The organism is Enterobacter sp. 22452 (assembly GCF_052045065.1).
Taxonomy (GTDB): domain Bacteria; phylum Pseudomonadota; class Gammaproteobacteria; order Enterobacterales; family Enterobacteriaceae; genus Enterobacter; species Enterobacter mori.
Genome location: NZ_JBQEOB010000002.1, coordinates 1 through 55,530 on the forward strand (window position 1 = coordinate 1; position 55,530 = coordinate 55,530).

The 55,530-nt window shown below is 55.4% G+C and carries 55 protein-coding genes (1 of these 55 only partly in view); 23 read left to right on the forward strand and 32 right to left on the reverse strand.

Features of this window, described 5'->3' with window-relative positions:
- Nucleotides 1–89 precede the first annotated feature (89 nt).
- The 6 genes from ACTJJA_RS05265 to ACTJJA_RS05290 all read left to right on the forward strand — a co-directional run bounded on the left by ACTJJA_RS05265 (nt 90) and on the right by ACTJJA_RS05290 (nt 4,712).
- Nucleotides 90–647 carry a recombinase family protein gene (locus ACTJJA_RS05265; protein WP_440667696.1) on the forward strand — a complete coding sequence of 186 codons (558 nt, stop codon included), beginning with the start codon at nt 90–92 and terminating at the stop codon, nt 645–647.
- Nucleotides 648–819: 172 nt separating this feature from the next.
- Nucleotides 820–1,239 carry a translesion error-prone DNA polymerase V autoproteolytic subunit gene (locus ACTJJA_RS05270; RefSeq protein ID WP_440666583.1) on the forward strand — a complete coding sequence of 140 codons (420 nt, stop codon included), beginning with the start codon at nt 820–822 and terminating at the stop codon, nt 1,237–1,239.
- A 2-nt stretch (nt 1,240–1,241) separates the two neighbouring features.
- Nucleotides 1,242–2,513 (forward strand): Y-family DNA polymerase, encoded by a 1,272-nt coding sequence (locus ACTJJA_RS05275; protein WP_440666585.1) that lies wholly within the window; start codon nt 1,242–1,244, stop codon nt 2,511–2,513.
- Nucleotides 2,514–2,799: 286 nt separating this feature from the next.
- Complete coding sequence (locus ACTJJA_RS05280) at nt 2,800–3,165, forward strand: MarR family winged helix-turn-helix transcriptional regulator (RefSeq protein ID WP_440666587.1); 366 nt, start codon at nt 2,800–2,802, stop codon at nt 3,163–3,165.
- Between the two features lie 30 nt (nt 3,166–3,195).
- The gene (locus ACTJJA_RS05285; protein WP_440666589.1) at nt 3,196–3,930 is read left to right on the forward strand and encodes an NADPH-dependent F420 reductase; all 735 of its coding nucleotides are present in this window, start codon (nt 3,196–3,198) and stop codon (nt 3,928–3,930) included.
- A 17-nt stretch (nt 3,931–3,947) separates the two neighbouring features.
- A complete protein-coding gene (locus ACTJJA_RS05290) occupies nt 3,948–4,712 on the forward strand; it encodes an NADPH-dependent F420 reductase (protein WP_440666591.1) in 765 nt (254 codons plus the stop codon).
- Nucleotides 4,713–4,804: 92 nt separating this feature from the next.
- Here ACTJJA_RS05290 and ACTJJA_RS05295 read toward each other — a convergent pair whose 3' ends face one another.
- The 4 genes from ACTJJA_RS05295 to rstA all read right to left on the reverse strand — a co-directional run bounded on the left by ACTJJA_RS05295 (nt 4,805) and on the right by rstA (nt 7,734).
- Nucleotides 4,805–5,476, reverse strand: a complete 672-nt coding sequence (locus tag ACTJJA_RS05295; protein WP_440666593.1) for an SOS response-associated peptidase — start codon at nt 5,474–5,476, stop codon at nt 4,805–4,807.
- Between the two features lie 89 nt (nt 5,477–5,565).
- Nucleotides 5,566–6,021: a hypothetical protein gene (locus ACTJJA_RS05300; protein ID WP_440666595.1), complete on the reverse strand. Its 456-nt coding sequence runs from the start codon at nt 6,019–6,021 to the stop codon at nt 5,566–5,568.
- A gap of 483 nt (nt 6,022–6,504) precedes the next feature.
- Nucleotides 6,505–6,765: a hypothetical protein gene (locus tag ACTJJA_RS05305; RefSeq protein ID WP_420986444.1), complete on the reverse strand. Its 261-nt coding sequence runs from the start codon at nt 6,763–6,765 to the stop codon at nt 6,505–6,507.
- 252 nt (nt 6,766–7,017) lie between these two features.
- Entirely contained in the window at nt 7,018–7,734 is a 717-nt protein-coding gene (rstA, locus tag ACTJJA_RS05310; RefSeq protein ID WP_010430424.1) for a two-component system response regulator RstA, read from the reverse strand.
- Nucleotides 7,735–7,862: 128 nt separating this feature from the next.
- Between rstA and ACTJJA_RS05315 the strand changes: the two genes are divergently transcribed.
- Nucleotides 7,863–8,198, forward strand: a complete 336-nt coding sequence (locus ACTJJA_RS05315) for a GlpM family protein (RefSeq protein ID WP_100166886.1) — start codon at nt 7,863–7,865, stop codon at nt 8,196–8,198.
- On the opposite strand, the gene folM is transcribed toward ACTJJA_RS05315, so the two are convergent.
- The 3 genes from folM to ydgH form a co-directional block, all read right to left on the reverse strand.
- Nucleotides 8,195–8,917 (reverse strand): dihydromonapterin reductase, encoded by a 723-nt coding sequence (gene folM, locus ACTJJA_RS05320; protein ID WP_440666597.1) that lies wholly within the window; start codon nt 8,915–8,917, stop codon nt 8,195–8,197. The two genes, ACTJJA_RS05315 and folM, sit on opposite strands and share 4 nt — an antisense overlap.
- A 39-nt stretch (nt 8,918–8,956) precedes the next feature.
- Complete coding sequence (locus ACTJJA_RS05325) at nt 8,957–10,339, reverse strand: amino acid permease (protein WP_089599555.1); 1,383 nt, start codon at nt 10,337–10,339, stop codon at nt 8,957–8,959.
- A 185-nt stretch (nt 10,340–10,524) separates the two neighbouring features.
- Nucleotides 10,525–11,469: a DUF1471 family protein YdgH gene (gene ydgH / locus ACTJJA_RS05330; protein ID WP_010430434.1), complete on the reverse strand. Its 945-nt coding sequence runs from the start codon at nt 11,467–11,469 to the stop codon at nt 10,525–10,527.
- A 535-nt stretch (nt 11,470–12,004) separates the two neighbouring features.
- On the opposite strand from ydgH, the gene pntA reads away from it, so the two are divergent.
- Entirely contained in the window at nt 12,005–13,534 is a 1,530-nt protein-coding gene (gene pntA, locus ACTJJA_RS05335) for a Re/Si-specific NAD(P)(+) transhydrogenase subunit alpha (protein ID WP_010430436.1), read from the forward strand.
- A 10-nt stretch (nt 13,535–13,544) separates the two neighbouring features.
- Nucleotides 13,545–14,933 (forward strand): Re/Si-specific NAD(P)(+) transhydrogenase subunit beta, encoded by a 1,389-nt coding sequence (gene pntB, locus ACTJJA_RS05340; RefSeq protein ID WP_010430438.1) that lies wholly within the window; start codon nt 13,545–13,547, stop codon nt 14,931–14,933.
- Nucleotides 14,934–15,053: 120 nt separating this feature from the next.
- Here pntB and uspE read toward each other — a convergent pair whose 3' ends face one another.
- The 6 genes from uspE to ACTJJA_RS05370 form a co-directional block, all read right to left on the reverse strand.
- Nucleotides 15,054–16,004 carry a universal stress protein UspE gene (uspE, locus tag ACTJJA_RS05345; RefSeq protein WP_010430440.1) on the reverse strand — a complete coding sequence of 317 codons (951 nt, stop codon included), beginning with the start codon at nt 16,002–16,004 and terminating at the stop codon, nt 15,054–15,056.
- A gap of 429 nt (nt 16,005–16,433) precedes the next feature.
- Complete coding sequence (gene fnr / locus ACTJJA_RS05350) at nt 16,434–17,186, reverse strand: fumarate/nitrate reduction transcriptional regulator Fnr (protein ID WP_006174991.1); 753 nt, start codon at nt 17,184–17,186, stop codon at nt 16,434–16,436.
- Between the two features lie 183 nt (nt 17,187–17,369).
- A complete protein-coding gene (gene ogt, locus ACTJJA_RS05355) occupies nt 17,370–17,885 on the reverse strand; it encodes a methylated-DNA--[protein]-cysteine S-methyltransferase (protein ID WP_440666601.1) in 516 nt (171 codons plus the stop codon).
- Between the two features lie 10 nt (nt 17,886–17,895).
- Nucleotides 17,896–19,422, reverse strand: coding sequence for a p-aminobenzoyl-glutamate transporter (abgT, locus tag ACTJJA_RS05360; protein ID WP_440666603.1), 1,527 nt, complete (start codon nt 19,420–19,422; stop codon nt 17,896–17,898).
- 36 nt (nt 19,423–19,458) lie between these two features.
- On the reverse strand, nt 19,459–20,904 hold the full coding sequence (locus tag ACTJJA_RS05365; RefSeq protein ID WP_440666605.1) for a M20 family metallopeptidase: 1,446 nt from the start codon (nt 20,902–20,904) through the stop codon (nt 19,459–19,461).
- The gene (locus ACTJJA_RS05370; RefSeq protein ID WP_440666607.1) at nt 20,904–22,214 is read right to left on the reverse strand and encodes a M20 family metallo-hydrolase; all 1,311 of its coding nucleotides are present in this window, start codon (nt 22,212–22,214) and stop codon (nt 20,904–20,906) included. Before ACTJJA_RS05370 ends, ACTJJA_RS05365 begins: the two co-directional genes overlap by 1 nt.
- A 175-nt stretch (nt 22,215–22,389) precedes the next feature.
- On the opposite strand from ACTJJA_RS05370, the gene ACTJJA_RS05375 reads away from it, so the two are divergent.
- Both ACTJJA_RS05375 and smrA read left to right on the forward strand, forming a co-directional pair.
- On the forward strand, nt 22,390–23,301 hold the full coding sequence (locus ACTJJA_RS05375; protein ID WP_440666609.1) for a LysR family transcriptional regulator: 912 nt from the start codon (nt 22,390–22,392) through the stop codon (nt 23,299–23,301).
- Nucleotides 23,302–23,658: 357 nt separating this feature from the next.
- A complete protein-coding gene (gene smrA / locus ACTJJA_RS05380) occupies nt 23,659–24,222 on the forward strand; it encodes a DNA endonuclease SmrA (RefSeq protein ID WP_089598704.1) in 564 nt (187 codons plus the stop codon).
- Nucleotides 24,223–24,231: 9 nt separating this feature from the next.
- Here the strand turns inward: smrA and tcp are convergent, their stop codons facing one another.
- Nucleotides 24,232–25,890: a methyl-accepting chemotaxis citrate transducer gene (tcp, locus tag ACTJJA_RS05385; RefSeq protein ID WP_420986441.1), complete on the reverse strand. Its 1,659-nt coding sequence runs from the start codon at nt 25,888–25,890 to the stop codon at nt 24,232–24,234.
- Between the two features lie 143 nt (nt 25,891–26,033).
- Between tcp and ACTJJA_RS05390 the strand changes: the two genes are divergently transcribed.
- Nucleotides 26,034–26,900, forward strand: a complete 867-nt coding sequence (locus ACTJJA_RS05390) for an aldo/keto reductase family oxidoreductase (protein WP_109080938.1) — start codon at nt 26,034–26,036, stop codon at nt 26,898–26,900.
- Nucleotides 26,901–26,938: 38 nt separating this feature from the next.
- On the opposite strand, the gene ACTJJA_RS05395 is transcribed toward ACTJJA_RS05390, so the two are convergent.
- Nucleotides 26,939–27,148 (reverse strand): hypothetical protein, encoded by a 210-nt coding sequence (locus tag ACTJJA_RS05395; protein ID WP_440666611.1) that lies wholly within the window; start codon nt 27,146–27,148, stop codon nt 26,939–26,941.
- Nucleotides 27,149–27,361: 213 nt separating this feature from the next.
- Here ACTJJA_RS05395 and ACTJJA_RS05400 point away from each other — a divergent pair, with 213 nt between their 5' ends.
- The 3 genes from ACTJJA_RS05400 to umuC all read left to right on the forward strand — a co-directional run bounded on the left by ACTJJA_RS05400 (nt 27,362) and on the right by umuC (nt 30,699).
- Nucleotides 27,362–28,885: an EAL domain-containing protein gene (locus tag ACTJJA_RS05400; protein ID WP_440666613.1), complete on the forward strand. Its 1,524-nt coding sequence runs from the start codon at nt 27,362–27,364 to the stop codon at nt 28,883–28,885.
- Nucleotides 28,886–29,018: 133 nt separating this feature from the next.
- Nucleotides 29,019–29,453 carry a translesion error-prone DNA polymerase V autoproteolytic subunit gene (gene umuD / locus ACTJJA_RS05405; protein ID WP_010430481.1) on the forward strand — a complete coding sequence of 145 codons (435 nt, stop codon included), beginning with the start codon at nt 29,019–29,021 and terminating at the stop codon, nt 29,451–29,453.
- On the forward strand, nt 29,437–30,699 hold the full coding sequence (gene umuC, locus ACTJJA_RS05410; RefSeq protein WP_440666615.1) for a translesion error-prone DNA polymerase V subunit UmuC: 1,263 nt from the start codon (nt 29,437–29,439) through the stop codon (nt 30,697–30,699). The genes umuD and umuC overlap by 17 nt, the downstream gene beginning before the upstream one ends.
- A gap of 12 nt (nt 30,700–30,711) precedes the next feature.
- On the opposite strand, the gene ACTJJA_RS05415 is transcribed toward umuC, so the two are convergent.
- Nucleotides 30,712–30,981: a hypothetical protein gene (locus tag ACTJJA_RS05415; protein WP_238460798.1), complete on the reverse strand. Its 270-nt coding sequence runs from the start codon at nt 30,979–30,981 to the stop codon at nt 30,712–30,714.
- A gap of 257 nt (nt 30,982–31,238) precedes the next feature.
- Here ACTJJA_RS05415 and ACTJJA_RS05420 point away from each other — a divergent pair, with 257 nt between their 5' ends.
- Entirely contained in the window at nt 31,239–31,685 is a 447-nt protein-coding gene (locus tag ACTJJA_RS05420; RefSeq protein ID WP_440666617.1) for a hypothetical protein, read from the forward strand.
- A gap of 66 nt (nt 31,686–31,751) precedes the next feature.
- Here ACTJJA_RS05420 and ACTJJA_RS05425 read toward each other — a convergent pair whose 3' ends face one another.
- Complete coding sequence (locus tag ACTJJA_RS05425; protein ID WP_440666619.1) at nt 31,752–32,732, reverse strand: NAD(P)H-dependent flavin oxidoreductase; 981 nt, start codon at nt 32,730–32,732, stop codon at nt 31,752–31,754.
- A 135-nt stretch (nt 32,733–32,867) separates the two neighbouring features.
- Between ACTJJA_RS05425 and ACTJJA_RS05430 the strand changes: the two genes are divergently transcribed.
- Nucleotides 32,868–33,752, forward strand: a complete 885-nt coding sequence (locus ACTJJA_RS05430) for a LysR family transcriptional regulator (RefSeq protein WP_420986473.1) — start codon at nt 32,868–32,870, stop codon at nt 33,750–33,752.
- Here the strand turns inward: ACTJJA_RS05430 and ACTJJA_RS05435 are convergent.
- The gene (locus ACTJJA_RS05435) at nt 33,724–35,178 is read right to left on the reverse strand and encodes a PLP-dependent aminotransferase family protein (protein ID WP_440666621.1); all 1,455 of its coding nucleotides are present in this window, start codon (nt 35,176–35,178) and stop codon (nt 33,724–33,726) included. The two genes, ACTJJA_RS05430 and ACTJJA_RS05435, sit on opposite strands and share 29 nt — an antisense overlap.
- Nucleotides 35,179–35,274: 96 nt before the next feature.
- Here ACTJJA_RS05435 and ACTJJA_RS05440 point away from each other — a divergent pair, with 96 nt between their 5' ends.
- Nucleotides 35,275–36,042, forward strand: coding sequence for an arylamine N-acetyltransferase family protein (locus ACTJJA_RS05440; protein WP_440666623.1), 768 nt, complete (start codon nt 35,275–35,277; stop codon nt 36,040–36,042).
- A gap of 17 nt (nt 36,043–36,059) precedes the next feature.
- On the opposite strand, the gene ACTJJA_RS05445 is transcribed toward ACTJJA_RS05440, so the two are convergent.
- The 4 genes from ACTJJA_RS05445 to ACTJJA_RS05460 all read right to left on the reverse strand — a co-directional run bounded on the left by ACTJJA_RS05445 (nt 36,060) and on the right by ACTJJA_RS05460 (nt 42,249).
- Entirely contained in the window at nt 36,060–39,137 is a 3,078-nt protein-coding gene (locus ACTJJA_RS05445) for an efflux RND transporter permease subunit (RefSeq protein WP_440666625.1), read from the reverse strand.
- Complete coding sequence (locus ACTJJA_RS05450) at nt 39,134–40,282, reverse strand: efflux RND transporter periplasmic adaptor subunit (protein ID WP_440666627.1); 1,149 nt, start codon at nt 40,280–40,282, stop codon at nt 39,134–39,136. The genes ACTJJA_RS05445 and ACTJJA_RS05450 overlap by 4 nt, the downstream gene beginning before the upstream one ends.
- A 78-nt stretch (nt 40,283–40,360) precedes the next feature.
- Nucleotides 40,361–41,557, reverse strand: coding sequence for a sensor histidine kinase (locus tag ACTJJA_RS05455; protein ID WP_440666629.1), 1,197 nt, complete (start codon nt 41,555–41,557; stop codon nt 40,361–40,363).
- Nucleotides 41,554–42,249: a response regulator gene (locus ACTJJA_RS05460; protein WP_440666631.1), complete on the reverse strand. Its 696-nt coding sequence runs from the start codon at nt 42,247–42,249 to the stop codon at nt 41,554–41,556. Before ACTJJA_RS05460 ends, ACTJJA_RS05455 begins: the two co-directional genes overlap by 4 nt.
- Nucleotides 42,250–42,373: 124 nt before the next feature.
- On the opposite strand from ACTJJA_RS05460, the gene ACTJJA_RS05465 reads away from it, so the two are divergent.
- Complete coding sequence (locus ACTJJA_RS05465; RefSeq protein ID WP_440666633.1) at nt 42,374–43,159, forward strand: MipA/OmpV family protein; 786 nt, start codon at nt 42,374–42,376, stop codon at nt 43,157–43,159.
- A 182-nt stretch (nt 43,160–43,341) separates the two neighbouring features.
- Here ACTJJA_RS05465 and yajD read toward each other — a convergent pair whose 3' ends face one another.
- Complete coding sequence (gene yajD, locus ACTJJA_RS05470) at nt 43,342–43,689, reverse strand: HNH nuclease YajD (RefSeq protein WP_006808895.1); 348 nt, start codon at nt 43,687–43,689, stop codon at nt 43,342–43,344.
- A gap of 179 nt (nt 43,690–43,868) precedes the next feature.
- Between yajD and ACTJJA_RS05475 the strand changes: the two genes are divergently transcribed.
- Nucleotides 43,869–44,891: an LLM class flavin-dependent oxidoreductase gene (locus ACTJJA_RS05475; protein ID WP_010430534.1), complete on the forward strand. Its 1,023-nt coding sequence runs from the start codon at nt 43,869–43,871 to the stop codon at nt 44,889–44,891.
- 63 nt (nt 44,892–44,954) lie between these two features.
- On the opposite strand, the gene ACTJJA_RS05480 is transcribed toward ACTJJA_RS05475, so the two are convergent.
- Entirely contained in the window at nt 44,955–45,989 is a 1,035-nt protein-coding gene (locus ACTJJA_RS05480) for an AI-2E family transporter (RefSeq protein WP_100166815.1), read from the reverse strand.
- 132 nt (nt 45,990–46,121) lie between these two features.
- On the opposite strand from ACTJJA_RS05480, the gene ACTJJA_RS05485 reads away from it, so the two are divergent.
- The 3 genes from ACTJJA_RS05485 to mdtI all read left to right on the forward strand — a co-directional run bounded on the left by ACTJJA_RS05485 (nt 46,122) and on the right by mdtI (nt 47,088).
- A complete protein-coding gene (locus ACTJJA_RS05485; protein WP_085928911.1) occupies nt 46,122–46,292 on the forward strand; it encodes a protein YdgV in 171 nt (56 codons plus the stop codon).
- A 117-nt stretch (nt 46,293–46,409) separates the two neighbouring features.
- Nucleotides 46,410–46,772: a multidrug/spermidine efflux SMR transporter subunit MdtJ gene (gene mdtJ, locus ACTJJA_RS05490; protein ID WP_010430538.1), complete on the forward strand. Its 363-nt coding sequence runs from the start codon at nt 46,410–46,412 to the stop codon at nt 46,770–46,772.
- Nucleotides 46,759–47,088, forward strand: a complete 330-nt coding sequence (gene mdtI / locus ACTJJA_RS05495; protein ID WP_010430539.1) for a multidrug/spermidine efflux SMR transporter subunit MdtI — start codon at nt 46,759–46,761, stop codon at nt 47,086–47,088. Before mdtJ ends, mdtI begins: the two co-directional genes overlap by 14 nt.
- Before the next feature lie 46 nt (nt 47,089–47,134).
- Here the strand turns inward: mdtI and ACTJJA_RS05500 are convergent, their stop codons facing one another.
- From ACTJJA_RS05500 to puuR, 8 genes are all read right to left on the reverse strand, one after another.
- Nucleotides 47,135–47,956, reverse strand: a complete 822-nt coding sequence (locus ACTJJA_RS05500) for a trypsin-like serine peptidase (RefSeq protein WP_440666637.1) — start codon at nt 47,954–47,956, stop codon at nt 47,135–47,137.
- A 275-nt stretch (nt 47,957–48,231) separates the two neighbouring features.
- The gene (gene asr, locus ACTJJA_RS05505; protein WP_029485059.1) at nt 48,232–48,552 is read right to left on the reverse strand and encodes an acid resistance repetitive basic protein Asr; all 321 of its coding nucleotides are present in this window, start codon (nt 48,550–48,552) and stop codon (nt 48,232–48,234) included.
- A gap of 168 nt (nt 48,553–48,720) precedes the next feature.
- Nucleotides 48,721–49,260, reverse strand: a complete 540-nt coding sequence (locus ACTJJA_RS05510) for a thioredoxin fold domain-containing protein (RefSeq protein WP_440666640.1) — start codon at nt 49,258–49,260, stop codon at nt 48,721–48,723.
- 154 nt (nt 49,261–49,414) lie between these two features.
- The gene (locus ACTJJA_RS05515; protein WP_440666641.1) at nt 49,415–50,902 is read right to left on the reverse strand and encodes a carboxypeptidase M32; all 1,488 of its coding nucleotides are present in this window, start codon (nt 50,900–50,902) and stop codon (nt 49,415–49,417) included.
- Between the two features lie 150 nt (nt 50,903–51,052).
- Nucleotides 51,053–52,324, reverse strand: a complete 1,272-nt coding sequence (gene puuE / locus ACTJJA_RS05520; RefSeq protein ID WP_440666643.1) for a 4-aminobutyrate transaminase — start codon at nt 52,322–52,324, stop codon at nt 51,053–51,055.
- A 25-nt stretch (nt 52,325–52,349) separates the two neighbouring features.
- Nucleotides 52,350–53,630, reverse strand: a complete 1,281-nt coding sequence (locus tag ACTJJA_RS05525) for an NAD(P)/FAD-dependent oxidoreductase (protein ID WP_440666645.1) — start codon at nt 53,628–53,630, stop codon at nt 52,350–52,352.
- Nucleotides 53,627–55,120 (reverse strand): aldehyde dehydrogenase PuuC, encoded by a 1,494-nt coding sequence (puuC, locus tag ACTJJA_RS05530; protein WP_440666647.1) that lies wholly within the window; start codon nt 55,118–55,120, stop codon nt 53,627–53,629. The genes ACTJJA_RS05525 and puuC overlap by 4 nt, the downstream gene beginning before the upstream one ends.
- Nucleotides 55,121–55,277: 157 nt before the next feature.
- A protein-coding gene (puuR, locus tag ACTJJA_RS05535) for an HTH-type transcriptional regulator PuuR (protein ID WP_221549863.1) crosses the window boundary here: on the reverse strand, nt 55,278–55,530 show its end. Its footprint extends 305 nt past the window's final position; 253 of the gene's 558 nt are visible here — the last part of the coding sequence; its start codon lies off the right edge, out of view; it ends in the stop codon at nt 55,278–55,280.

Consider the following 55,530-nt stretch of genomic DNA (forward strand, 5'->3'; position numbering starts at 1 on the left):
TTCCCAAACCGACGTTTTATAGATTGCTCTTGAGCGGCCTGGCCGATAACTTCACCTAATTTTTTTGCAGAAATAACTGGGTGAAAAATATGCAAATTGGCTATGTAAGGGTGTCAACAAATGACCAAAATACAGATCTTCAGCGACAAGCGCTCGAACGCGCAGGATGTGAGCAGATTTTCGAAGAAAAAATGAGCGGAACAGTGGCAAACCGGCCAGCACTTAAAAAGCTTCTCAAGGCATTGAATGAGGGGGATACGCTGGTGGTCTGGAAGCTGGATCGCCTTGGACGCAGCATGCGTAATCTTGTGCTGCTGGTTGACGAACTCCGCCAGCGCGGTATCCACTTTAAGAGCCTCACTGACAGTATCGATACCTCCAGCCCGATGGGGCGCTTCATCTTTCATATCATGTCAGCCCTGGCGGAAATGGAGAGGGAGTTGATTGTAGAACGCACCCGGGCAGGCCTGGCTGCAGCTCGTGAGAAAGGGCGAATCGGCGGCAGGCGTCCGAAGCTTACCCCGGAGCAATGGGACCAGGCGGGCCGATTGATTGCGAACGGTCTGGACAGGAAGCAGGTAGCGATAATTTATGACGTTGCCGTATGCACGCTTTATAAAAAATTTCCCGCTTCAAAGTCGGCTTAATTTTGCTCACATAGAATTGCGGCCATAAAATTTACAAAACTCATAATTCGAAATGAGAGAGAAACTTAGAAACGAAACGGCGAAGCTTTAAGCAGTGACGGTAGGGCCTGTATCTTGCGGACACTTACAAATAAAACTACTGTATATAAAAACAGTATTCGAGGTGTGTGCAATGGAATTCATCAGGCCAACAGAACTGCGAGAAATTATCGCTCTTCCGCTTTTCAGTGACTTAGTACAGTGTGGTTTCCCCAGCCCTGCAGCTGATTACGTTGAACAGCGTATCGATCTCAATGAGTTACTTGTTGCTCACCCGAGCTCAACATACTTCGTTAAAGCCGCAGGTGATTCAATGATCGAAGCCGGGATCAGCGACGGTGATCTGCTGGTGGTGGACAGCTCACGCAATGCTGAGCATGGTGACATTGTCATCGCCGCGGTGGAAGGAGAGTTCACTGTTAAGCGCCTGCAGCTGCGCCCGACCGTGCAACTCAATCCTATGAACAGCGCTTACTCGCCGATTATTGTCGGCAGTGAGGACACGCTTGATGTTTTCGGTGTTGTAACTTTCATCGTTAAATCTGCGAGCTGAATATGTTTGCGCTCTGTGATGTAAATTCTTTCTACGCATCATGCGAGACGGTGTTTCGGCCCGATTTGAAAGGTCGGCCAGTGGTTGTTCTCTCGAATAATGACGGCTGCGTAATCGCGCGCAGCGCCGAGGCCAAAGCCGCCGGAATTACCATGGGAGAGCCTTTCTTTAAGCAAAAGGATCTATTCCGGCGCGCTGGTGTTGTTTGCTTCAGCAGTAATTACGAGCTCTATGCTGACATGTCCAACCGGGTGATGACAACGTTGGAGGAAATGAGCCCGCGCGTCGAAATTTACAGTATTGATGAAGCTTTTTGTGACTTGACTGGTGTTCGAAATTGTCGTGACCTGACAGACTTCGGGAAAGAGATCCGCGCTACAGTTCTGAAGCGTACGCACCTGACGGTCGGTGTTGGCATTGCCCAGACAAAGACACTGGCGAAGCTCGCAAACCATGCCGCTAAAAAATGGCAGCGGCAAACAGGCGGGGTAGTGGACCTATCCAATCTCGATCGCCAGCGCCGACTGCTTGCTCTGGTTCCGGTGGAGGACGTCTGGGGCGTCGGCAGGCGCATCAGTAAGAAGCTGAAAGCCATGGGCATCGAAACGGCTCTCGACCTCTCAGAGCAGAGTACGTGGATTATTCGAAAGCACTTCAATGTCGTCCTGGAGCGAACTGTCCGGGAACTGCGCGGCGAACCATGTCTGGATCTGGAGGAGTTTGCGCCGGCAAAGCAGGAAATCGTCTGCAGCCGGTCATTCGGCGAACGCGTTACTGAGTATGAACAGATGCGCCAGGCTATCTGCAGCTATGCCGCCCGTGGTGCTGAAAAACTGCGGGGTGAACATCAGTATTGCCGGTTTATCTCTGCATTCGTGAAGACGTCCCCCTTCGCACTTAACGAGCCGTATTACGGCAACAGTGCCTCAATGAAGCTTCTCACCCCCACTCAGGATTCCCGCGACATCATCAATACCGCGGTAAAGTGCCTGGAAAAAATCTGGAAGGACGGTCACCGGTACCAGAAGGCAGGAATCATGCTCGGGGATTTTTTCAGCCAGGGAGTGGCCCAGCTCAACTTGTTCGATGAAAATGCGCCGCGGGCCGGTAGTGTTAAGCTGATGGAGGTTCTGGATCAACTCAATGCGAGAGATGGCAGAGGAACGCTCTACTTTGCCGGGCAGGGTGGTATTCAGCAACAGTGGCAAATGAAGCGAGAAATGCTGTCGCCTCGATATACGACGAGATATTCAGATTTACTTAGAGTCCGATAAATTTTCCTAATGGCTTGGTCCGCTGTGTGCCAGAAGCGGACCTGTTTGAATAGCCCAGAACGATAGTACCCGTCAGTCTGGAGACTTCTCAGCCTGCTTTGTTGTCATTGTCATACCGCACGAATTACTCATTCATCACTCTTTAACTGATTAAAAGTTTGTTATATGGTTTTATCTAGTGCGCTATATAATCATCTACAAGATAATGGATTGGCATATGAGCATGCAGTCACGACAGGAAATAGGGACACAACTTTCGTTTGCCCTCTATGGTGCGGCGAGCCGCATGAACCGGTTACATAAGCCGTTGCTGGACCCGCTGGGGCTAACCTTTCCCCAGTATCTGGTCATGCTGGAGCTGTTTAACGGAACCCCACGCACCGTGGGTGATATCGGGAATAAGCTCGGCATGGATACCGGCACCATTACCCCCCTTCTCAAACGGCTTGAGGCTGCCGGACGCATAGTTCGCATGCGGGATCGCGCTGACGAAAGGCGAGTCCTCATTACTCTTACGGATGACGGGCTCGCTTTGCAAAGCGAGCTGTGGCGCGTAACCGAAAAAATCAAATCAGCCTGTCAGTTATCGGATGCGAAGCTCGAGGAGTTACGAGATACCCTCAATAACTTTGCCCATCCCGCTGATAACTGATCATCCTCCACTCAGACAAAAGGTACTGGTATGAAAATAGGCATTATTGGCGCTGGAAACATTGGTGCGACTCTGGCACATAAGCTCTCTGTGCAGGGCCATGAGGTCAAACTGGCTAACTCAAGGGGACCGGAAACAATTGCAGAGTTGGCGCGAAGAGCAGGGGCACTGGCGGTTGAGCGTCAGGAAGCCGTACGAGATGTGGATGTCATCATCCTCTCTACGCCCTTTGATAAGCATGCTGAACTGGCTGAACTCTTGCGTGATGTTCCGGAGAGCGTGATCGTCATTGATACGTCTAACTACTATCCCTTCCGCGACGGGGACATTGAAGAGATCCGTGAAGGCAAACCTGAAAGCGTGTACGCCAGTGAAATAGTCAAACGCCCTCTTGTCAAAGCCTGGAACGCTGTTCTGGCCGAGACGCTTAAAGATAAAGGGCTGGTTGCCGGTTCATCCTCACGTATCGCTATTCCGGTTGCCGGCGACAGTACGGCAGCAAAATCTGTTGCACTTGAACTGGTCAGTCAGACCGGTTTCGATGCAGTTGATGCCGGTACGCTTAGCGAATCATGGCGGCAACAGCCCGGCACGCCAGCCTACTGTACTGAGCTAAAAACCGGAGAGCTTGAAGCAGCCCTTAAGGCAGCGGATAAAACTCGCGCTCCACTAAACAGAGATGCGTTGATCAAGGAGTTTATGTCTGCAGGCGAACAACTCACTCATGATGCCATCGTTAAACGTAACCGCGCAGTAACGGCTTGAGTCAAAAAGGGGATGTTATGATTAATCATGAAAAGTACCGGATTGCTGTTCTGGGAACCGGCCATATCGGTAAAACGCTTGCTCGCAGTCTCGCCTCTGCCGGTCACTCCGTTAAGGTCGCTAATTCACGTGGGCCTGAAACGATAGCCCCCGACGTGCTTGAAACGGGCGCTGAAGCAGCTGATGCAGTCAGTGCAATACAGGATGCACAAGTTGTCATCCTGTCCATACCTATGGCAAAGGTTGCGGATATCGCGCCTCTGATCAGGACATTACCCAGTCATGTTATCGTTGCTGACACGTCGAACTATTACCCACATCGCGACGGAATCATCGATGGGTTCTCAGATGGTCAGGTCGAAAGCGCGTGGGTAGCGCATCTCCTGAACCGTCCACTGGTGAAGGCCTGGAATGCAATAGGTTCAGATTCTCTCGCTACAAAAGGTAAAGCAGAGGGTACAGCAGGACGTATTTCAATTCCGGTGGCAGGGAATATCGTAGAGCACAAAAAATTGATTATGCGTCTTGTCAGTGATACGGGGTTCGACGCCTTCGATGCAGGTACAGTTGAGGAGTCATGGCGTCAACAACCAGGTGCACCTTGCTACTGTACTGACCTCACATTTGATGAAATGAAGTCAGCGATCGCCGCAACGGAAAAAACACGGCTGCCTGCGCGTCGGGATATTGCTGTTCAGGCAATTCAGGAGCGAATGGGCGATAAGCAATCCAATCCGACTGCAGATTATATTGTTCGATTACACCGGGCTCTTTTTATGTAATCCGTAAGCCATATTTCATTTATCGATGTATGAGCGAAAATGCAAACATCTGCTCTTCGCTCATTTCGGACGTGCCAGCTCTCTTGTACCTTTTATCGTGCTGCCTTGATTAGCTCCGGCCCCTGATTCTTCACATTACCCACGGCGCGCGTCACGGCGTGCCAGATAAACTTGTCGGTTGGCACAGCGCCGTCGGTCGCTATCTCTTGAGCTTCTTTCCCGCCAACGTCCTGACGCATCCATTCCCTTGCTGCTACTGCTGACAAAACCAGTGGCCGGCGGTCATGAATATCCACCAGGCCTTTGTCAGCTGCAGACGTCACTATCAGGAAACCTTCCGATTCATCGCCGCGCTCGAACGGCGTGCTGCCGATTGCAGCCATGAAAATAGGCTGACCGTCTGCCCGGTGAATGAAGTAGGGCTGTTTCTTGTCGCCTTCTTTCTTCCATTCAAACCACCCATCGGCAAAGCAGATCGCTCGGCCATGTTCCCACAAAGGTTTAAACATTCGACTCGTGGCCGCAGTTTCGACGCGCGCGTTAATCAGTGGCGGCTTATCCCACCACCCGGGCGCATAGCCCCAGAATACCGGATCGAGGTGTAATTGCTCGTCGCGTTCGCTCAGCAGCAGGACTTTAGTACCTGGCGCCACGTTGTACCGGCCAATAGGTTCCGGGTCGTATGCGATGTCGCGATCGGCTTCATCGGCCAGGTATGTCAGATATTCTTCACGGGTTTGGGATTGTGCAAAACGACCACACATCGGGCACCTCCAGTTGTCAGACTGAAAGTATAGGCACACATAAGCACACTAAATGGGGACGAATGTATTGCCTGCCTATCTACCTACAGTTAAAGCATTGGTTTAACGATCGCTTTATTGAAAATTCCTGTTTCAATAACTTCACTGTGAAGGCTGTGAGGGACGATAACTGGAATTTTTATACTAGGATAAAGTTGAGTAAGAGCGAGGGTTCTGTGCCGACCATCCATAATTCGGAATGGCGAGGTCATCTCCGGATACTCGACAATACCGTTGGCAATGTAGCTTTTAACTTTGTGCCAGCGAATTGGGTCGATGTTAAATGCCTCATCCCCCATGCTTTCCAGAATTTTTAACCCATCGGCGAAAATGATGCATCCACCCTCTTGAGCAAACACAGGAGGCAGAATGAAACGAATGTCGCTGAACTTAGGGTAGACAAACGGTTCATCATCTTTTGGGATGTCGTCAAAGGATCCAAATCTGAATTTACCGAGGTGAGAGTGGAGGAGTTCCTCCGGAAGGCGAGAGAATAATTGTTTCATAGAAGTCCTTCTCAAATGTCATAAGGGGAGTGAAGTCATACCATGCAAATACGCAGTAATCAAAAAATAGCGCACGCCGATTAAGTCATACAACTCATCCACGGTGATTATGCGGTTGGGAGTTGGGGGCAGTAAAGCAGGAGGTTTAAAAACGTTGAAACGTGCTCGCAAATCAGCTAGTCGAATCAGAATTTTGGGGGCAAATTTAGGGGCATTTTTAATGAAGGGACACCGATAGGGGCACAAAAAAGCCCGTGTATGTCCGTAGATGTCCGTAAAACGTTTTGGGCTAACTCGTTGATAGTATAATAAATATATCTATTTCAAAGGATTGCGAATTTTCTACACACTAAAACTGCACAAACAGCTTTTTCATTGGATCTCACCGAAAAAACAATACATGCAGAATATACATGAAAAACCCACGGTGATTTCATGTCTCTTTAGCGTGTGGAAAGCATCATCTCTGTCGGGCAGAGCGCATTACATCGCGCGCGCACTTCTTTTTACCTTGGCGATGAGTGTTTCCGTTACGGCCAGGCCTTCCGCAATATGCATATCAATCACGGCAGTCCCAAATTCGTTAATTAAATCCAGGAGTATTTCGTAAGACTGGATGAGTTCAAGGAGGTCAAAGAGCGCTTTTTGATCTGCGCGTGAGGGGGAGGAATGGCTAAGCGCTGCCTGATTAACAATCCATTCAAGATTGGTTTTGATGGCTTCTACCTGATTGTAGCTATACATATTTCATGGGCTTAAATCCTCATTTCAAGATTTTATGGGAGAGCTAGCGTGAGAACTTCACGGTGAAAAAGTGTCTGTATATAGACGGGGCGGTACTGGCTACAGAAAGGATGGGTGAAGATTTAATTATGGGATAGTTCGCGTGCTTAGCAAGTTAATTGTTGCGCCAACGGATAAATAAAAGCGCGAAGGCGAGGGCATCGCTGTGTAATGCCTTCATTTCGCGCATGTTATGCTAATCGGATAACGGAATCAGGTTTCCCAGGCGTGCGGGGCGAACAGATACCCCTTATTACGCACGGTTTTAATGCGGTATGGCTCGGTGGCATTATCCTGCAGTTTTTTACGCAGGCGCGAAATCGCGACGTCTACGCTGCGGTCCATTCCATCATAGCTGACGCCGCGCAGGTTTTTCAGCAGGGCATCGCGATCCATGATTTGCCCCGCATGCGTTGCCAGCTCCCACAGCAGGTCAAAGTCTGCGGTGGAGAGAGCGATAAGCTCCCCAGAGAGCAGTACCTGGCGGTTAATGGGATCAATAGACAGCGTACCGAAGCGCATCGCTTTGTGCGGCGTCAGAGACGGTGCGGGCGTTTCGCGTTCGCTGCTGGCGCGCTGACGCAAATGAAGCCTCAGCCGGGCCAGCAGAACGGCTGGCGGCGTGGTTTTGAGAATGTAGTCGTTAGCGCCCATTTCCAGCGACAGAATATGGTTCATGTCGCTGTCCAGAGAGGTCAACAGCACGATAGGCCCTTCCCACCGGGCGCGCAGGTCACGGCAGAGCGTCATGCCATCTTTACCGGGCAGCATGATGTCCAGCAGCACCAGATCCGGGTTTTCGCGTAGCACAACCTCTTCAGCACGATCGCCGCGAGGCTCAACGATGACGTCCATATCGTGTTTACCCAGATAAGCGGCGATCAATTGTCCCACTTCGGGTTCATCTTCTACATAAACAATCTTATTCATACTGCGTCTGTTATCGCGAAAAAAGCCAACATACACCGCACAACCTTAACCTTCCATTAATCTTTCAAAATTAACGCCAGTTCCGTTATTCTGCCTCATATTGTTTCTTGATTGTTATGGCAAAAATGATGGGGCTGCTGATTAAAGCCGCGCTGGGTGCGCTGGTGGTGCTGTTGATTGGGGGGCTGGCGAAAACGAAGAATTACTACATTGCCGGGTTGATTCCGCTTTTTCCGACCTTTGCGCTCATTGCGCACTACATTGTAGCGTCCGAGCGTGGCATTGAAGCGCTGCGGGCCACCATTGTGTTCGGAATGTGGTCCATCATCCCGTATTTTCTCTACCTGCTGTCGCTGTGGTACTTCACCGGTTTTATGCGGCTTCCGCTGGCGCTGGGCGGGGCAGTGGTCTGCTGGAGCCTCAGCGCCTGGGTATTGATCTTCTTCTGGAGCCGCTTTCACTAGCGAAGCGGGCGTCCTCCGTCCACGGAGAAGGTCCTGCCCGTAACGTAGCAGCTGGTGAGCAGATAATCGATAAGGTCGATCACCTCTTTCTCGCCCGGGGCGATTTTCATCAGTGATTTATTCAGCGCCTGCTGGCGATACTCTGCGTCATCGTGTTCGTTAAACAATATCATCGCCGGGGCGATGGCGTTCACTTTGACCTCGGGGGCCAGCTTGCGGGCAAACGAGCGCGTCATGTTATCCAGCGCAGCCTTGCTGGCTGCATAAGCGATGTGCTTGTCGCTGCCGCGCTCCACCACATAATCGGTGAAATGAATAATGTCACCCGCGGCATGCCCGTGGCCACGCAGAAGGTCTTGCAATGCATGGTTCAGCAAATAGGGCGCATTGACGTGGATTTGCAGCATGCAGGAGAGCGTTTCGCTCAGCGGCGTCGCAGGCGTTTCGGCCTGCCAGGCGCTGGCGTTATGAATAATGGCGCGCAGCCCGGGGGTGGTGGCCTTCACCTTTTCAGCAAAGGCAAGAATCCCTTCATCGGTTGAAAAATCGGCCTGAATACAGATCGCGCCGGCTTTACGCAATCCCTCAATCGAAGGGTATTCACTGCGGTAGCTGACGATAACCGGATGGCGAAGGTTGAGAAAGTGATGGGCAAGGGCGAGGCCGATACGGCGGCCTCCACCGGTGATCAATATTGGGCGTTGCTGTGCATTTCCCATCGTATTCTCCTTTTCAGTTCAACAATGGGAAAGGCGATGCTATCCCATTAACATCCACGTGGCCGGTACGGCAGCAATCAGTAACAACCCGATCGCGGCCATTTCACGGCGCTTGAGGGCGTTCTCCAGCTGATGCGTGCGACGTGCATAGATAAACACCAGCAGACCCGGCGCATACAACACCACCGACAGCAGCAGATGCATAGGCCCGGAAGCATACAACAACCACAGACCGTAAATACAGGCGCCGACACCGACAATGTAATGCGCCGGGCGCGTCGCGATTTTTAACAGATACGCACCCACTAAGAAATAGGGTACCAGAATCATTTCAGAGGCGATGGTCAACAGGGTGTTATAGTCCGAACCTGTGAGCCAGATCAGCACCAGACAGACCTGTACGCTGATGTTGGTGAGCCAGAGTGAGGCCGACGGCGCATTGTTTTTATTCTGGCGAGCAAACAGGCGAGGAAACGCCTTGTGCGTGGCGGCCAGGAACGGTACTTCTGCCGCCATAATGGTCCAGCTCAGGTAAGCGCCGCAGACGGAAACGATAAGCCCCGCAGCAATCACCACATCTCCCCACGGGCCGAGCATTTTCACCATCAGCCCAGCCATTGATGGATTACGCATTTCTGCCAGTTCAGGGCGCGCCACCACGCCCAGCGACAGCAGCGTCACCAGCAGATAGACCCCCAGCGCCGCCAGCACGGCCAACAGCGTGGCGCGGCCGACATCGCGCTTATTACGCGCCCGGGCCGAAACCACGACGGCACCCTCAACGCCGATGAACACCCACAGGGTGATCAGCATGGTATTTTTGACCTGCTCCCAGACGGGCACACCCAGCGCGATACCGGTGAAGTCGAGCTTAAAGACGTCAAGACGAAACGCAATAAATGCCAGCACGACAAACAGGCCAAGCGGGACCAGTTTAGCCAGCGTCGCGACCAGGTTGATGCTCGCCGCCGTCTGGACACCGCGTAATACCAGCCAGTGCACCACCCACAGCAGTACTGATGCCCCGACAATGGATTGCCAGGTATTGCCGTCGCCAAACAGGCGGAGCTCAGGGGTATCGGTAAAGAAACTGAGCGCCGAGAAGACAATCACCAGGTAGGAGACGTTAGCGATCACCGCACAAAGCCAGTAGCCCCATGCGGAGCAGAAGCCAATCAGCTCCCCGAAGCCTTCGCGGGCATAGGTGAAAATGCCGCCATCCAGATCGGGGCGAATGCGGGTGAGCAGCAGCATGGCAAATGCCAGCAGCAGGATCCCGACGCCGGTGATCGCCCAGCCAATAATTAACGCTGCAGGGCTTGCGACTGCCGCCATGTTCTGCGGCAAACTGAATACACCCGCACCCAGCATTGAGCTTAAAACGAGTGCAGTTAATGCACTCAGGCCAAGTTTCTTTTCCATTGGCTTCCTGTTATGAAAGGTCCAAATCCAGAATAATTATTTCGCACGGGCGCATAAAAATGGTGGATCACACTAAGGCGCGGGATTTTACGGAGTGTCAGGAAAGCATGCAATGATGTGTGGCCGAAATTAGAAAAAAAGTAACAAAAAAGGCGGCATTACGCCGCCTCGGATCAACCGTTTTGTTACTTATACAGATCGGCGCTGATGGTCATGTTGTTACCACGTTCCTGCCACTGGCGGGTGATGTGGTAGTACTTCGCACCTTTCTTCGCCGCGCGTTTCGCGACCTGATAAGAGACTTCCGTTCCGTTGCCGTAGTTGCCGGTAAACTTGATGCTGTCGAACGGTACCATCTGCGCGGCAGTGGCGTTGTTCAGCTCTTCAATTTTGGTTCCATCCGGCAGGGTGACGGAATAGCGTCCACCTTTGGTGGTTTGCGTTTCAAAGAAACGGCCCACTTCAGCGCTTGGCGCTGCAGAGGTCGCGACGCCCGGGATCTCAACTTTCTTCGCTTCTTCACCGCCTTTTGCTAACGCCGCACGTCCCGCATCGGAATCAGCAGGGATAGCGTCCGGGCTTTGCAGAACGCGTTTTTTCGCATCTTCTTTATAGATGAACGCGGTAATACGCTGGTTGCCGCCCTGGTTAGCATCCACCTGACGCACGATATAGAAAGAGTAAGCCCCTTTCTGTTTCGCGGCTTTGGTGATGGCATCGTTCACTTCAGGCTGGCTGCGGTAGAAGCCCTGAACGGTAACGGTGTCATACGGCTCAAGCGCAATCGCCTGATCTTTTGGCAGCTCAACGATGCCGTTAATCACGCGGTTTTTCTGTTCATCCGCTTTCGGCGCATTTTCTTTGTACAGCGCAATGGTGACGCGCTGGTTGCCGCTGTTGCCCTGATCGGACTGATCGAGCACATAAAACGAAGCCGCGCCTTTTTTATCAGCGGCTTTTGACGCGGCGGCAACGCCGTCGCCAATGGAGTTGTAGCGACCCACAATGACCGTCTGGTCAAAAGGTTTTAACGCTGCCGCTTGCTCCGGCGTTAACTCTGTCGCGGCATTCGCAGACAGGGCGGTCGCGGAAAGAAGTGCGGACGCCAGGAGTGTGTTCTTAAGCTTCATAAAAATAATCCTTCGCCTTGCGCAAACCATGTACTGGTATTGTTGTTAATTTGAGACGGTCCCGATTATGGCATTTAAATCCCGTCGCTGTCTGCGCCATTTTTCACAGCCTGTGCTCAGCGCGTGACTCGATTCGATAACATTTAGTGATATGTTGAAAAAACAGACGTTTGACAAGTAAAACTGATAAAGCTTATGACTTTTACAAGTTAATTTAATGTTAATAAGTTGTTCTGTTATGGCGCTATATCATGTTTTTGCCGCTTCGCTTGCGCTATTTATCGGTCACAGCGATGAATTTAAGGTAAATATCTCTGTCAGCGATGCCGATCGCTTATTTTTCACAGATAAAGTAAGAAATAGTGTTTTTGGACGGTAGATAACGGGCGTTATTTTCAGTAGGTTATAGAAAGTTTGTTACTGTTTTATTTTCCGGGGTGGATCATTTTTCGTCGTTATGTGGATGGCGAAATCTGCGACCGACCGCGGGCAATTATCGACAAACCATCATCAAAAACCGATGGAAGGGAAAACTATGCGTATTGGGGTACCAAAAGAACGGTTAGCCAATGAAACCCGTGTAGCGGCAACACCGAAAACGGTGGAGCAACTGCTCAAACTGGGTTTTACCGTCGCGGTTGAAAGCGGCGCGGGCAAACTGGCCAGTTTCGATGACGAGGCCTTTATCCAGGCCGGTGCGGAAGTGGTCGAAGGGGCAGAGGTCTGGCAATCGCCGATCATTCTGAAGGTCAACGCACCGGAAGAGAACGAGATTGCGCTGCTGAACGCGGGCACGACGCTGGTGAGCTTCGTCTGGCCTGCACAAAATCCAGAGCTGATGGAGAAGCTGGCAGCCCGTGGCGTCACCGTGATGGCGATGGACTCGGTGCCGCGCATTTCGCGCGCCCAGTCTCTGGATGCGCTGAGCTCCATGGCGAACATCGCGGGCTACCGCGCTATCGTTGAAGCGGCTCACGAGTTTGGTCGTTTCTTTACCGGTCAGATCACCGCGGCGGGTAAAGTACCGCCAGCGAAAGTGATGGTGATTGGTGCGGGCGTGGCCGGTCTTGCTGCGATTGGAGCGGCAAATAGCCTGGGCGCTATCGTCCGTGCTTTTGATACCCGTCCGGAAGTGAAGGAGCAGGTCCAGAGTATGGGCGCCGAGTTCCTTGAGCTGGACTTCAAGGAAGAAGCTGGCAGCGGTGATGGTTACGCGAAGGTAATGTCCGAAGCCTTTATCAAAGCCGAAATGGAACTCTTCGCCGCGCAGGCGAAAGAGGTCGACATCATCGTCACCACGGCACTGATTCCGGGCAAACCGGCACCTAAGCTGATCACCCGCGAGATGGTCGATTCCATGCAGCCGGGCAGCGTGATTGTCGATCTGGCCGCGCAGAACGGCGGTAACTGCGAATATACCGTGCCGAATCAGGTGACCACGACCGCTAACGGTGTGAAGGTCATTGGTTATACCGATCTGCCGGGTCGTCTGCCAACCCAGTCTTCACAGCTGTACGGCACTAACCTCGTCAACCTGCTGAAGCTGCTCTGCAAAGAGAAAGATGGCAACATCACCGTTGATTTTGACGACGTGGTTGTCCGTGGCGTCACCGTGGTCCGTGAAGGTGAAATCACCTGGCCCGCACCGCCTATTCAGGTTTCCGCGCAGCCTCAGGCGGCACCAAAAGCCGCGCCAGAGCCAAAAGAACCCGCTAAACCGGCTTCCCCGTGGCGCAAATACGCGATCATGGCGCTGGTGATTATTCTCTTCGGCTGGCTGGCTGACGTCGCACCAAAAGAGTTCCTTGGTCACTTCACCGTCTTCGCGCTCTCCTGCGTCGTAGGCTATTACGTGGTGTGGAACGTCTCCCATGCGCTGCATACGCCGCTGATGTCGGTGACCAACGCCATCTCCGGGATTATCGTGGTCGGGGCGTTGCTGCAGATTGGTCACGGCGGCTGGATCAGCTTCCTGAGCTTTGTCGCGGTACTGATCGCCAGTATCAATATTTTCGGTGGTTTCACCGTGACTCAGCGCATGCTGAAAATGTTTCGTAAAGGCTAAGGGGTAGCATATGTCTGGAGGATTAGTGACAGCTGCATACATTGTTGCTGCAATCCTGTTTATTTTCAGTCTGGCGGGACTTTCCAAACACGAAACGTCTCAGCAGGGGAATAACTTTGGTATTGCCGGGATGGCAATTGCGCTGATTGCCACCATCTTCGGGCCGGACACCGGCAACGTGGCGTGGATCCTGGTGGCGATGATCATCGGTGGCGCAATTGGTATTCGCCTGGCAAAACGCGTTGAAATGACCGAGATGCCGGAGCTGGTTGCGATTCTGCACAGCTTCGTGGGTCTGGCGGCGGTGCTGGTGGGCTTCAACAGCTATCTGTATCACGAACCGGGCCTGGAACCGATCCTGGTGAACATTCACCTGACGGAAGTGTTCCTCGGTATCTTTATCGGTGCGGTGACCTTCACCGGTTCGATTGTGGCGTTCGGTAAGCTGCGCGGGAAAATTTCCTCTAAGCCGCTGATGCTGCCAAACCGTCACAAGCTGAACCTGGCGGCGCTGGTGGTCTCATTTGTGCTGCTGGTGGTCTTCGTGCGTACCGAAAGCGTAGGCCTGCAGGTGCTGGCGTTGCTGGTGATGACCATCATTGCGCTGGCGTTCGGCTGGCACCTGGTGGCGTCCATCGGTGGTGCGGATATGCCAGTGGTTGTCTCGATGCTGAACTCCTACTCCGGTTGGGCGGCAGCGGCGGCAGGCTTTATGCTGAGCAACGACCTGCTGATCGTCACCGGTGCGCTGGTGGGTTCTTCGGGTGCGATCCTGTCTTACATCATGTGTAAGGCGATGAACCGTTCGTTCATCAGCGTGATTGCCGGTGGCTTTGGTTCTGACGGCTCTTCGACCGGTTCCGATGAGGAAGTGGGTGAGCACCGGGAAATCAGCGCGGAAGACACTGCGGATATGCTGAAAAACTCGCATTCCGTGATCATCACCCCGGGCTACGGCATGGCGGTGGCGCAGGCGCAGTATCCGGTTGCGGAAATCACCGAGAAGCTGCGCGCGCGCGGTATCAAGGTTCGCTTTGGTATCCACCCGGTGGCAGGTCGTCTGCCAGGCCACATGAACGTGCTGCTGGCGGAGGCGAAAGTGCCTTACGACATCGTGCTGGAAATGGACGAGATCAACGATGATTTCGCTGACACCGACACCGTGCTGGTCATCGGCGCTAACGACACCGTTAACCCGGCGGCGCAGGACGATCCGCGTAGCCCAATCGCTGGTATGCCGGTTCTGGAAGTGTGGAAAGCACAGAACGTGATTGTGTTTAAACGCTCCATGAATACCGGCTATGCAGGCGTTCAGAACCCGCTGTTCTTCAAAGAGAACACTCACATGCTGTTTGGCGACGCTAAAGCCAGCGTGGATGCGATTCTGAAAGCGCTGTAAGTTGCGTTGAAACGAAAAAACCGCCGAATCCGGCGGTTTTTTTATTGCCGGGTGACGCTTACGCTTACCCGGCCTACGGTTTTGTAGGCCCGGCAAGCTTGCGCCGCCGGGCGTTACGGGTTAATCGTCTTCCGGGTCATCCAACTCAACCGGCGTCTGGAACTCATCCGGCTTAATGACCAGCAGGTCGCAGCGCAGATGGTCGATCACCTGTTCGGCGGTATTGCCGAGGAACGCGGCTGAAATACCGGTGCGCCCGATGGTTCCCAGTACCACAATCCCCGCCTGCAGATGTTCCGCTAAATCCGGGATCACCTCTTCAGGCAGACCTTTTTCAACGTGCGTCATTTTCTCATCAATGCTGAATTTTTGGCGCAGCGCTTTCATCGCCAGCAGGTGCTGTCCGCGGATCGCGTCGTTATAGACGCTTGGGTCAAATTCAGGCAGCTCAATGGCAATGTTAATCGGCGTGACCGGATACGCGCCCACAAGATGCACTTCGGTGTGATTGACCTGTTCGGCAAGCTGGATGGTTTCCTTCACCAGCTTCTCGTTCAGCGAATTGTGGTAATCCTCTTCGCTCGCGAGGTTTACTGCCACGACGGCTTTCCCGCCCTCAGGCCACGGCTGGTCTTTTACCATCCAGACCGGACAAGGACATTTACGCAGCAGATGCCAGTCGGTAGGGGTGAAGATCACGGATTCCAGCTTGTCATGCTGGTGCGCCATTTTCAGCAGCAGGTCGTGCCCACCGGCGACAACTTCCTGGATAATGGCTTCGAAAGGTCGGTTATGCCAGACCACTTTGATATCAATAGGAACACCCGCTTCCAGGTAATATTTCGCCTGTTCACGGATCCACGCGGTACGCTGGCCGATCACGCCCTGACGCATCGCGGTGCGCTCGTCAGGGGACAGAAGGGTGGTCATCTCATACGAGAAGTCATAGATCGGCAAAAACGCTTTGATTTTGCCACCAATCCGTTGATGTAAATACACAGCACGTCGTAATGCTGGCTGATCGTCCTGATTCGGATCGATAGCTACCAGCATGTTTTGATACTTGGCCATACAGGTCTCCTTACTACTGTCACCACAGTCTGTAATTAAAAGAGTAACCTATATATCTTGAATGAAACAGGGGGAGGTTTTGTCAGATCAATAAATCATGCAAATTTATCAAAGAAGCAGAACGGTCACCGTCACGGCGATAAACGCAATCAACAGCAGCACCATCACCGCTATCGCAAAGGTCGTTGAATCCTGCACATAGGTCTTTTCCTCTCCCTTCATAGGGCCGACAAGCATGATCCAGATGAATATGAAGGTGATTGAGGCAATAACGACTGAAACGAAAAATAAACTTTCTCTCAAATCATAACCTCAACGGGAACGTGCCAGGCGCAGACCGGGGAGTGGGAGCGGTTGAAAAGGACAATGTAAAATGCCAGTCCCGTCATCACGAAAATGTACGAAACTGGCATAAATCATTCGGGGATGTTATGCGACGTTGCGGGCGTGCCCGGCGAGAACCGCCAGCGCTTCACCATTTTCGATGGTGATGTACTTACCTTTAACCGCCAGCATGCCGCTTTTCTGGAAACGTCCCAGCAGACGGCTGATGGTCTCAACGGTCAGGCCCAGGTAGTTACCGATATCGCCACGCGTCATCGTCAGACGGAATTCACGCGGGGAGAAACCACGTTCCGCGAAGCGGCGGGAGAGGTTGTAGATAAATGCGGCCAGGCGCTCTTCTGCATTCTTTTTGGAAAGCAGCAGGATCATGTCCTGATCGCCTTTGATCTCACCGCTCATCAGACGCATCATCTGCTGACGCAGGTTAGGCATCTTACCGGACAGATCGTCCAGCGTTTCAAACGGAATTTCGCAAACCATTGAGGTTTCAAGCGCCTGAGCAAAGCTCGGGTGATGACCCGTGCCGATAGCATCAAAGCCCACCAGGTCGCCCGCCAGATGGAAGCCGGTGATCTGCTCATCACCCTGTTCGGTAATGGTGTAGCTCTTGATGGTGCCAGAACGGATAGCATAGAGCGATTTCAGTTCGTCTCCCGCTTTAAACAGCGTCTGCCCTTTCTGAATAGGCTTTTTACGCTCGATGATATTATCAAGCTGATCGAGTTCATGCTCATTCAGGGTAAACGGGATACAGAGCTGGCTGATGCTGCAATCCTGGCAATGGATAGCACAACCGCCAGACTGAATGCGTCGTATAATTCGCTTTTCCGGGATCATAGGTTTGCTCAAGCCTTAATTGATATTGGTCAATTTTAACATCTTTTTGGTAAGTACGTAAGCCTGGCAAACCCTCAATAAGGACAAGTGGCGACATTGTGTCGCCATCTTCTTGAAATTCCACAAATTGCTTATGGATTTTTACCCTAACCGGAAGAAAATGAAGCACAAAAAGCCTGGGATCTAGAGCAAGAGATACCCTTCGTGACGCAGTAACCACTCTTTTCGCTGCACGCCACCGGCATAGCCCGTCATGGTGCCGTTGCGGCCAATCACGCGGTGGCAGGGCACCACGATGCTGACCGGGTTGGAGCCGTTTGCTGCTCCCACTGCGCGCGCCGCGCCCGCACGGCCTAACCGCTCTGCTAGCTGACCATAATGCATGACCTGCCCGCACGGAATCGACCGCAGGGCCTGCCATACGTCGCGCTGAAAAGGCGTGCCTGCCGTGGCGGTTGGCAGAGTATCAATGATGCTGAGATCGCCCTCGAAGTACGCCGCAAGCTTGTCGCTCAGCCCACCCGGATTGGTGGCGCTGATACGCTCAAAACCCTCAGCGCGATAATGAATGTTCAGCAGTTCTTCCATGCGGTCGCTATGCTCTTCCCATTCGACGGCGCGCAGATTGAACGCCTCATCAGCGATAATCCACAGCGGCCCCAGCGGCGTCGCAATCTTATCTTCGAGTAATCTCAGCATCCTCATTCCTTTAGTTCAGCCTCGGGTATATTCCCGGTCCAATCGGCAGGCCGACAAGATACCACGCCACCAACATCACCAGCCATACCCCTAAAAAGATAAGCGGATAAGGCAAGACGAGCGAATAGTAGGTACCCAGTTTGGCCTCCGGTTTATAGCGCTGCAGGAAGCCTAAAAACAGCGGAACAAACGGTGAAACCGGCGCCAGCGGAATGACCGAGGAGTCTGCGATACGGAACAGGATCTGCGCAAAAGCCGGGTGGAAACCCAACATCATAAACATCGGCACGAAGATCGGCGCCAGAATCGACCAGATGGCGGACCCGCTGGCGATAAACATGCACAGCAGCGATGAAAGCAGCGCCAGGCCGACAAACGCCGGCACGCCGCTTAACCCGGCCGCCTCCAGCGCGTCGGTCAGGCCCACGGCCATAAACTTGCCCATGTTGCTCCAGTTAAACATCGCCACGAACTGCGCCAGCGGGAATACCATCACGATAAAGCCTGCCATCTCCTTCATCGGCTCGATCATCAGCTGCGGCAGATCGCCCTGACGGCGGATTTTGCCGGTGGCGATACCGTAGGCGAGCGAGACGACAAAGAAGAAGAGGATAATCAGCGGCACGATGCCCTGAATAAACGGCGACGGCAGGACGGTATGTTTAACCGGATCGCGCAATATGCCGTTTTCCGGCACCACCATCAGCGCCACCAGCGCGATAAAGGCCAGCGAGACCAGGCCAGCTACGCGCAGGCCGAAGCGCTGCTCTTTGCTCAGGGTTTCCAGCTTTTCATCGCTACGGCCCTCCCATTTACCCAGCCGCGGCTCGATGATCTTATCGGTAATCAGCCCGCCAACAATCGTCAGGACAATCACCGAGCTGGCCATAAAGTACCAGTTGTCGATCACGCTGACGTGCATTGCCGTATCGATGGTTTTCGCCGCCTCCGTGCTAATGCCCGAGAGCAGCACGTCGGTGGTGACGATCAGCAGGTTAGCGGTAAATCCGCAGCCCACGCCCGCAATCGCCGACAGCAGGCCCGCCACGGGATGACGCCCGACGGCGAGGAAAATCAGCGCCCCCATCGGCGGCATGATCACCAGCGCGGCGTCGGAGGAGATATGGCTGAAGAAGGCGATAAACAGCACCATATAGCTCGCGTAGCACGCGCTGACGTGGGAAGCCATCTTCACCATTAACGCGGGCAGCAAGCCCACGCGTTCCGCCAGCCCGGCACCCAGCACCAGCGCCAGAATGGCGCCCAGCGGGGCGAAACCGCTGAAGTTCTTAATCACGTTGGGTAAAAACCAGTGCAGCCCGTCAACGCTGAGCAGGTTTTTCACCGCCACCAGGCTGCCGTCAGCCGGACTGCGCACGCTCACGTCAAAGGCGGAGAGTACGGCGGTGGCGACCATCAAAATCAAAATCAGATAGATAAAAAGCAGGAAAGGGTGCGGCACTTTATTGCCGATCCTCTCAACCCAGCCATAGAGCTTACCGGATGGGGAAGGCGAAGGTATGGATGACATACTCATGGGCGTTCCTCGGGAGTGTTGTTGTGTTGTGTTTTTTTATTTTAAAGGTGACGGTGTCACGCCCTGTGGGATCGGACACACGTACGGTTTTTCTTGTAATTGTTGTTCGAACTCTTCACGGCATTTTTTCAGCAGCGCTGCGTCCTGCAGCAGATTGAGCGCGGTCGCACCCATCACTTTTCCCGCCAGCAGCATGCCTTTGTGGGCAATGGAGGTACGCCCCTGCGCCACCAGTTGCCAGGTGTGCAGCGGCGTGCCGACGGTAAAGCAGGGGCTGAAGCACTGGGCGACCGGCATTTTCCAGCTGACGTCGCCCACGTCGGTTGAACCCGCCAGCACGTTGTCGGTGATGGCATAGGGGGCGACTTCATCCACCAGCAGCGTCTCCTGATGACGACGGGCAAAGGCTTTCCCCGCGTCGCCACCCGTTGCGGCAATATTTTTCAGGCTGTTCTGCAGATCGTTGGGCGTCAGCGTGGCGCGGATCTCGCGGGCGAAGGCGCGTTCTTCCTCCGTCCAGAGCGGCGTGCCGTAGTGCTGCAGGGCGCGATACATCGCCGCCTCGAGCGAGCGGTTTGGCAGATAGCTTGAGCAAGCTTTATCAAAGCGACACTCGACGGTGGTTTCGGTCATCATCGCCGCGCCCTGGGCGATTTTCTCGATGCGTTCGTAGATTTGCTGCGCATCGGCCATCTCCGGGGCGCGGATCAGGTACAGCACCTCAGCCTGCGCCTGCACCACGTTGGGTGAAATCCCGCCGGTATCGGTAATGGCATAATGGACGCGCGCTTTTTCAATGATGTGTTCGTTGAGGAAGTTGGTGCCGGTGGTCATCAGCGTCACGGCGTCCAGTGCGCTGCGTCCCAGATGGGGTGAGTTGGCCGCATGCGCCGCCACGCCGTGAAAACGCCAGGCGGCCTGAATATTCGCCAGCGTGCTGACGTTAAACATCCCGGCGAAGGCTTCCGGATGCCAGGTGACGGCGGCATCAACGTCATCAAACAGACCTTCGCGCACCATAAAGGTTTTCCCGGAACCGCCTTCCTCGCCGGGACAGCCATAAAAACGCACCGTTCCGCTGCCGCCGTGCTCCTCCAGCCAGCTTTTCACCGCCACCGCGCCCGCCAGCGCCGCGGTGCCTAAGAGGTTATGCCCGCAGCCGTGGCCGTTGGCCCCCGGCGTGGCGGATTGCGCCGTCGCGCAGTGCGCCTGCTGGCTTAACCCGGCCAGCGCGTCGTATTCGCCCAGCAGGGCGATAACCGGTTTCCCGCTGCCAAAGCTGGCGATAAAGGCATTAGGAATACCGCCAGCCTCGCGCGTCAGCGTGAAGCCCTCGGCCTCCAGCTCGCTGGCGAGCCGTTCGGCGGACCAGAACTCTTCAAAGCGGGTTTCAGGGCGATCCCAGATCGCGTCGGCAATATCGGTTAACGTCCGACATCGCGTGTCGATCGCATCGGCAATAAAAGCGTAGTTCTCCTGCATTACACACCTCGCGTCCACGGGAAATTGAGCGCAGTTCGCGCCAGCGTTTCAATGGCGATGGCCATGACCTGCTCATCGAAGTCGAATTTTTCGTTGTGATGTCCGGCGCTCAAATTGGTGCCAAACACCATATAGGACGCCATGCCGCCGTTCTCCTGCACGCGGGCCATCATTAGCGTGGCGTCTTCAGAGCCTGCTGGCGCCTTCACCTTATCGATGGCGTGAACAACCCCGGAAACCTGGCTCGCCTGTTCGCGCAGATAATCCACCCACGCCGGTGTCGGCGCGCTGGATGTCGCGGCACCCATCAGGCGCATCTCGGCGCGCACGCCGTAGAGCGCCGCTGCGCCGGTAATGACCGCCTGCGCGCGTTCAAAGACATACTGATTAATGGCTTCGGTTTCGCCGCGCGTTTCAACCTTGATCAGGGCATTGGCGGGCACCACGTTGCGTCCGCTGCCCGCCTGCATCACGCCGACGTTCACCCGGGAGGCGCCTTCGCTGTGCGGGGCAATGCTGTGCAGGGCGAGGGCGGCCTGCGCGGCGGCGAGCAGAGCGTTACGTCCGTCCTCCGGTTTACCGCCCGCGTGTGCGGCCACGCCGGTAAAGTTCACGTCGAACTTGGTGGTGGCCATAAAGTTATCGCTGCCGCAAATCACCGTTCCGGCAGGGACGCCGGTACCAATATGGATGGCCGTGAAATAGTCCACGTCGTCCAGCGCCCCGGCGGCAACCATGGCGCGCGCGCCGCGGGTGCCTTCTTCGGCAGGCTGGAAGATCAGCTTGAGGGTGCCGCTGAGCTGCGCTTCATTCTGCTTAAGCACCTGCGCCAGCCCCAGACCAATAGTGGTATGGCCGTCGTGCGCGCAGGCGTGCATCATCCCCGCGTTGCAGGAGGCAAACCCGTCGCGGAACGGGCGATGGCTTTCATCCAGCGCTTCGCTTAAATCAAGGGCATCCATGTCGACGCGAAACGCCAGGGTTGGACCAGGACGCCCGGTATTGAGGGTCGCCACAATGCCGGTAAACCCGCCTTCAAACGGCGCCAGCCATTTCTCAGTCGCGCCTTGCGCCCGTGCGCGGTCAAACTCATGCGCCAGGGTAGCGGCATCGGGCAACCCCATCCGGCTTTCGGCATCCACCACGTCACGACCCATCGCCAGTTCGTAACCCAGCGAGTCCAGGATTTCCGCGACTTTCGCGGCGGTACGAAACTCTACCCAGCCGGATTCCGCGAAATGGTGAAAATCACGACGCCATGCGCTCAGCTGCGGGGATAATGCCTGGATGTACTGCGCCAGTGTGTTCATATCTGTTCCTGTCATCATTAAAATATGTGAACTGCTTCACGCTGTGATAGTTTTTACTTATCACTAACCGATTTTTCACAGTTTTAACCGTTCAGGAATTACCCTCGCACATCCCTTTCCATTAAAGTAGATGACAGTTTCTTTACTCTGATAAACAACGGTTATCGATCGGGCTATGACATTCCAGATTAAATTTCATCAAATCCGGGCGTTTGTTGAAGTCGCGCGTCAGGGCAGCATTCGCGGTGCCAGCAGGACGCTGAATCTTTCGCAACCGGCGCTGACCAAATCCATCAAAGAGCTGGAGGAGGGCATAGCGGCGCAGCTATTCGTGCGCAGGAGTAAGGGCGTCGCGTTGACCGAATGCGGTGAGGGCTTTTACCAGCGCGCCAGGTTGATTCTGGAAGAGCTGCGTGCGGCACAGGATGATATCCGTCAGCGGCAGGGCGAACTGGCCGGGCAGATCAACATCGGAATGGGGGCCAGCGTTTCACGAAGCCTCATGCCCGCCGTCATCACCCGTTTTCATGCGCAACATCCGCAGGTCAAGGTGCGAATTATGGAAGGGCAACTGGTGTCGATGATCAATGAATTACGCCAGGGTGAGCTGGATTTCACCATCAATACCTATTATCAGGGGCCTTACGACCATGAATTTACCTTTGAAAAGCTCTTTGAAAAACCGTTTGCAGTATTTTGTCGGGAGGGGCATCCGGCGACGGGGGAAACCTCTATTAATGAACTTTTGCATTATAACTGGACAATGCCGACGCCGCGGGGAAGCTATTATAAGCAATTAGAAGAGGTATTTAGTCACCGCTCGCAAATACCGCGAATTGGTGTCGTCTGCGAAACCTTTTCTTCCTGCATTAGTCTTGTCGCGCAAAGTGATTTTTTAAGCATATTGCCGCAGGAGCTAGGCTGTGACCCGCTGCTGGCGCACCGTCTGGTCATGCTGCCGGTCGTTGAGTCGCTTCCTAAAGCAACCTATTATTTAATTCAGCGCCGTGATTCACGTCAGACGCCCCTTGCCGAATCATTAATTACGCAATTCAGAAGGGAAGCGAGAAAAATAGTCGTTGCGTGAAATACATATTATAAAAAAACAGGATCTGCCCGACATCAGACAGACCCTATAGTACACACAGCAGTGCATCCTTTCGCCAGTCCTGAGTATTATATCCATGAGGCAGGTATATTTAGGTATAACATCTTTCCCGAAAAATGAAAGGCAGGCGAGTGATTGATTTTCTAAAAATTTAACGCAAATCACTTATTTTAACTTTACTGAAGTTTTAGTTAAGTCTGATTTAAATGTTTTTAATAATGGCTATATATATTCATCAGGATAATATGTATCTCACCCCGCATTCTGCGGGGGGGTGATTGAGGCGCCTGTCTGGTGCAGGTATAGTACAAGCCCAGATGTAGCCGGAGGATTTCCATGAACCCTGACGATAAATCCCTTTTTCTTGACGCCATGGAAGATGTTCAGCCCCTGAAACGCTGCACGGATATCCACTGGCAGCAAAGCCGTAATTCACGGGCTCGCCAGGACATTGATACTGAACAGCTCGACAACTTTCTGACCCTGGGTTTTCTGGAATTGCTGCCGCTCGAAGAGCCGCTGATGTTCCAGCGCGAAGGGGTTCAGCAGGGCGTTATTGATAAGCTGCGTTCCGGTAAATATTCCCGTCAGGCCAGCTTAACCCTCTTACGTCAGCCCGCCGAACGCTGCCGCCAGATGCTGTATTCTTTTATCCGGCAGGCCAGTCGTGACGGGCTGCGCAATCTGATTATCGTGCACGGTAAAGGGCGTGAGCTGAAGTCACACCCTAATGTGGTGCGCAGCTATCTGGCGCGTTGGTTGACGGAGTTCGAGGAAGTGCAGGCATTTTGTGTCGCGCTGCCGCACCATGGCGGCAGCGGCGCTTGCTATGTTTCGCTGCGAAAATCCGACGAAGCGAAACAGGAGACCTGGGAGCGGCACGCCAAGCGCAGCCGCTAGCGGTACGGCTTAGAACGTTTCCCAGTGATTATCGCCCGACGCGCTGGCCGTTGCCGGGCGCAACAGCTGTGGCGTTTTCACATTTTTGGGGCGCGGCGCGGTGCTTTCCTGTACGTTCAGGCGAAATGCGGCCACGGCCTGACGCAATTGCTCGGACTGGTCTTCCAGGGCCGCTGCGGCCGTGGCGGATTCCTGTACCAGCGCGGCGTTTTGCTGCGTTACGCTGTCCATCTGCGATACGGCCAGGCTCACCTGCTCAATACCGCGGCTCTGCTCGTCAGAGGCTGATGAAATCTCGCCCATAATATCGGTGACGCGGGTAACTGCGGCGACGATCTCTTTCATCGTTGCACCAGCCTCGCTCACCTGTTCAGAGCCGGTGTTGACCCGGCTGACGGAATTCTCAATCAGCCCTTTGATCTCCTTCGCCGCCTGGGCGCTGCGGCTCGCCAGCGTACGGACTTCACCGGCGACAACCGCAAATCCACGACCTTGTTCTCCTGCGCGAGCGGCTTCCACCGCCGCGTTAAGTGCCAGAATGTTCGTCTGGAAGGCGATGCTGTCAATCACGCCGGTGATGTGCGCGATTTGCTGCGAACTGTCGGCAATTTCGGTCATCGTGCGAACCACGTTATCCACGACGTGACCGCCGCGTGCGGCCGTTTCAGAGGCATTTTTCGCCAGCAGCGTAGCCTGACGCGCGTTATCGGAGTTCTGTTTAACCGTTGCGGTCAGCTCTTCCATACTGGCGGCCGTCTCTTCCAGCGAGGCAGCCTGCTGTTCGGTACGGGCCGAGAGGTCGTTGCTCCCGGCGGCAATTTCACCCGCGCCGGTATAGATCGAATCCGTGCTCCCGCGTACGGCACTGACCGTGTTAACCAGCGACTGCTGCATCTCATGCAGGCCTGCCGCCAGCTGTCCCATCTCATTGCGGCCAGAGATATCAACGTTTTGCGTCAGATCGCCGCCCGCGATGGTGCGGATGTGGTTCATGATGGTTTTGAGCGGTTTCAGCAGCAAGTGTTGTAAACCCTGCCAGATCACGACCAGTACGGCGATCACGGCCAGGAAAATCCCTGCCAGCGTCCACTGCATCTGCGTAAAGCTGCTCTGGTTTTCTTGTGTCGCCGCTTTAAGCAGGGTGTTGTTTTCGGCACGCCAGCGGTTATAGACCGCTTCCATCCCGTCCTGCGCCTGCTGGGCATCCAGATCGCCATAAGCCTGGTAGTTGTCGGCGCGCAGATACTCAATCGACAGACGCATCACCTCGTGCATTTGATTCCAGGATTTCTGCATCTCTTCGGTTAACGCCGCGTTTTGGCCATTAACCTGCGGCATTTTCTGCCACTCTTTGTTATAGGCTTCGGCTTTCGCCAGAGAGTCATTGGCGGTGCCTAACAGCTTGTTGATCGCCGCGAGGGACGCAGGATCGCGCTGGTTTTTCAGGTAACGGATCGCCACGCGGGTGACGGTAACGCGCGTTTTTATCAGCGTATTGACGCTGTCGCTCAGGCTCTCCTGCTGGGCATTGAGCACCCCGGAGTTCTGGAAGTTATGGCGATCGTTGCTGACGGCAGAGTAGAACAACCCTCCCGTGACAACTTGCAGCAGACAGAATATGGTGAGGGCAAAGATAATACCGGTAATTACGTGCAGATTTTTCAGCATAGCGGTCGTCCGTTAGAGAGATGCAGAGGTACATCAATACTATCGTCGTATAGAATTTAAACTTTAATTTAACTCGTGCTTAACTAAAGGCTCCGATCGGGAACCTGTTGTAAACCCGGATCATTTTTATGAGGAAGGTCAACATGAGCAGCATTGATAAAAGCGGAACGTACGCGCTCGGCACGCGAACGGTTAAACGACTGGGCTATGGCGCGATGCAGCTTGCCGGGCCGGGCGTGTTTGGCCCACCGAAGGATAAGCAGGCCGCGCTGGAGGTACTCCGCGAAGCGGTGGCCGCTGGCGTGAATCATATCGATACCAGCGATTTTTACGGCCCGCACGTGACTAACCAGCTGATCCGCGAGGCGCTTCATCCTTACCGGGACGATCTGACCATCGTGACCAAAATCGGCGCCCGCCGCGACGACAAAGGTGCATGGCTCCCGGCCTTTTCCGCGCAGGAACTGACTCAGGCGGTGCATGATAATCTGCGCAACCTGCAGCTGGACGTACTGGATGTGGTCAATCTGCGGATCATGTTTAGCGCCCACGGTCCTGCGGAAGGATCGATCGCTGAACCGTTGTCCACGCTGGCGGAGCTACAGCAGCAGGGACTGGTTCGCCATATTGGATTGAGCAACGTCACTGCCTCTCAGGTCGCCGAGGCGCAGAAAATGGTGTCCGTGGTGTGCGTGCAGAACATGTACAACATTGTGAATCGCGGTGATGATTCACTGGTGGATACGCTTGCGCAGCAGGGGATTGCCTGGGTGCCATTCTTCCCGCTGGGCGGTTTCACGCCGCTGCAATCTTCCGGGCTGCAGACGGTTGCGGATGCGCTGGGGGCAACGGCAATGCAGGTTGCGCTGGCGTGGCTGTTGCAACGTTCTCCGAACATCCTGCTGATCCCCGGAACGTCCTCCGTGGCGCATCTCCAGCAAAACCTTGCCGCCGGGGATCTGGTATTACCGCCGGACGCGCTGGACACGCTGAATTCACTGGTGGATTAAGCGAAAACAGAATACCGCCTGCCAGATCAAGCCCTGGCTTAGTCTACCGCAGGCGTCATCTGGTTATTCTGCCGGTGAAGCGCTAACGCTTCCGCCACTATCTCTTGCTTACTTTTGCGGGTTTCATAGGCGGTGGTTCTGATGTACTCCATCAGGTCGGGATCGATGCGGGCGCTCAACATCCTGAGATCGGCCTCCTTTGCTAAACCGCGAGCAACGCGTTTGTCGGGATAATCACGGGCTGGCATAGAAAACGTCCTCCAAAAAGTCTTGTTAATTCGTGCTGTAAAATATGCATTAGTCTACATTTAAAGTCAATCACTAGTGTTTTTATAGTGATTGATTCATTTGGACTCTCGCGATAAGTCATCATTAAGTCATAAATTTAAAGATAACATGGTTATTTTTATTATTGTCGACCATGCTATTTATAATAATAACCCTGTAGGGTAGATACGTTGATGCGTAACACTTTTGTGCCTGTCGCAGCAGCAGTAGCCATTTTTATTGCGGGTATTTCTATCCTCAATATTCAACTCTGGTATTCAGCACGGGCCGACAGTCAGTCGGGAGCCCGATACGCTATAAGCGATATCAATGACATTCTTGACGAGGCGCGCGTTGCCGCCCGAACGGCGACGGAAATTATCGTCAAGGGGTGCGATGCAGAAGGCCAGTATCAACTGGGTACGGAGGCAGCGCTTCAGCCACATCTCAGAACCATCGTCATCATCAGGCAGGGGCAGCCCTGGTGTTCCTCTCTGCCGGGAAATCGCGTGTTATTGCGGCATATTAATACATTACCCGATACTCCCTTATTTCTTGTTCCGGCAAGCGATACGGTAAACGGGCAGCCGGTTTTGCTCTTTCAGACCCGGTTTGCAGAAAACCGTATTATCGTGACGATCAGCGATCGCCATATCCGGGATGCGTTAAGCACGCCGTTAAAGCACGTGAATTATTCATTAGCGGTAGGCGGGAGCGCAATTGACGCCTCTGGCGAACTGCACGTCACGTCTCCCGGCGAACGTCAGGCCAGACAGGTTTACTCTGAACAATACGCCTATAGCATCCGATACAACCCTGCGCCTTTTTTCAGCCCGCAACGGCTGCTTCGTCAGGGGGGCGGCATACTCCTTTTCGTACTGCTGGTTGCCGGTATCGCGGCTTATGTTCTGTATAAGTACCTGAACAAACACACGCTTCCTGAAGAATCACTTCGCAGTGCGATTGCGAAGAGAGAAATCATTCCGTTTTACCAGCCCGTGGTTAACGGCAGGGAGGGGACGCTGCGGGGCGTGGAGGTTCTGGCAAGATGGAAACACACCAAAGCGGGTTATATTTCACCCGGCGCATTCATTCCGATTGCTGAAAAATCGGGGCTGATTGTTTCCCTCACGCAAAGCCTGATGGCGCAGGTGGTGACGCAAATGAATGCCATTTCCAGTAAACTTCCGGAAGGTTTTCATATCGGGATTAACTTCAGCGCTTCCCATATCGCGATGCCTGGCTTCGTGGACGAATGCCTGAAATATAAAAATAGCTTCGTCAGAAAGGATTTAAACCATGTGATTGAGGTGACAGAGCGAGAGCCGCTGGATATTGATGAACGCCTCGTGCAGACCCTGAACGTGCTCCATGAGAATGGTTTTGCTATTGCTCTGGATGACTTTGGGACCGGCTATTCCGGGCTCTCTTATCTGCACGATCTGCATATCGATTACATCAAGATTGACCACAGTTTCGTCAGCAGAGTCAATGAACACGAGGACTCCACCCGGATCCTCGATTGCGTATTGGATTTAGCGCGTAAGCTCTCCATCAGCATTGTGGCGGAAGGCGTTGAGACGAAAGCGCAGTTAGACTATCTCAACCGGAATAACATCGTATACCAGCAGGGATACTACTTCTTTAGACCGGTCGCCTTTACCGGGCTTATCCATATTTTGCTGTCTAAACCCAAGGTGAAGGTCATGGTGGAGTGACTTGTACAGGCTATGGGTAAATTAAATCCGCTCAAACTTCAACGCGTTTGGGTTCGCCTCCGGAAATCACCTTGATCCTTGTCCATAATCCGTAATACTGTATTTATATACAGTATCTGGCGAGAAAGGCATTATGGACACTCTCTTTTCTTATCACCCAAAACAAGTCATTGAATTACCGTTATTTTTAGAACGCGTCGCCTGTGGTTTCCCAAGCCCGGCGCAGGATTACGTGGAGGATCGTCTCGATCTTAACCGGCTGGCAGTGAGACACCCCAGTGCGACCTATTTTATCAAGGTGAGCGGAGACTCCATGATTGGGGCGGGAATTAGCGATGGCGATCTGCTGGTGGTGGATCGTTCGTTAAATGCCGAACATGGGGATATCGTCGTGGCATCGGTTGCCGGTGAGTTTACGGTGAAAGAGCTACAGACCCGCCCGGTTCTGAGGCTATTGCCACATAATGTCCGCTATCAGCCGATCGCCTTTCAGTCCGAAGAGGAGCTGCAGATCTTCGGCGTCGTCACCCACACGCTCAAAACGCATAAACATGTTCGCGCTGGTTGATGTGAACAGCTTCTATGCTTCCTGCGAGAAGGTGTTCCGCCCCGATCTGGAAGGGAAGCCCATCGTGGTGGTGTCCAATAACGACGGCTGCATTATTTCACTGTCGCGAGAGGCAAAGCAGTTCGGCATAAAAATGGGTGAGCCGTATTTTAAGTTCAAAGAGAAAGGCTATCCGTCACGGGTTTACGTCTTTAGCTCGAACTATGCGCTGTATGCCGATCTCAGCAGTCGGGTGATGCAGACGCTGACCGATCTCGCCCCGGCAATAGAGATTTACTCGATTGACGAGGCGTTCGTGAACGTGTCAGGGGTCAGTAACTGCATGTCGCTGGAAGCGTTTGGTCACCAGATGCGCACGCAGGTCTTTAAAAATACGGGCTTAACCGTTGGCGTCGGTATTGCTCCGACAAAAACGCTGGCCAAGCTGGCTAACTATGCGGCGAAGCGCTGGGCCAGCACGGGCGGCGTGGTCGATCTCTCAGGCCGCGAGCGGCAGCGTAAACTGCTGGAAAAGGTTCCGGTAGAGGAGGTGTGGGGGGTAGGACGGCGCATTACGAAAAAACTGAACGCGATGGGCATTACCACGGCGCTGGAACTGGCGGAAGCGTCATCCTGGGTCATTCGCAAACATTTTAACGTGGTAATGGAACGTACGGCGCGCGAGCTTCGCGGCGAGCCGTGCCTTGATCTGGAAGAGTTCACCCCCACCAGGCAGCAAATTATCTGTAGCCGTTCATTTGGACACCGTATTACGCAATACGAAGAGATGCACCAGGCCATTTGCGCCTACGCGGAACGCGCAGCGGAAAAACTGCGCGGCGAGCATCAATACTGTCGTTTTATCAGCGTGTTTGTGCGCACCAGCCCGCACGCTGACAACGAAATTTATTATGGTAATCAGGCTTCTGTCACCCTGATGACGCCCACCAATGACTCGCGCGATATCATCCGCGCCGCCACGGAGGCGCTGGGGCGTATATGGCTCGACGGCTATCGCTATATGAAAGCCGGAGTCATGCTGGCGGACTTTTTCAGCAGCGGCGTCGCCCAGCTTAATTTGTTTGACGATAATCGACTGCGCGCCAACAGCGCAGCGCTGATGGAGATGATCGACAGCGTAAATCATTCCGGCAAAGGGAAGATATGGTTCGCCGGGCAGGGGATTGAGAAATCCTGGGCGATGAAGCGCGAGATGCTGTCACCGGCCTATACGACGCGGTATGCCGATTTGCCGGTGGCGAAGTAGAGGAGCGTTGCGTTATTTCTTTTGCGTCAACCAGGTTGCCGCAGCCGTCAGCACGCCGATCCACGGCATTTGGCCCGCTCCGGCCAGAAAGTTATGGCGATCGATGTCATTATTTTTACGGATATCAGCAAGGCGGGTCAGCGCCTCTTTTTCATCCATGGCGCCGATCTCCTCAAACTGTTTTTCAAACCCCTGAGCGGTGAGCTGAGCGGCCGCATCGGTGTTCGCGCTCTCGATCGCAATAAGGTTTGGGCCTTTTTTGAAAAAACAGTAATCCGGCATAAGTGCTCCAGAAAGAGGGGATACAGTAAAAACACTCTATTCCTTACGGTTAAAAAATGCACGTGGTTTACGGCGGGAACAATTAGTTTTCTTTATTATTTCAGGCAGTACCGGTACCAGCGTGCCCGCCTGCAGCAGCGCGTTGCTGGTGTTGACTACGACATGTTTGGGGACGGGAGCAAGCCGTAAGAGGTGTTGCCATCAACGATCGGCGCGTTATACTCACGCGTTAATAAAAGGTATAGCGGGGCAGAGGAATGCACGAGAGTTTAAAATTACTATCAGTCGCGCTGCCATTTATTGCGCTTTTCATACTGTTAAGATTTTTTGTCAGACGCATTCGCCAGGCAAAATGCATTATTTCAGAGCGTAACGGGATGAAAAAGATTTCTGCCAACCCCTCACTATTTGGCGGGAATGCAGGTAAAACCTGGTTTTATGATGACCAGTTTTTATATGAAGTTAAAAACAACGCCACCCGCAAGATTGCGCTGGCTAATATCATTAAAATCGGGCCGGGGAATACCGAGATAAATAGCAGACGGGCCTGGATTGTTATTTACCGTGACGGTGCTAATGAAAAGCAAGTGCAGTTTTATAACAATCTCACCCTCTGGAATCATAACTTCACGGCTTTTCTGGCTGCGGTGAAAACTGCCAATCCTGACGCTGTCGTTAAAGAACGCGCAATCCTCAATTTGTGAAAAACAACCGCAGACAATGTGCGGACGCCGCTCTTGTGCAGCGTCCATAGCATCAGAGTTAAGGGCTTACTCAACTGTTAACGCATTGACGATCTCGGCCACGCTTTTCACGCTGCGGATGTTACCAATCCCCGTGCCGAGCGCGATATAGCCTTCATCGGTGTTGCCTTCGAGCATGCCAAGACGCAGGCCCCGTAATCCACCCATCGCCTTGCCCAGCGCTTCGTTGCTTGCGCCTGCTTTATCCATCGCCGCCAGTTTTTCCGCCAGCTTGCCGGGTAGAGAGCGGTAGTAATGGGGTACGGTGCGAAAAAGCAGCAAGTCGAGACCGTTGGCGGCAACAATTTTCTCTTTGACGCTCTGCGGCACGCGGCTTTCTTCCGTGCTGATAAAGACCGAACCGGCAAACACGCCTTCCGCACCCAATGCATGCGCCGCTCTGGCGGTGCGATTATCGGTAATGCCGCCCGCGGCCATTACCGGGATGTGCTTCACGGCATCGGCAATCAGCGGCACGATGGAAAAGGTGCCAAGCGCTGTTGCGGGTAAGGTCCCGCCCTCATCAAAACCGGTGGCGACAATAATGTCTGCTCCCGCATCTTCTGCGAGGCGGGTATTCTCCGGCGTGGGGTTGATATCGCGGTAGATAATGGCGATACCCGCCTCTTTTAACTCGCTGAACAGCGCCGGAATAATGCTGCCTTCCCCATAGCCCGTATACACCACAACCCTGACGCCTTCTTCTTTCACCACCTGAAGGATCGGCCCTGTCCAGACGTCGTTAACGGCGGTGGGGATCAGGTTCACGCCAAAGGGTTTCTCGGTCAGCCGTTTGGTTTTACGAATCTCCTCGCGCATTTTTTCGGCGGTCTCTTCCGGCGTGGAAACTGCGGTGTCCGCGGTTAAACCGGCATTGGGTCCCAGCACGCCGAGCCCGCTAGCATTGCTGACTGCGGCAACTAAACGGGCATCAGTGAGCCAGGATAACGGCCCCTGAATAACAGGTTTTTCGATCCCCAGGATCTGACAGATACGATTATTTTTCATAGCGGGTTCTCCCTCTCGTTTGAATGGAGGAGAGTGTAGGGCGAAGAATTGTTAGGAAAAATAGCCAAAAAGATTCATCACTGTTATAAAATTAATAACAATAATTTTATCCTGCTCGCGGCAAGAGCGTCCCTTATGAACATAAACCTCTTTGAATCTATTCGAATTTTTATTGAAATTGTCGAGTCGGGGAGCTTGTCCAGGGCTGCGGAAAATCTGCAGATCCATCGCCCGGCGGTCACCAAAGCGTTACAGCTTCTGGAGCAGCACAGCGGCACGCGTTTGCTGCAGCGAACAACGCGTCGGATTAGCCTGACGCCGGATGGCGATGCGTTTTATCGCCGGAGTAAACCCCTGCTGGCGCAGGCGGACGAATTGCTGGAGTCGTTTGGCGCTGACCGGGCAATACACGGCCAGCTGCGTGTGGATATGCCCATCGCTTTTGCGGTGCTGAAGGTGATACCGAACCTGCCTGATTTTTATCGGCAGCATCCTGAGATCGACATCATTCTGAGCAGCTCCGATCGCCGCCGGGATATGCTGCGGGACGGTCTTGACTGCGTGCTGCGGGTGGGCGAACTGGACGACGGCGACTATATTGCGCGAAAAGTGGGGAACATCAAAATTACGACCTGTGCCAGTCCGGCCTGGCTGGCACAACACGGCACGCCAGAAACGCTGGATGATTTACACCAACATCAGGCCATCAACTGGGTGAATAACAACAGCAGACAAATCCATCCGTGGACGTTTACGACGCCAGAAGGCATCGCGGAGATTACTCTGCCCGGTAAGCTTGTTGTGGATAATTCCGAGGCCTACATTGCAGCAGGTCTGGCCGGGCTGGGGTTAATGCAGGGAATGAATCTCTTTCTCCAGCCTTACATTGACCGCGGTCTTCTGGTTGAAGTTCTACCAGAACATCGCTCCCCGGACCGCAAACTGTCGCTTCTCTACCCGCACCGGCACCTCTCCCGCAAGGTGCGGGTCTTTACCGAGTGGCTGGAGAGTCTGGTGTGAAAGCAGCCAGTTCATGACACAGCGCGCCAATCTGTTCCACGGCGTTCAGCAGGCGGGGCGAGGGTTCGTTTGCGCAGTTCAGCCGCAGAAAGTGCGTTAACTCTGCGCCAGGGGAAAACAGGGGGCCAGGGCTGACGCCAATGCCCAGCGCCAGCGCGCGACGATGCACCTCCAGCGCGTTGACCTGCTGAGGCAGCTCTACCCACAGCAGGAAACCGGCAGCGGGTACGCTAACGCGCGTACCGGGAGGGAAGCTGGCTTCGACTCGTGCGACGACGGCTAAAACACCCTCTGCGACCCGGCGCTTTAGCCGCCGCAGGTGGCGATCGTAGTCGCCGCTTGCCAGCATCTCGCTCGCCGCGGCTTCCAGCAGCGGGGCGCCCGCCCAGTCTCCGGCCATGCGGGCCTGTAAAACCTGCGAATGGTAGCGTCCTGGCGCAATCCAGCCGATTCGCCAGCCCGGCGCAAGCGTTTTAGACAGCGAACTGCAGTAAATCACATTCCCGCTCTGGTCGAATGCCTTACAGGCCGGAGGTCGCTGCCCGTCACCGACCAGGTCACCGTAAACATCGTCCTCAATCAAAGGAATACCCGCCTCTTCAAGCAGGGCTACCAGTTCCTGCTTGTGCGCGACGGGCATGCTGGCACCCAGCGGGTTTTGCACGGTGGGAGAGGCCAGAACGGCAGCGGGCTGGTGGCAGCGAATGGCGACCGCCAACGGTTCCAGCAGCAGGCCTTCCACAGGATCGGTGGGGATCGCTAAAGCCTTCAGGCCTAAATCCTCCAGCAGCAGGAGCGTGCCAAAATAAGCGGGCTGTTCAATCACCACGACATCACCCGGCTGACACACGGCCCGAAGGGCCAGACGCAGCGCCTGCGTTGCGCCTGCGGTGATAATGAGATCGTCTGCGCCGAAACGGGCTCCCCATTGCGCAGAACGCGCGGCAATCCTGGTGCGCAAATCAACCCTTCCCGGAGGCAGGCTATAGCTCTGCCCATGCGCGTCCAGACGACGACTCGCAGAGTGCAACGCCCGCTGTAGCGCATCTCCTGGCAGCCACGCGGGATCGGGCAGGGCGGCACCCAGCGGAACCAGACGGGCTTCTGCACTGCTGAACAGCGACCGGGCCACGGCGGACAGGGTGACAGGCACCGGACCTGGCGGGGAACGGGAAGTCTCCACGCGCGGAGGCAGGCTGGTCTGGCGGATGTAATAACCTGAACGCGGGCGCGCAACGATCAGCCCTTCGGCTTCCAGGCAGCGAAGGGCCTCCAGCGCCGTTGGAAGGCTAACGTGCTCGCGTTCGGCCAGTTTACGCGCGGAGATCATCCGGTCACCGGCGCGCAGCGCGCCAGACGTCAGCGTGAGGCGCAGCATCTCGGCAATTCGGCGATAGTGTGGGGACGACTGGGACGGGGCAGACATGGTTATCTGTTCAGGCTAATTTTCGATAAAACTGACTATACAGCCAATGATGTGCGCCATCTATAGTGTCCGACATGTTCAGGACAAGGAGGCATTATGCACAGCGAAAACTTCAACATTTCCACCTATTTCAAACGCATAAACTATACCGGACCGGCGGGTGCCGACACGGCTACCCTGCATGCTCTTATGCGTCATCAGTTCTTTTCAGTCCCGTTTGAAAATCTGGATGTACAGGCGGGCAAAGTTGTCTCTCTGGTGCCAGACGACATTGCCGATAAGGTGCTATCGCAGGGGCGCGGCGGCTATTGCTATGAGGTGAACGGGCTTTTTGCCATGGCGCTGGCGGCGTTAGGGATACCTTACCGTTTCGTGGCGGCGCGCCCGATGTTCTACCCAGTGCGGCGGCCGAAAACCCATATGGCGCTCATCGCTGAGGTGGAGAGCCGACAGTGGCTTTGCGACCTCGGGTTCGGCAGCTACGGCATTCGCGCGCCGATGGCGCTGGACACGCTTGATGTGGAAATCACGCAGGATTTCGACACGTTCCGACTGAGCCGCAGCGCGGAGGGCGAGTACCTGCTTCAGGCGAAGGTGGAGGGGGAATGGGCTAATCAATACGGCTTCGATCTCACGCCTCAGGAATGGATTGATTTCGTCCCGGCCAACTACCTTAACTCCACGCACCCGGAGGCGATCTTTGTGCAGAAGCGGGTGGTGGTACAGCACAGCCCGGAGGGACGGCAGATTTTGCTGGGCGATATGCTGAAAACCATCACGGCGAACGGCACTGAAACGCGGCAGCTGGCGGAGGAGGAAATCCGCCATGTCCTGAAAGACCGTTTTGCGCTGACCGCCGCGTAATCGGAGAAAGAGGGGACTCAGCCCGGCCCGTCGGCTGCGGCTTTGCGCTGAGCCCCCCACTGTAACAGCAGGCTAAACGACGCGGGTAACACGGTCAGCGTCACCAGCGTCGCAACCAGCAGCCCGCCGATGATGGCATAGGCCATTGGTCCCCAGAAGACCTGATGAGAAATGGGGATCATGCCCAGAATGGCGGCACAGGCGGTCAGACAGATGGGTCTGGCCCGGTGCTCCGCAGCCGCCATAATTGCGGCATCGTTTGCCATCCCCTGAGCAAGATTGCTGTCAACCTCGCTAATCAATATCACCGCGTTACGCACGATCATCCCCGCCAGGGCGATGACGCCCAGCAGCGCGACAAACCCCATCGGCGTTCCGCCGGGCAGCATAGCCAGCACGATCCCCGGTAAGCCAAACGGGGCCATCAGGAGTGCCAGCAGCATCCGGGAGTAGCGCCGTAGCTGAAGCATCAGCAGCAACAGCATGATGACCAGCGTCACCGGAAGAACGGTAAAGACGGAGCTGTTCCCCTTATCCGATTCGGCGACCGCGCCGCCTTCTTCAATGCTGTAACCTGCGGGCAGGCTCGCGCGCAGCTTGTCGACCGCCGGACGCAGCGCCGTGGATACCGCTTCAGCCTTTAGCCCCGGGGCCAGATCCGTTTGCACCGTGATAAAGGGTACGCGCTGCCGACGCCAGATGACCGGATCGTCCACGCCCCACACCGGCGTCGCGACGGCGCTGAGCGGAATTTTTTTACCGTCATTCCCCTGAATCGTGAGCGAGGAAAGGGTAGCGGTGCTGTGACGTGCATTGTCCGTGGCCCGGAGCACCACGTCGACAAGGCGGTCATTATCCCTGATGGAGGTGACCACGCTGCCGGACCAGACGGTGTTCAGCGTACGGGCGAGGCTTTCTGACGATATGCCCGCCGCCCTGGCCGCCGTCTGATTCACCTTAAGGGTAATGACCCTCTCCGGCTCTCCGGCCGTCTGGTTCACGTCACGTGAGAACGGGGACTGCCCAATCGCGTCCGTGAGACGGTTCGCAAACGCCCGAACCTGCAGATAATCAGGACCGCTCACCCGGTATTTGATTGGCCAGCCGACGGGCGGCCCCAGCTCAAGGGGCGACACGCGCGTGGTGATGTCGCTAAACTGCGTCGCCAGGATCCTGTTGAGCTGCGTATGCAGACGATCCCGCGCCTCAAGATCCTTAGCCACCACTACCATCTGGGCGATATTTTCATTTTCCAGCAGCACGTCCATCGGCAGGTAAAAACGGATGGCGCCCGACCCAATGTACGTCGAATAGTGATTGATGTTGCCGTTGCCGACCAGCGCCTTTTCCAGCTTTTCCACCTCTCTTAACGTTTCCGGCTGCGACGCGTTGGCCGGAAGCGTCAGGCTGACCAGCAGCTCAGGCCGGTCCGAAGCGGGGAAAAACTCGCCCTGCATAAACGTCGTGCCGTACACGGACAGCCCCAGTGCGGAAAGGGCGAACAGCAGGGTAGCGACTCGGTGACGCAGTGCCAGGCGTATAAGCCGTCCGTACCCGCGCGCGATCCTTCCGGGTCCCGCCGCGTGATGTCTGACTTTTTCCGGCAGCAGCCACGTGCCCGTCAGTGGTGAAAACAGGATCGCGACAGCCCAGGAACAGAGCAGGGCAATAAGCACCACCGCAAACAGGGAAAAACAGTATTCACCGGCGCTGGAGGCCGCAAAACCAACGGGAATAAAACCGGCAATCATCACCAGAGTACCGGTGAGCATCGGGAAGGCCGTCGTTTTGAATGCATGGGTGGCCGCATGCCGACGGGAATCACCCGCTTCCAGCCGGGAGACCATCGTTTCGACGGCGATCATGGCGTCATCCACCAGCAGCCCCAGGGCAATGATCAGCGCCCCGAGCGAGATACGCTGAAGACCGATGCCGGCGAGCATCATGCCGGCAAACGTCATGGCGAGCACCAGCGGGATGGCCGTCGCCACCACCAGTCCGGCCCGTAAACCCAGTGAGACAAATGAAACCGCCAGCACGATAATAACGGCTTCGATAAGCACCCGGATAAACCCACTTACCGCGTCACTGACCACCGCCGACTGATCGGCGACTTTTACCATCTCTATGCCGTGCGGAAGCCCGGCGCTGAGGGCCGCCATTCTGGCGTTCAGCGCAGCACCGAAACGCAGCATGTTGCCCGTTGGCGCCATCGACACCGCCAGCCCGATCGCCGGTTTGCCGTTCACCCGGTAGGCCGGGGCCGGTGGCTCGGCGATTTCCCGGGTGACGGTGGCAATGTCGGTCAGCGGAATATAGCGATTGTTAACGTGCAGCGTGACGGCACGTAAACTCTCTTCGGTCGTGAGCGCCCCGCTGACCTTTATCGTCATGTTCTCCCGTCCGGTACGCATAACGCCAGCCGGAACAACCGCGTTCTGCGCGCGGAGAGCGTCGGCAACCGCCTGAATATCGAGCCCCATCCCGGCCAGGCGTGCCGGAGAAAAGGCGAGAACCCACTGCTCCTGCTGTTCACCCAGCAGGGTGGTTTTGCCCATATCCGGCAGGGACATAAGCTCTCGACGTATTGTTTCTGCGCGATCCCGCACCTCACGCAGGGTGAAACCCTCGGGAATAAAGGCATAAATTGTGCCGAACGTGTCGTCAAACTCGTCGTCCACAGCAGGGCCCTGCACTCCTTCAGGCAGGGACGGCGCGATGTCCTGCATTTTTTTGCGAACCTGATACCAGATGTCCGGCACGCTCTGCGGGGGCGTATCGTCACGGAGGTTGACATAGATAACGGTGCGTCCGGCTCGGGTTTCACTTTCCAGATAATCCAGCCAGGGCGTTTCCTGCAACTTTTTTTCAAGCGTATCGGTCAGCAGGCGGGTGGTATCCGCCACGGATGCTCCCGGCCACTGCGCGGAGACGACGGCCGTTTTAATGGTGAAAGCCGGATCTTCGTTACGCGGCAGCTTCTCATAGCAGAACACGCCCATCGCAATCACCAGCAGCATGAAAAAGCTGACCATCTGCGGGTTCTTCAGCGCCCAGGCGGAGAGGTTAAATTTGGCTTCCGGTCCTGTGTTCATGGCTGAACCTCTCCGGCCATCACCGGCTCGCCGGACCGCAATGTGCTCACGCCCGCCGTAATCACCCGATCGCCCGGCTCAAGACCGGAGGCAATCATGACGGAGGTGGCCGTATAGCTGGCGGGCACCACCACGCGCAGTTGCGCCCGCGACTGCGGGGTAATCACAAAAACCGCCGGTTTGTCGCCTGCACGGCTCAGCGCCGAGGCGGGAAGGGTGTACCCGTGCGGGGCTGACGATGGCAACGTCACGGTGACGCTGGCACCCAGCGCCATGGCCGCTGGTGGGTTATGCAGGGTGGCTCTGACGCGCCAGGTGCGGGTCTGGGGATCGGCCTGCGGGGTGATATCCCGCAGCACGGCAGACGCCTGTACCGACGGGGCGCTGAGGAGATAAACCTGTAAAACCGCCTTATCCAGAGGCGGGATCGCATCGGGGGTGGCAATATCAAACACCACGTCGCGATCTTCCCCGGTCGCCAGCGTCAGCACGGACTGACCGTCGCTGACAACCTGCCCCGCAGAGGCGTTCACGGCCGTGATGACGCCAGCTTGTGGCGCGATCAGGCGCGTCCAGCCGAGGCTTTCTCGGGCATTTCGCCACGCGGCCTCGCTGCTTTTTAAGCGCGCGCTGGCGACAAGCCAGTCCGCACGGGCGCTGTCGAACTGCGTGCGGGCTATCGCACCCGTTGGCATGAGCTTTTGCATTCGACTGACGTTAAGTGCGGCGACCTGCGCAGAAGCTTTAGCGCCTTCATAGTCGGCCGCTGCGCTGTCGAGCTGGTTTTGCCCGGTCGTGTTGTCAAGCGTGGCCAGCAGCTGTCCGGCAGTGACCCGGTCGCCAATATCAACGCTGCGCGTTAGTATCCGGCCCCCGGTACGAAAGCTCAGGGTCGTTTCATCGTGGGCATGGATCTCACCGGTTCTTTCCAGCGCGGGAAGCGTTTGGGCGGCCCCGACGACGACGTAGCGTACCGCTCGCACAGGGTCGGGCTTATTTTCGTGTTTATCACCGCAGCCGGTCAGCGGAAAAATCGCCAGCGCAAGCAGCGCCAGGGGAAGAAAATACAGCCATGAAAGGGTGCGCGCCACGCCGTACAAATGATGCAGGCAGTGGCGGAGGGAGAGAAATAATTCGTCTGACATAACGCCGCTCCATAAAGGTAATGGCGTTATTAAATGCGCGGTAAGTCGAGAAAGATTCGATGTTGTGTCAAGGCTTTATCAAGAGTGGAGATTTTCATTATCGGACAGATGCCAGGGCAACAAAATGCGCACGGCGAGGCCGCCGGTTTCCGGTAATGACGCGCTAATCTCACCCCCATGCGCCTGACAAATCGCCCGCGCGATGGACAAACCGAGGCCGCTGCCGCCGGAATGCCGCGCGCGGGACTGCTCCTCGCGGCTAAAACGTTTAAACATTTCCGGTAAGAACTGGGGCGATACGCCCGGCCCGTCATCGGTAAATTCAAGGGTGTAATGCCCGCTGGCGTAGTGCAGCGCCACCTCAAGGTGGCCGCCATCGCGCCCGTAACGTAGTGCATTTTCCATGAGGATGGTCACGACCTGTCCCAGACGGAACGCATCGCCTCTGAAGGGGCAGGTACGCGGGTTACGCAGCGTTATCCGGAAATGATGCGCATCCGCCTGGGGCATGATCCAGGCTGCCCGCTCCTGAATCAGCTCATCCAGACAGAACGACTGGTCCTCCAGCACGAGATTACCCGCGTCGGCCAACGAGAGAAGGTGGAGCTCATCGGTGAGGCGGTTGAGGTGCTGGAGTTGTTTCATCACCATTTCCAGCTGCGCGGGGCTGGCATCAAACACGCCGTCTAACATGCCCTGCAGACGCCCGATGGCGGCCGTCAGGGGCGAGCGCAGCTCGTGCGCCATCGCGACGTGTGAGGCGCGCAGCTCTTTTTCATAGCGGGCGAGTTGCCCCGTCATGGAGTTAAAGTCGGTCGCAAAGCTGACCATTTCCGCCGGGGCATCTTTGATAAGTTCCGCCTGACGGCCAAACTGCCCTTCGGCGACATACTTTGCCGCATCGCGAAGGCGGCTGAACTGCAGCGCCAGCGGCCGGGCGTGTTTTAGCCCCATCACCACAATAAACGGGATCATCACCAGCACCAGCAGCGCCACCGTGACCCAGTCGGCGGAGGCGATAGACGGCGTGGAATAGCTCAGACCCCACCAGGTGTCCACAATCGTGTGGAAGCGGGCCGGATTGGCCTGCGGGTTCTGGCTGAGCGTAAGAAACTCCTGTCGGACCGCCGGCGGCATCCTGCCCATTATCCAGTAGTTCTGTACCGCATAACGTAGCCACATGCAGGCGGCAATGACGATCACGCTGCCGATGGCCAGCGCCAGGATACGCGCGCAAATCCAGCGCCACAGAGAGGAGTGCCGGTTTTTTATCATGGTTGTCTGAACCTGTAACCCACGCCGCGAACGTTGATCAGCACGCCGGAAATACCCACCGCTTCGAGTTTTTTACGCAGGTTATAAATATGGGTGTCCACCACGCGCTCCAGCGCCTCGCTTTCCGGCAAACAGTGTTCCAGTAAATACTGGCGGGAAAACGGGTGTGCAGGAGAACGCAGCAGCGTTGCCAGAAGTGAGAATTCCGTTGGCGTAAGATCGAGCATCACAGGCGTGTCGTCGCCGTTATTCACGCTCGCCACAATGGCGGCGACATCCACCTCCAGCGTTTGCCAGCGAAGGATCGCTTCGTCTGTCTCTTTTTTACTGCTGCGCCGCAGAACAGCCTGCACCCGAGCCACGACTTCTCCCGGATGATAAGGCTTCACAACGTAATCATCGGCACCGTACCGCAGGGCGCCAATACGGTCGGGGGTATCCCCCATGGCCGTGACCATGATCACCGGCACATCGCTTTTACGACGCAGGCCGGCAAGCACCTCGGTGCCGTTAAGCCCCGGCAGCATCACATCCAGCAGGATGAGGTCGGGCTTCCACCGCTGCGCCATCTCCAGCCCGGAAAGACCGTCTCCGGTAATGATCACGTCGTAATTTTCACGCCGTAAATAGGCTTCGAGCACGCCAGCCGCATCGGCGTCATCTTCAATAATCAGTACTTTTCTGGACAACATCCGTTCACCTTGACCGTTTCTTAACACTATCCCGACGATTCATTGATTCAGCCAAATCATACTGCGCCAACATTGTGTGGCCGTCCCTGAATCAGGAGACGCCAGCGTCTGTATGGAGAGCAGTATGATAGCGATAAAAAAAGTCCTGTATATGTCCGTCCCGCTTCTGATGGTCGTGGCATCCGGCGCGCAGGCGGATGATGGCTCTGCGTCCGATTCCTTAACCGTCGGGCTGGGGGGACAGTATGCCCCGCGTTACTCAGGCTCAGACAAGCAGGTGTGGCAGGTGGTTCCTGTGCTGCAGGGTCGCAAAGGCGCTTTCTTTATTGATGCGCAAAAAGGGCTGGGATATGACCTGCAAAACGACAGCGGTTGGTATTTCGAACACACGCTGGGCTACGACTTCGGAAGGGCTGATAAAAATTCTGACTGGCGTGAGGGTGCAAACAATCTGAAAGGAATGGGGAACATTGATGCCACCCTGAATACCGGCCTTGCCGTGGGCTGGCAGGCCGCGCCCTGGCTGAGTGTGGAAGGCAAAGCGACGCTGCCGTTAACGGACAGCCAGGGAGGAAGCTATCAGGCCTCCGTTACGCTAATCCCTGTACAAAATAACCAGGACACGGTCGCCTTTCAGTCTGCGGCCCTGTTTGGCGACAGCCGTTATCTGAATACCTGGTATGGGGTCAGCGAGCAGCAGAGTCGCCGCACCGGATATCGCCGCTATTCAGCGCCGGGTGGATTTTATGGCGTCGACACCAGTCTGACCTGGAGCCATCAGTTCGATGCCCACTGGGGAACGGTCCTGAGCGCGGACTATACCTGGCTTGGCGACCATGCGAATGACAGCCCGATCGTGATGCGGCGAAATGAGGGGGCTGCAACTGCGGCCATCACCTGGACATTTTAACGTCGAGGTGACGGTATGCGCTTATGGGATTGGCCATTTTTCAGTACGGCAGGAGTAGCGATCGCGGGGATATACGTCATAACCTACTATGTGTATGTCTATGCGTGAGCCTCTCTAAGAACATCGGAGTGAGCAAAACCTGAAGAAGTAGTAACCCGCGAAAAACGCCATTCCTGGCGTTGTTACTTCTTCTTGTTCATCATCGCTTTTAAATCGGCAAACGGGTTAAACGTGGCGACGCCCACGTCTTTTTGCGCGTCTTCACCGGCCACGACGGTAGTACCGTACTGATCCGCTTCGGTGTATTTTGAGTGCTCATGGTCATGGCAAAACAGGCACAACAGCTCCCAGTTGCTGCCATCTTCCGGGTTATTAGTATGGTCGTGATCGATATGGTGAACCGTCAGTTCACGCAGGTTGGAATAGACAAACTCCCGCGAGCAGCGTCCGCAGACCCATGGGTAGATTTTTAAAGCTTTTTCGCGATAGCCGCTTTCCAGCCGCGCGTAGTTTTTGGGGATCAAAGCCATTGCCGGTTTTACCTGCCATGAAAAGAGTGGGGAAATATTATATCCCATTATGGCGCGTAATGACGCACTGCTCAATTCTGTCAATTTATTTGAATCACTCCGTTAAATAAACGCCATTTATTCTCACCCGGTAATGCGTAAAGTAGGTACAACGCAAAGCATTATCAGGACACAGCGTCATGAAAAAGATCGGGTTTTTATCCTTTGGTCACTGGACGCCATCGCCGCAGTCCGGTACGCGCTCGGCGGCAGACACGCTGCTGCAGTCTATTGATTTGGCCGTGGCGGCCGAAGAGCTGGGAGCAGACGGTGCCTATTTCCGCGTACACCACTTTGCCCGCCAGCTGAGCTCGCCGTTCCCCTTACTGGCGGCGATAGGTGCAAAAACCAAACGTATTGAAATCGGTACGGGCGTGATCGACATGCGCTATGAGAACCCGATGTATATGGCCGAGGACGCGGGGGCAGCGGATCTCATTTCCGGCGGTCGTTTACAGCTTGGCATCAGCCGCGGTTCCCCGGAGCAGGTCATTGATGGCTGGCGTCATTTTGGCTATGTCCCGCAGGAAGGGGAAGACGAATCGGATATGGCGCGCCGTCATACCGAGGTGCTGCTCGAGGTGCTGCGCGGAGAAGGATTTGCAAAACCGAATCCACAGCCGATGTTCCCGAACCCGCCAGGGTTATTGCGTCTGGAACCGCATTCCGAAGGCTTGCGGGACCGTATCTGGTGGGGCGCGGGGTCGAATGCGACCGCGGTATGGGCCGCCACGCTCGGAATGAATTTGCAAAGCTCCACGCTGAAAGACGATGAAACCGGCGAGCCGTTTCATATTCAGCAGGCAAAACAGATCCGCGCGTATCGGCAGGCCTGGGCCGACGCGGGGCATACCCGTCAGCCACGCGTGTCGGTCAGCCGCAGCATTTTTGCCCTGATGGATGACCGCGACCGGATGTATTTCGGTTCAAGCCGCAATGAGAGCGATAGTGTCGGTTATCTTGATGAGAAAACGCGCGCTATTTTCGGTCGCAGCTATGCCGCAGAGCCTGACGCGCTGATCGAACAGTTGAAAAAGGATGAGGCCATCGCCGAGGCGGATACGCTCTTGCTGACCGTGCCGAACCAGCTGGGCGTGGACTATAACGCACATGTTATTGAGTCCATTCTGAAGCATGTCGCACCGGAAATGGGCTGGAGATGATGTCCCGGGCACTCTGGATCGCCGATTCGGCGATCCAGAGTCTGGTGCAGGGCGATGGAGGGGCTAGCGATGATCCATATCGCTTAGCAGCACGGCGATGCTTTGCCCGCCCGCCGTTTGCTCCAGCCCAATCTTCACGATGATCGTCAGTGGAACAGAAAGCAGCATACCCACAGGACCCAGCAGCCAGCCCCAGAATATCAGGGACAGGAACACCACCAGCGTGGAAAGCCCCAGCCCGCGGCCCATCATGCGTGGTTCAAGAATGTTCCCGAACACCAGGTTGATCGCCAGATAACCCGCTAACAGAACCAGCGCATCATAAAGCCCACTGAACACCAGCGCCTGAAGAATAGGGGGGATCGCCGCCAGCACGGAACCGATGTTAGGAATGTAATTGAGGGCAAAGGCCAGCAATCCCCAGACGAAAGCGAAGCGGACATCCAGCGCGACGAGCATCCCCCAGACCACCAGGCCAGTCACCAGGCTGATGGCGGTTTTCAGCACCAGATAGCGTGAAACGCTGTCCAGCGCGCGCTGAATCGCCCCCATACCTTCTACCGGACGAACCATGATTTGCTGCAGCTTTGCGGGCAGTTGTGGCACTTCCAGCAGCATAAACACGACCGTCAAAAACAGCAGGAAAATGGATGTCATAGCGTTAGAGAGTTGCGCCAGCAGGCTGGTAACGAGGGTCATGGCGGCATTCGGATCGATATACTTCAGCAGTTCCTCAACCGAGACCTCAATACCTGCCCGCTGCAGCCAGGGCTCGAGTTGCAGGAGCGGGATCGCCAGCGAAGAACGGTATTTTGGTAGCGTACGCGCCAGCTCGTTCAACGATGTCCCGAGATAGGCCACCAGTAGCACCATGACAACGATGATAATGCTGATGAGCAGCGTGATCGCCAGCACGCGGGGAACGCGTAGCCGCACCAGGCGCTGTACCAGCGGGTTCAGGATCACCGCAATAAAAAGCGCCAGAATAAATGGCACAATGATGTCGGCTGCAAAACGAACGCCGGTCAATATGATTACCAGCATGCCCAGCATAATGACAATCTTCAGCCCGTTAAGGGTAATGATGGGTTTAGCCATGGAAGTTCCTGAATAATGTTTTATTTATAATAGATGCATTATCCGAGTAAAAAAACTAACCAAAATCAAACGGGATGGGTAAAGAAATGAAAAGACTTTGAGTAAAACCCTGGCTTATGGTACAAATCTAGCGTGTTCAACTACCGAGGACAATTTTCATCCGCAAAGACGAGAAGCAACAACGCGGATAATTGTAATTTTATGGACAATTTGTTCAGGACGTATTTTTCAACAAACACCGCTGTATTCTCCACTTCCTTCTGCCTTCTGTCTGGTGAGCAACACTGGCGCAACGCGCTGTAGTCACGTCTTCTGCCTGAGCTGGCGCCCTGCGCTTAGCTGTCTGATTTCATTTCATATTTTTTGGTTTGCTGTCCAACGCGAGCCACGATGGATTATATTCTCAAGCAGGAGAAGAACATGTTTTACTGGATTTTATTAGCCCTGGCTATTATCGCTGAAATTACCGGCACCCTGTCGATGAAATGGGCAAGCGTGAGCGATGGTAATACCGGTTTTATTTTAATGCTGGTGATGATTACCCTTTCCTATATTTTCCTCTCATTTGCGGTAAAAAAAATCGCGCTGGGTGTCGCGTATGCCCTGTGGGAAGGTATCGGTATTTTATTGATCACGCTGTTCAGCGTCATGATATTTGACGAAACCTTGTCGACAATGAAAATTGCCGGGTTAACCACGCTGGTGGTAGGGATCGTGCTGATTAAATCGGGTACACGTAAACCGACAAAACAGCAGAAGGAGCAGGCTCATGCAGCAGTTTGAATGGATCCACGCGGCCTGGCTGGCGCTGGCCATCGTACTGGAAATCGTGGCTAACGTCTTTTTGAAATTCTCTGACGGTTTTCGCCGTAAGTTTTATGGCCTGATGTCCATTGCCGCCGTGCTGGGGGCATTTAGCGCCCTGTCGCAGGCGGTGAAAGGGATCGATCTTTCGGTGGCCTATGCGCTGTGGGGTGGCTTCGGTATCGCCGCCACCCTGGCAGCAGGCTGGATCCTGTTCGGTCAGCGTTTGAATCACAAAGGCTGGATCGGCCTGGTCCTGCTGCTCGCAGGTATGATTATGATAAAACTCGCCTGATGTCAGTTTCGACATCCTCTTCAGGCAGCGATATTCGCTGCCTTTTTTATTGCTGCGCGAGCGCTTCCAGCTTGTCGCGAAAACCGGTAACCGACAGGGCACGGTTATCGGCGCGCCATCTGTCTTTGGCGGATGGGGCAGAGCTTTGAACACCAATCAACTGCCAGCCATTCTCGGTTTTCAACATCAGCGGTGATCCGCTGTCACCCGGTAGCGTATCGCACTGATGCGAGAGCACGCTGCTTTGCGCCCAGCCAGTGACCGTGCAGTCCGTATGCGTGTAGAGAGAATCAAGGTGATCGACCGGGTAGCCGGATTGCGTCACTTTTCGGTCGACGGCTTTCAGTGCCGCCGTCAGCGCGGCTTTGTCACCGTCGAATAAGGGCAGGGGTGTGATACCCGATGGCGGATAACGCAGAACAATCAGCCCAAAATCCCAGGATGCGGCGGCAGGGGGCACAATCCAGCCCTCACCATCCGGTTTTAAGCGTTTACCCAGAGAGGGATCAACCCGTCCTTCAATGCCGTGGATCTCATAGCGCCAGACCCCTTTTTGCGACACAAAGCGCAGGGCGATAGCTTTATCCGGTTTACCGGCTGGCGGCATGAGAAGGCAATGACCGGCCGTCAGTGCCAGTTGAGGCGTAATTAATGTTGCGGTACATAAGTTACCGCTGGCCGTTTGCAGTTGTCCTATGGCATCCCAGGGGGCCTGCGTCGGATCGGTAACCCACGTGCGGTCATCATGACCAAAAAAAAGGGTCTTGACCTCTTTGGCGCTGATAGCGTCTTCATCACCATCGTCCGCATGTAAGAATCCTGAAAAAAGACCAAACGTTCCCAGTAACAACACAACAGATTTACGCATATCACACTCTGGTGGGGTAATTATGATTATTAAAAGTGAACCCTATGAAAATACTATAGACGGGACAGCGCGAAAGTGGGAGTAAAATCAGCGTGCTACAATCAGGAAAGATAAAACTGGCTTGCGATGAGCGCGCATAAAATAAGCAAGATAAGAATGAGCTCAAACCGATAGCGCCGCAGCATACGCCCTCCGGATAAAAAAACGGCGCGGAACTGGTCGGTTCAGCGCCGGTTTACCAACGTGCCCCGAAGGGCACGGTTTAGCTTGTACTCTTACGCAGCTGGCTGTGCAGCTGGTTTAGCAGCTTCGTGTTTTACTGCTTTTTTGTGATGCTTTTTAGCCGCCTGCGCTTTCTGCTCTACAGCAGGTTTGGTCGCTTTTTTGTGGTGCTTTTTAGCGGCCTGGGCTTTCTGCTCTGCAGCAGGTTTTGCTGCTTTGTGATGTTTCTTATGGTGAACCGCTTTGGCTGGCGCAGCGGTGGTGGTTGCAGCTGGAGCCGCAGCAGGTGTTGCGGTCGCGGTAGTTTCAGCAGCAAATGCAGCAGAAGACAGACCCATAGCAGCGGCAACAACCAGAGCTAATACTTTTTTCATTTTCATACCCTCGAATTTGGTTTTTCATTTAACCCCACTGCGGGGCCGTTGAAAGAACTATATCCCTGTAAACTCGGGGTTTCCGTGAGTGATTGGTATCGGCGTGTAACCGTTTGTACATTGCGGATCAATCGCGTTCGCGCGCCATTCATCCGCCCTTACGCGTTATTACTTCAGCGCGGCAAGAATAGCCGCGGGGGACTGACTCCCCACAATCGAGCGAGATGCAGGCTCCACCACGACCATAAACGGTGTGACATTGATGCCCAGCCTGTCGGCCAGAGCAGACTGGCGCGTGACCAGATCGGAACAGGTTGGAGTCGTCTCGTTATTCGGTAAATACCCTTTCATCGCATTCTGCAGGCTTTTCGCCTTATCACCGGAACACCAGACCCTGCCCATATCTTCAATCACAGCGTCGTGAATGGCAGGAGGCGCGACGGTTAAAAACGACAGAGTCAAACCCGCATCGGTATAGTGTTTAACGTTTTTCACCACGTCGCTACAGTAACCACACTGATTATCAATAAACACAATCAGCTTGTACTTTTCAGCATGTGCCTGAAAGGTAATAGGCTGGAGGTCTGCCAGTGAGTGGGTAATATCGTCGTACGCTTCTTTGGGTGTGTTATCAGCAGCGGCCAGCGTGCTAAAACTGGTCGCACACAGCATGGCCAGCGCCACCGTTTTCATTATGCCTTTCATCATTCATCCCTTTATTTTTTCCCGGTCTGATAAGGTTTGTAGGTGTTGACCGGAAGAAGAATTAATACATCAGGCAAGTGCGTAAAGATATGTGCTTAATCATATTCTTATTGCATCGAAGGGAGGAGGTTGCCGGAGCGTGCTCCGGCAGAATGCATTACAAATAGCGCGAGGTCAGATGTTCGCGGAAGTAGCGGATATTCAGATCTTCCCCCGTCGCCTGGGTAATCAGCTGAGAGGTGCTAAACCGGCTGCCGTGCTGCCAGACGTTCTGGCGCAGCCAGTCGAACAGCGCTGAGAAATCGCCGTCAGCAATAGACGCCTGCAGACCCGGAAGCGCCGTTTTCGCGGCGTGGAAAAGCTGCGCAGCGTAAATCGCACCCAGCGTGTACGACGGGAAATACCCAAAGCCGCCGTCGGTCCAGTGGATATCCTGCATACAGCCGTTGCGATAGTTATCTTTGGTCGATAGCCCAAGCCAGGCCTGCATTTTCTCATCCCACAGCGCCGGAATGTCGTCCACCTCAATGTCGCCGTTGATCAACGCGCGTTCAATTTCATAGCGCAGCACCACGTGCGCCGGGTAGCTCACTTCGTCCGCATCAACGCGGATATAGCCCGGCTTCACGCGCTGGTTCCAGGCGATAAAGTTCTCTTCGCTGAACGCAGCCTGGCTGCCAAAGCGGGCGTGAACGGCAGGGAGCAGATGCTTCAGGAAGGCCTCGCTACGTCCAAGCTGCATCTCAAAGAACAGGCTCTGAGATTCGTGGATTGCCGTTGAGCGCGCCAGCGCCACGGGCTGTCCGGCCCAGGCGCGCGGCAGGTTTTGTTCGTAGCGCGCATGTCCGGTTTCGTGGATCACGCCAAACAGCGCGCTTAGCAGCTCGTCCTCGTCGTAGCGCGTGGTGATACGCACGTCTTCCGGCACGCCGCCGCAGAACGGGTGGGCGCTCACGTCCAGACGACCGCCGTTAAAATCGAAGCCGAGCATCTTCATGGCTTCCAGACCCAGCTCACGCTGCGTCGCGGTCGGGAAAGGGCCCTGCGGCGGAACGAACGACCGCTGAGCCTGTTTTTCCACGACGTTTGCCAGGAGGTCCGGCAGCCAGGATTTCATGTCGCCGAACAGCACGTCCAGACGCGCGCTCGTCATGTCTGGTTCAAAAATATCGAGCAGCGCGTCGTAGGGCGAACAGCCTTTGGCGTCGGCGCGCAGGCGAGCCTCTTCGCGGCTCAGTTTCACCACCTCTTTCAGGTTGGCGGAAAACCCCTGCCAGTCGTTGGCGGGGCGCTGAGTACGCCACGCGTGCTCGCATTTGCTGCCTGCCAGCGATTTGGCTTCCACCAGCGATTCGGGCAGCAATGTTGCTTGTTGATAATGGCGCGTCATTTCACGCAGGTTGGCCTGTTCGACATCATTCAGGTCTTCGCTTGCCGCTGCAGCCAGCCAGTCACCCACTTTTTTATCGGTCAGGATCTGATGTTGCAGGACGCTCATCTCCGCCAGCGCTTCACCGCGCGCGGCGCTGCCGCCCGGCGGCATCATGGTGAACATGTCCCAGCTGGCGATGGAGGAGAGGTGGGAGAAGCGGGAGAGACGCTGGAAGGTTTTCACAAGTGACTGATAGGCGGATGTTTTTTGCAATTCTTATTTCCTCTTGCCAGGGATGTGTTTCAGGGAGCATACAATGAAACAGACCAAATTCCCCAACATTTCCCACGCGGAGGAAATCTATGCAGACCTCCACCGTTGAAACCGTCGCCGGCATTCCGGCAGACGGTTTTCAGAGGGCGCTTAGGCCTTATCGCGCATAACCTGTTGCAGGATCGCCAGCGCCTGAGTGAACTGGGCATCCGGAATGGTCAGCGGATAAAGGAAGCGGATCACGTTGCCGTACTGGCCGCAGATCAACAGCAGCAGGCCCTGAGCGAGCGCCTTTTGCTGGATCGCCTGCGCGATGGCGGCCGAAGGTTCACGGCTCTCGGGATCAAAAAACTCCGCCGCAATCATCGATCCTCTCCCCCTTATCGCCACGAGCGCAGGGAAGGTGCCCTGAATCTCTTCCAGCGTGGCTTTCAGTCGATCGCCCAGATGACAGGCGCGCGCGCACAGTGACTCGTTGTCGATAATTTTCAGCACCGCGTGCGCGGCGGCCACCGCCAGCGGGTTGCCTGCATAGGTCCCCCCCAGACCGCCGGGAGCCGGCGCGTCCATGATCCCGGCGCGGCCTACCACGCCGGACAGCGGCATTCCGCCTGCCAGGCTTTTAGCCATCGTCATCAGGTCAGGCTTGTCCGCGTAGTGTTCCATGGCAAACAGTTTGCCCGTACGGGCGAAGCCGCTCTGCACTTCGTCGGCAATCATCACGATCCCGTGTTCGTCACAGATGCGGCGGATGGCGGCCACCAGCTCTGGCGGGGCGACGTTGAATCCGCCTTCGCCCTGAATGGGTTCAAAAATAATCGCCGCCACCTGTTTCGCCTCAATATCCGCTTTGAACAGGCGTTCTATCGCCGTGACGGCATCCTGCGTCGTGATGCCGTGCAGCTCGGAGGGATACGGCACGTGATAAACCGACCCCGGGAAGGGGCCAAATCCCAGCTTATAGGGCGCGACCTTGCCGGTTAACGCCATGGTCATATAGGTTCGGCCGTGAAAACCTCCCCCGAAGGCAATCACACCCGGTCTGCCGGTGTGGGCCCGGGCGATTTTAATGGCATTTTCCACCGCTTCCGCGCCCGTGGTGAAGAACGCCGTTTTGGCCGGGCTCTGCACCGGGGCCAGCTCGTTAAGTTTTTCGGCTAATGAAACGTAGCTTTCATACGGCACAATCTGGTAGGCCGTGTGGGTGAACTGGTGAAGCTGTTTTTCCACTGCGGCCACCAGTTCAGGATGACGATGGCCGGTATTCAGTACCGCGATCCCTGCGGCGAAATCAATATAGTCGTTGCCTTCCACGTCGGTAAGCGTGGCATTCTCCGCCGTGCGGGCAAAGAAATCACACATTACGCCTACGCCGCGCGGGGTGGCAGAAAGTCTGCGCTGATGAAATTCCTGGTTATTCATGTCAGATACCCTTTTGTCGAAACGATCATACGCCAAGACGATCGCGCAGGCTGTAATACGCCGCGCCCATCGCCGTGAATGGAATCCGCAGGCTGCGACCGCCCGGGAAGGGGTAGTGCGGGAGGTTGGCAAACGCATCAAAGCGCTCAGCGTCACCGCGCAACAGTTCTGAGATCAGCCGTCCGGCCAGGTGGGTGCAGGTCACGCCGTGGCCGCTGTAGCCCTGCATGTAATAGATGTTTTTATCCAGACGACCAAACTGCGGCATGCGCGACAGGGTCAGCAGGAAGTTGCCCGTCCAGCGGTAGTCGATTTTGACGCCTGCCAGCTGAGGGAAGGTTTTCAGCAGCTTTGGCATCACCATGCGTTCGACGTCGTCCGGATCGCGCGCGCCGTAGACTACGCCACCGCCGTACAGCAGGCGGTTGTCGGCTGTGAGACGATAGTAATCCAGCAGGTAGTTGCAATCTTCTACGCAGTAGTTATTGGGGATCAGCGAGCGGACGACCTCTTCCGGCAGCGGGGCGGTGGTCACCACCTGGGTGCCGCAGGGCATGCTGCGTTTTGCTAGTTCCGGTTCTATCTTATCGCCCAGATAGGCATTCCCGGCGACGATCACGTAGCGGGCCGTCACCTGGCCATGCTGCGTGCTCACCACGGCCGGGCTGGTGTGCTGAATGGCGATCACCGGGGACTGTTCATACACCCGCCCGCCGTTCAGGCGAATGGCGTCCGCTTCGCCGATTGCCAGATTCAACGGATGAATATGCCCCCCGCTGCGGTCCAGCAGCGCGCCGGTATAGCGCTCGCTATCGACTTCCCGGCGGATGGCGTTGGCGTCCAGCAGCTCCAGTTGCGTGTTGCCGTAGCGTTCCCAGTTGGCTTTTTGCTCCTCCAGCGTCTCCAGCTGCTTATGGTTTAACGCCACAAACAGCCCGCCGGGACGATAGTCGCACTGGATCTGATAGCGCTGGATACGCTCCCGGATGATCTCTCCGCCTTCAAACATCATGCTCCCGAGGACTCTGGCGGCGTCGGGTCCGTAGTTCTTTTCAATCACGTCGATATCGCGGCTGTAGGAGTTAACCAGCTGGCCGCCGTTGCGTCCGCTGGCGCCGAAACCGATGCGCGCCCCTTCAAGGAGCACCACATCGTAGCCCATTTCGGCGAGATGCAGCGCGGAGGAGAGGCCGGTATAGCCGCCGCCTACCACGCACACGTCACAGCTGATCGACTCGTTAAGCGTCGGGAAAGGTTCGTAAGCGTTCGCGCTGGCCGCGTAGTAGCTGGTGGTATGTTCGGTCATGATTGAGACTCCAGGGCAATCCAGATGGTTTTCAGTTCGGTAAATTTTTCCAGCGCGTGCAGGGACTTATCGCGGCCGTTGCCGCTCTGCTTATAGCCGCCAAAGGGTACGGTCATATCACCGTCGTTATAGTTATTGACGAAGACCGAGCCTGCTTTCAGGCGGCGGCTCATGCGGTGCGCGCGGGAGAGATCGCGGGTCCATACCGCCGCGCCAAGCCCATATTCACTGTCGTTGGCTAGCGTTAAGGCTTCCTCTTCGGTTTTAAAACGGGTGACGACCAGCACCGGGCCGAAAATCTCCTCCCGGCACAGCGGGGATGCGGGGTCGATGTCGACAAAAATGGTCGGACCGACTGCGGAAGGCCATAGCTGTTCCCGCCCGTCCAGCAGCAGCGTACCTTCCCGGGTTCCCTCGCGGATGAACGTGTGGACGGTATCGGCGTGCGCAGCGTCGATGAGCATTCCCATCGTGCTGTCGGGATCGAGCGGATCGCCCGGCTGCCAGTGACGAGCCTGCGCTTTTAGCTTTGCCAGGAAGTCATCGGCGATGCTGTCTTCGAGCAGCAGGCGGGTACCGGCGATACAGACTTGCCCCTGGTTATAGAAAATTCCTGCGGCGGTCGCGCTCACGGCCTTGTCCAGGTCCGGACAATCGGCAAAGATAATGTTGGCACTCTTGCCTCCAGCCTCGAGCCAGACGCGCTTCATGTTGCTTTCACCCGCGTCCTTCAATAGCTGCTTGCCGGTACGGGTAGAGCCGGTAAACGTCAGCACCTCGACCTCCGGATGCAGTGCCAGCGCCTGGCCCGCTTCGTGGCCGTAACCGCTTATCACATTCAGCACACCGTCCGGCAGGCCCGCCTCTTTCGCCAGCCCGGCCAGCCGCAGGGCGGTGAGCGGCGATTTCTCCGACGGTTTCAATACCACGCTATTGCCCGCGATCAGTGCCGGGCCCAGCTTCCAGCAGGCCAGCAGCAGCGGGAAGTTCCAGGGGACGATGGCCGCGACAACCCCGATGGGCTCGCGCACGATCATTGCCAGCTCGTCCGGACCCGTAGGCGCCACTTCGCCGTAGACTTTATCCGCCGCTTCGGCGTACCAGCGAATGGCGCGAGCCGCGCCGGGAATATCGTCGCGCAGGCTGTGGCGTATGGGTTTACCGGTGTCCAGCGTTTCCAGTAAGGCCAGCTCTTCGCCGTGGCGTTCCATCAAATCGGCGAGCTTATTTAGCACGGCCTTGCGCTGCGCCGGAGACGCCTGCGACCAGTCACCGCGCTCAAATACCTCGCGCGCGGCCTGAACCGCACGGTCCACGTCCGCCTGCTTGCCCCGGGCCACGTATGCCAGCGTCTGTTGGGTTGCGGAATTGACGGTTTCGAACGTGGCATTATCGGCGGCGTCACAATAGGCACCGTTAATAAATAGCCGAGTCTCAATGGCGCTGTTTTTTGCTTTATCCTGCCAGTAAGTCAGGTGCTTAAAATGCATATTCACTCCTTTCTTTCGCAATCAGATAAATAAAGGCATGGCCGTTTCAGGCAATACGAAGCCGTGAGGCATCCCGGGAATTAACCCGTTAAATGCCGACATTGATCGTTTTTATTTGTCCCGGCGTAAGCGGGCTTACGCCGGGACTGAGTGGTAATTAGAACGTGGTGGGGGTGTGGGCACTGATAATGCGGCAAATGCCTGCCGAGGTGTTGCTGAAGCTGTGCGGTATGCCGGTATTGATGGCATAGCTTTGCCCCGCAACCAGGTGATAAAGCTGGCCATTAATGGTCAGCACTATTTCACCTTCCAGTATCGTACCGATCTCCTCACCCTGATGTTTGATCCTCTCTCCGGTCGTGGTTCCAGGCTGGTAAGTTTCAAAAATCATCGCCAGCGTACGGTTCGGA

Excerpts from the sequence above, each read along its gene's own strand:
- ACTJJA_RS05265 (WP_440667696.1), top strand. The coding sequence starts at position 90 with ATGCAAATTGGCTATGTAAGGGTGTCAACAAATGACCAAAATACAGAT.
- ACTJJA_RS05270 (WP_440666583.1), top strand. The coding sequence starts at position 820 with ATGGAATTCATCAGGCCAACAGAACTGCGAGAAATTATCGCTCTTCCG.
- ACTJJA_RS05275 (WP_440666585.1), top strand. The coding sequence starts at position 1,242 with ATGTTTGCGCTCTGTGATGTAAATTCTTTCTACGCATCATGCGAGACG.
- ACTJJA_RS05280 (WP_440666587.1), top strand. The coding sequence starts at position 2,800 with ATGAACCGGTTACATAAGCCGTTGCTGGACCCGCTGGGGCTAACCTTT.
- ACTJJA_RS05285 (WP_440666589.1), top strand. The coding sequence starts at position 3,196 with ATGAAAATAGGCATTATTGGCGCTGGAAACATTGGTGCGACTCTGGCA.
- ACTJJA_RS05290 (WP_440666591.1), top strand. The coding sequence starts at position 3,948 with ATGATTAATCATGAAAAGTACCGGATTGCTGTTCTGGGAACCGGCCAT.
- ACTJJA_RS05295 (WP_440666593.1), bottom strand. The coding sequence starts at position 5,476 with ATGTGTGGTCGTTTTGCACAATCCCAAACCCGTGAAGAATATCTGACA.
- ACTJJA_RS05300 (WP_440666595.1), bottom strand. The coding sequence starts at position 6,021 with ATGAAACAATTATTCTCTCGCCTTCCGGAGGAACTCCTCCACTCTCAC.
- ACTJJA_RS05305 (WP_420986444.1), bottom strand. The coding sequence starts at position 6,765 with ATGTATAGCTACAATCAGGTAGAAGCCATCAAAACCAATCTTGAATGG.
- rstA (WP_010430424.1), bottom strand. The coding sequence starts at position 7,734 with ATGAATAAGATTGTTTATGTAGAAGATGAACCCGAAGTGGGACAATTG.
- ACTJJA_RS05315 (WP_100166886.1), top strand. The coding sequence starts at position 7,863 with ATGGGGCTGCTGATTAAAGCCGCGCTGGGTGCGCTGGTGGTGCTGTTG.
- folM (WP_440666597.1), bottom strand. The coding sequence starts at position 8,917 with ATGGGAAATGCACAGCAACGCCCAATATTGATCACCGGTGGAGGCCGC.
- ACTJJA_RS05325 (WP_089599555.1), bottom strand. The coding sequence starts at position 10,339 with ATGGAAAAGAAACTTGGCCTGAGTGCATTAACTGCACTCGTTTTAAGC.
- ydgH (WP_010430434.1), bottom strand. The coding sequence starts at position 11,469 with ATGAAGCTTAAGAACACACTCCTGGCGTCCGCACTTCTTTCCGCGACC.
- pntA (WP_010430436.1), top strand. The coding sequence starts at position 12,005 with ATGCGTATTGGGGTACCAAAAGAACGGTTAGCCAATGAAACCCGTGTA.
- pntB (WP_010430438.1), top strand. The coding sequence starts at position 13,545 with ATGTCTGGAGGATTAGTGACAGCTGCATACATTGTTGCTGCAATCCTG.
- uspE (WP_010430440.1), bottom strand. The coding sequence starts at position 16,004 with ATGGCCAAGTATCAAAACATGCTGGTAGCTATCGATCCGAATCAGGAC.
- fnr (WP_006174991.1), bottom strand. The coding sequence starts at position 17,186 with ATGATCCCGGAAAAGCGAATTATACGACGCATTCAGTCTGGCGGTTGT.
- ogt (WP_440666601.1), bottom strand. The coding sequence starts at position 17,885 with ATGCTGAGATTACTCGAAGATAAGATTGCGACGCCGCTGGGGCCGCTG.
- abgT (WP_440666603.1), bottom strand. The coding sequence starts at position 19,422 with ATGAGTATGTCATCCATACCTTCGCCTTCCCCATCCGGTAAGCTCTAT.
- ACTJJA_RS05365 (WP_440666605.1), bottom strand. The coding sequence starts at position 20,904 with ATGCAGGAGAACTACGCTTTTATTGCCGATGCGATCGACACGCGATGT.
- ACTJJA_RS05370 (WP_440666607.1), bottom strand. The coding sequence starts at position 22,214 with ATGAACACACTGGCGCAGTACATCCAGGCATTATCCCCGCAGCTGAGC.
- ACTJJA_RS05375 (WP_440666609.1), top strand. The coding sequence starts at position 22,390 with ATGACATTCCAGATTAAATTTCATCAAATCCGGGCGTTTGTTGAAGTC.
- smrA (WP_089598704.1), top strand. The coding sequence starts at position 23,659 with ATGAACCCTGACGATAAATCCCTTTTTCTTGACGCCATGGAAGATGTT.
- tcp (WP_420986441.1), bottom strand. The coding sequence starts at position 25,890 with ATGCTGAAAAATCTGCACGTAATTACCGGTATTATCTTTGCCCTCACC.
- ACTJJA_RS05390 (WP_109080938.1), top strand. The coding sequence starts at position 26,034 with ATGAGCAGCATTGATAAAAGCGGAACGTACGCGCTCGGCACGCGAACG.
- ACTJJA_RS05395 (WP_440666611.1), bottom strand. The coding sequence starts at position 27,148 with ATGCCAGCCCGTGATTATCCCGACAAACGCGTTGCTCGCGGTTTAGCA.
- ACTJJA_RS05400 (WP_440666613.1), top strand. The coding sequence starts at position 27,362 with ATGCGTAACACTTTTGTGCCTGTCGCAGCAGCAGTAGCCATTTTTATT.
- umuD (WP_010430481.1), top strand. The coding sequence starts at position 29,019 with ATGGACACTCTCTTTTCTTATCACCCAAAACAAGTCATTGAATTACCG.
- umuC (WP_440666615.1), top strand. The coding sequence starts at position 29,437 with ATGTTCGCGCTGGTTGATGTGAACAGCTTCTATGCTTCCTGCGAGAAG.
- ACTJJA_RS05415 (WP_238460798.1), bottom strand. The coding sequence starts at position 30,981 with ATGCCGGATTACTGTTTTTTCAAAAAAGGCCCAAACCTTATTGCGATC.
- ACTJJA_RS05420 (WP_440666617.1), top strand. The coding sequence starts at position 31,239 with ATGCACGAGAGTTTAAAATTACTATCAGTCGCGCTGCCATTTATTGCG.
- ACTJJA_RS05425 (WP_440666619.1), bottom strand. The coding sequence starts at position 32,732 with ATGAAAAATAATCGTATCTGTCAGATCCTGGGGATCGAAAAACCTGTT.
- ACTJJA_RS05430 (WP_420986473.1), top strand. The coding sequence starts at position 32,868 with ATGAACATAAACCTCTTTGAATCTATTCGAATTTTTATTGAAATTGTC.
- ACTJJA_RS05435 (WP_440666621.1), bottom strand. The coding sequence starts at position 35,178 with ATGTCTGCCCCGTCCCAGTCGTCCCCACACTATCGCCGAATTGCCGAG.
- ACTJJA_RS05440 (WP_440666623.1), top strand. The coding sequence starts at position 35,275 with ATGCACAGCGAAAACTTCAACATTTCCACCTATTTCAAACGCATAAAC.
- ACTJJA_RS05445 (WP_440666625.1), bottom strand. The coding sequence starts at position 39,137 with ATGAACACAGGACCGGAAGCCAAATTTAACCTCTCCGCCTGGGCGCTG.
- ACTJJA_RS05450 (WP_440666627.1), bottom strand. The coding sequence starts at position 40,282 with ATGTCAGACGAATTATTTCTCTCCCTCCGCCACTGCCTGCATCATTTG.
- ACTJJA_RS05455 (WP_440666629.1), bottom strand. The coding sequence starts at position 41,557 with ATGATAAAAAACCGGCACTCCTCTCTGTGGCGCTGGATTTGCGCGCGT.
- ACTJJA_RS05460 (WP_440666631.1), bottom strand. The coding sequence starts at position 42,249 with ATGTTGTCCAGAAAAGTACTGATTATTGAAGATGACGCCGATGCGGCT.
- ACTJJA_RS05465 (WP_440666633.1), top strand. The coding sequence starts at position 42,374 with ATGATAGCGATAAAAAAAGTCCTGTATATGTCCGTCCCGCTTCTGATG.
- yajD (WP_006808895.1), bottom strand. The coding sequence starts at position 43,689 with ATGGCTTTGATCCCCAAAAACTACGCGCGGCTGGAAAGCGGCTATCGC.
- ACTJJA_RS05475 (WP_010430534.1), top strand. The coding sequence starts at position 43,869 with ATGAAAAAGATCGGGTTTTTATCCTTTGGTCACTGGACGCCATCGCCG.
- ACTJJA_RS05480 (WP_100166815.1), bottom strand. The coding sequence starts at position 45,989 with ATGGCTAAACCCATCATTACCCTTAACGGGCTGAAGATTGTCATTATG.
- mdtJ (WP_010430538.1), top strand. The coding sequence starts at position 46,410 with ATGTTTTACTGGATTTTATTAGCCCTGGCTATTATCGCTGAAATTACC.
- mdtI (WP_010430539.1), top strand. The coding sequence starts at position 46,759 with ATGCAGCAGTTTGAATGGATCCACGCGGCCTGGCTGGCGCTGGCCATC.
- ACTJJA_RS05500 (WP_440666637.1), bottom strand. The coding sequence starts at position 47,956 with ATGCGTAAATCTGTTGTGTTGTTACTGGGAACGTTTGGTCTTTTTTCA.
- asr (WP_029485059.1), bottom strand. The coding sequence starts at position 48,552 with ATGAAAAAAGTATTAGCTCTGGTTGTTGCCGCTGCTATGGGTCTGTCT.
- ACTJJA_RS05510 (WP_440666640.1), bottom strand. The coding sequence starts at position 49,260 with ATGATGAAAGGCATAATGAAAACGGTGGCGCTGGCCATGCTGTGTGCG.
- puuE (WP_440666643.1), bottom strand. The coding sequence starts at position 52,324 with ATGAATAACCAGGAATTTCATCAGCGCAGACTTTCTGCCACCCCGCGC.
- ACTJJA_RS05525 (WP_440666645.1), bottom strand. The coding sequence starts at position 53,630 with ATGACCGAACATACCACCAGCTACTACGCGGCCAGCGCGAACGCTTAC.
- puuC (WP_440666647.1), bottom strand. The coding sequence starts at position 55,120 with ATGCATTTTAAGCACCTGACTTACTGGCAGGATAAAGCAAAAAACAGC.